Here is a 55,049-nt window from a genome sequence, read left to right on the forward strand (position 1 = left end):
ATCCCGGCCGCTGCCTTCCGTCTCCAGAACGGAATCCTCCGGGGCGGAGGCCTCGTGCGCGTCGGCGGTCACCGCGGGGGCGGCCCTGTCGAGCATGCGCTCGGCGGCCTCGCGGCGGTCGTGGCCGATGATGTCGCGGGTCTCGGCGCTGAGGGCCCGGGCCGGGCGCTGGGGCGCGGTCAGCGGCTCGGGCTTGATCTCGGCGGGCGCGGTGCCGCGCAGCCAGCCGCTGACGTCCGGCAGGGCCCCGGCCTGCTGGAGCACGAGGCGGGCGACGTCGCGCTTGCGCACGTCCTCCACCCGCGCCGCCGCGGCCTCGGCGGGCAGGCCCAGGCCCTCGAGGGTGGCCCGGCCGAAGCTGAGGGCGGATTCGGAGGTCTCGCGGAGCTGGAAATCCACGTCGCGGTTCATCAGCTCGACGGCGTGCATGCGGTCGTAGGCCCGGACGTAGGTGCGCACGCTCGAAAATTCCTCGTGCACCACGTCGACGATCTTCAGCGCCGCCTCGGCGTCGTCCACGCAGATGCAGACGAGCTCGACCCGGCCGATGCCCGCGGCGCGCAGCACGTCGAGGCGGGTGCCGTCGCCGTAGTAGATCCGGAAGCCGAAGCGCGAGGCCGAGCGGATCTGCTCGACGTCCTTGTCGATCACCGTGACGGCGATGCCCTCGGCGAGCAGCACCTGCGTCAGGATCTGCCCGAAGCGGCCGAAGCCGATCACCAGGACGCGGGCCTCGGCGCTCTCGACGACATCCGTCGCGGGGAGCTCCGCCGCGCCGCCCGCGCGGGCGCGCAGGGCCTCGATGCCCTTGTCGAGGCCCTTGGCCGCGACCGGGCCGACGAGCATGGTCAGCGCCGCGAGCGCCACGGCGAAGCGCGTGGCGGTGGCGTCGGTGAGGCCGAGCCCTTCGGCCTGGGGCAGCAGCACGAAGGCGAACTCGCCCGCCGGCGCCAGCACCGCGGCGCCCCGCAGGGCGTCGAGGGGCCGCGACCCGAACAGGCGGAACAGGCCCGCCACCAGGGCGACCTTGACGAGGATCGCCGCGGCGGTCGCCCCGAACAAGGCGGGCCAGACGGCACGCACGAGCGCCCCGTCGATCGACATGCCGACGCTCATGAAGAACAGGCCGAGCAGCATGCCGCGGAACGGCTCGATATCGGCCTCGAGCTGATGGCGGAAGTTCGACTCGGCGAGCAGGATGCCGGCCAGGAACGCCCCCATCGCCATCGAGAGGCCGACCTCCTGCATCATCAGCGCGGTGCCGAGCACCACGAGGAGGGCCGCCGCCGTCATCACCTCGCGGGCGCCGGAGGCGGCGAGCAGGCGGAAGAATGGGTTGAGGCCGTAGCGGCCGACGAGCACGACGGCCACGATGGCGCCGAGCGCCTTGGCGGTCGAGGCCGCCGCCGCCCCGAGCCAGGGCGCGTCCCCGCCCCCGCCGGCCGAGGCGAGGAGCGGCATCAGCGCCAGGATGCCGACGACCGAGAGGTCCTGGAACAGCAGCACCGCGAAGGCGCGGCTTCCGTAGCCGGTGCCGAGGTCGCCCCGCTCCTCCAGCAATTGCAGGGCGACGGCGGTGGCCGAGAGGGCGAGGGCGATGCCGATCACCGTGCTGGCGCCCGCGCCGAGGCCCGCGAGCGCGCCCGCGCCGCCGAGGACGCCCGCGCAGACGACGAGCTGTGCCGTCCCGAGGCCGAAGATGTCGCGCCGCATGGAGACGAGCTGCGACAGGTGCAGCTCGAGGCCGACGATGAACAGGAGCAGCACCACCCCGATCTCGGCGACGCTCGCGGCGGTCTCGGGCTCGGCGATGAGGGAGAAGCCCGACGGGCCGATCAGCACGCCGGCCACGAGGTAGCCGAGCACGGCGCTCTGGCCGGCGAGGCGGAACAGGGGCACCCCGATCACGGCCGCGGACAGGAAGGTCAGGACGGGCGGCAGGAAGCTCGCATGGTCGGCAGGACTTGCCATGGGCCGGCGCATACCTCGGGTCGGACTGCGGAGCGCCCGACCTTAGCCCGGCCGGCCCGCGGGTGCGAGCCGGAGAGGCGCCCGGGCGGAGCCCGCCACGTGCCGAACGGCACCGCGGCCCCGGACGCCGCGGAGCTGGACCGGGCGCGCGGGAGAGGGCATCATCGCCGCATGACCTTCGGTGTTCACCGCGCGGCCACCGCGATCCTCGGGCGAATTCGGCGCCCGGCCTGACGCGTCAGGCCGGGTCCGGCCGCATGTGACCCTACCGACTGAACAGCGCGACGCCGCGCGTCTTCCAAGGTCCAGATCCATGTCCTCGAACGGCCCCACGCTGCACCTCGTGTGCGGGAAGATCGCCGCTGGCAAATCGACCCTCGTCACCGAACTGGGCCAGGCACCGGGCACGGTGATCGTCCGGGAAGACCATTGGCTGTCCCGCCTCTATCCGGGCGAGCAGAACAGCCTCGCCGACTACGTCCGCAACGCGGCACGGCTGCGGGATGCGATGGCGTCTCATCTGGTCGATGTGTTGCGCGCAGGCCTGTCGATTGGGCTCGACTTTCCGGCGAACACGCCCGACAGCCGGGCCTGGATGCGCACGCTGTACGAGGACGCGCGGTGCGCGCACCGGCTTCACTATCTCGACGTGGCGGACGCGGTGTGCAAGGCCCGCCTCCGCCGCAGGAACGAGAGCGGGGAGCACCCGTTCGTCGTCAGCGACGCCGTATTCGATCTCTTCACGAGCCACTTCGTGCCCCCGTCCGCCGACGAGGGCTTCCACGTGGTTCTGCATCGTCCGTGACGACAGGCGCGTGACCGGGACGATCGTTTTAGACCAGACCTCGATGAGCCCGACTCAGTGAGGTCTGCCCGCGCGACGGCGCCGCGGCGGTCGTCCGCCGGACCTCGGTGAGCCTGACCGACGGGTCGGGCTCACCGAGACGGGGTTCAGGGGCTCCTCACGCGGCCTCTCGCGCGCCCTCCGGCATCTTGTCGAGCCGGAAGGCCACGAGGGTCATGTCGTCCCGCCGCGGCTCGCCGCCGCGATAGGCGGCGAGGTCCTGCTCCAGGCCGGCGAGCTGATCGGCGAGGGCGGTCCCGCTCCGGGCGAGGAGGCTCGCCTCGACGCCGCGCTGGCCGAGAAGGCGCGGGCGGGCCTCGGGGGCGTCGGCGCCCATCTGGTCGGTCACGCCGTCGGTCATCAGGTAGAAGGTCGTGCCCGGCTCGACCGGCACGCGGGTGTCGGTCTCGGGCAGGGCCTCGCGCCCGGTGCGCGGGTAGCCGAGGCCGCGCCGTCCGCCGCGGATGCGGGTGGCCGCCCCGTCGCGGATGGCGGTGAGCGAGAGGCCGGCGCCGGCGAAGCGCAGCGTCCGGCTCGCCGGGTCCCAGACGCAGATGCCGCAATCGAGGCCGTCGTCGGACTGGGCGCCGCGGCCGTCCTGACGCAGCTGCGTCCGCACCATCGCGTCGAGGCCGGCCAGGATCGCGGCGGGCGAGCGCAGGCCGCGCTCGTGCAGGAGCCGGTCGAGGGCGGTCGCCACGATCAGCGTCAGGAAGGCGCCCGGCACGCCGTGTCCGGTGCAATCGGCCACGACCAGGACGCTGAGGCCGTCCACGGTCTCCAGCCAGTAATAGTCGCCGCCGACGAGGTGCAGCGGCTCGTACAGCACCGCGCTCTCGACGCCCGAACCCGCGAGGGGGTCCGGGCCCGGCAGGACCGAGGCCTGGATGCGGCGGGCGTAGCCGATGCTCTCGATCACCTGGGCGTTGGCCCGCTCGAGCTCGGCATGGGCCGCCTCCAGCGCCTGGAGCAGCTGCTTGGCCTCGTCGCCCGCGCGCAGGCCCTCGACCATGCTGTTGAAGGCCTGGGTGATGGCGTCGATCTCGTTGCTCGGGCGGATGGGCCGGCCGAGGGCGATCGGGGTCCAGCGCTTGTGCTCGACCTCGCGCATGGCGAGCAGGAGGCGCTTGAGCGGCGCGACGACCTGCCGGCGCAGGTTGAGGTGGAGGGTGGCGACGAAGGCCAGCATCAGGATCAGGCTGGTGCCGAGCGCCAGCAGCGCCTGACGCTCGGCGTTGTCGCGCAGCTCCTCCGTCGAGAGCACCACCGAGAGGCTGCCCGCCGCGCTCGCCGGGGCGTCGGAGGCCAGCGCCGCGGTGACTTGCACGAGCTCCCAGGCGCGCCCGCGCGGCCTCTCGCCGGAGGTGCCGACGACGCGGCCCTCGCCGTCGCGCAGCGCCGCGTAGCGGAAGGCCGGGTCGCGCGTCAGCGCCTGGAGCTGGGGTCCGAAGCTCCCGGTCGCCCCCTCCCAGCCCGGCCGCGCGATGGCCGAGGCGGTGAGGGACGCCAGCAGGTTCGCCCGGTCGGTGTAGAGCCGGACCTGGTCCTGGTAGTTCAGCCACGCGATGCCGACCTGCGTCAGCAGCACCACCGCGGCGATCACCGGGTAGATGCGCAGGAACAGCGTGCCGGTGAGGCTGTCGAGGTCGCGACCGCGCGAGGCGCCCCGCAGGGCGCCGGGCTTCATCATCCCGGCCGCGTCCGCCGCGGCCTGCCTGCGGATGCCGAGGCCGGGGCGGAGATCCTCGCGGCGCATCGGCCCCGCCCCGCGCAGGCCCCCGCGCCGGGCGGCCGGGGCGGGGTCTTCGCCCGACGGCGCGGCGTCGTCCACCTCGCGGAAGCCGAGATCGGAGAGGAGGTCCTCGCGGCGGATCGGCCCGGACCCGCGCAGGCCCCCGCGCCGGGCCGGCGGGGGCGTCGTCTCGGCTCGGCTCATGCTGGTGTCTCTCAGGCCCGCGGCGACGGTTCCGGATCGGTCTCCGCCCGCACGCGGTTGCGGCCGGCGTTCTTGGCCTCGTAGAGCGCGGCGTCGGCGCGGCGCAGGACCTCGGCGTGGCTCTCGCCCGGCCGCGACACCGCGACGCCGACGCTCACCGAGATCGACAGCGCTCCGGTCTCGAGCGGCACGGGGGCGTCCGCGATCGCCTGGCGCAGGCCCTCGGCGAGGGCGAGGCCGGCCGCGGCCGGGGTCGCGGGCAGCAGGATCGCGAATTCCTCGCCGCCCATGCGCCCGAAGGCGTCGCCCGGCCGGAGCGCCGCCCGGCAGGTCGCCGCGAAGGCCACCAGCGCCGCGTCGCCCGCGGCGTGGCCGTGCCCGTCGTTGATGCGCTTGAAGCGGTCGAGATCGAGCATCAGCATGCAGGCGGGGCCGAGGCTCTGCCCCCAGATCCGCTCGGACAGCTCGAGGAAGCGCCGCCGCGTGAGCGCGCCGGTGAGGTGGTCGGTATCGACGAGGCGGCGCAGCTCCGCCTCCAGCCGGGTGCGGTGCTCGATCTCGGACGAGAGCGCCCCGTTGAGCGCCTGCAGCTCGCGCTGCTGCTCGGCCATGCGCTGGTTCACCCGCTGCATGTCGAGCTGCATGCGGTCGCTCATCCGCACGATGCGCCGCTGCTCGCGCGTGCCCCGCCGGTAGGCGTCGGCGAGCTCCTGCACGCCCTCGGCGACCTCGACGAGGCGCGAGAGCATGACGTCGGTGCGCTCGATGACGGCTTCCTCGGTGTCGAAGAGGCTGAAGCCGTCCGGGCCCGGGGCGCGCTTGACCCCGGCCACGATGCGCGGAGCGCCCATCAGGCGAAGACTTCCTTCACGAGGGCGAAGCGGGCGTGGTCGAAATCGGCGGCGAAATCCGCGCCGGCCTCCTCGATGGTGTCGTCGCCCTCCGCGTAGAGCCAGCGGATGCTGACGGGCCGGCCCTCGGCGGCGGCGTCCTCGAGGGGCATGAACAGGTTCATCAGCGCCTTCGCGCTCGACGAGTTGAAATAGGCGAGCGCCACGTCGAAGGTGACCGCCTGCGCCCCCGAGGCCGCGAGGTAGGCGCGCAGGGCCTGGAGCAGGGGCCCGAAGAAGGCGGCGGCGTCCTCGGGGTAGGATTCGCCGCGCAGGAGCAGGTGGCCGTTGGCGAAGTCGAAATCGACCAGCGGCGAGCGGTCGGTCGGGGCAAGCTGGATGCGGGTCATCGGCTTCCCTCAGATATAGGCCTTGAGGCAGAACAGGGTGCGGTCGCCGTTGACTTCCTGGAATCCGTACTCCACCGGGGCGCTGGAGCGCCGGGCGATCTCGATCAGGCCGATGCTGCCCCCCAGGCTGCCCTCGTCGGGGGGCTGGCGCAGCTTCTCCCGGTAGAACTTCCTGAGGTCGTCGCTGGACAGGCCCGACAGGTAGTCGAGCCGCTCGCGCAGGCGCGGCACCTCGCCCTGGCCGACCTCGTTGCCGCAGACCACGAAGAAGCGGCCGCCCTCGGTTCCGACCACGATCATCCCGCTGCTGACGGTGCTCTCGGGCCGGCCGGCCGGCGCGATGCGGTCGGCCGAGTAGCGGATCACGTTCTGGGCCTGCTCGACGAAGATCGAGAACACCCGCTTGGCCACGCCCGCGTCGGTCTCCTCCTGCTGCATGCGCATCTTCAGGACCTCGCCCAGCGAGAACAGCACGTTCTCCGAGAGGTCGCCGCCGAAGGAGAGGATCACGCCGTTGCGTTTCGACGCCTCGTGGAAGGCCTTGAAATCGTGTGCGAGCAAGGGAGTCTCCCGAAGGCTCGTCCGGACAAGACGAACCTGAACGTGCGTCGATCAGGCACAGCTAGGTTTAGCCGGAAGGCCTCAACGAACCCTTACCGCGCCGGTTGCCGCGCCGGTGCCGAGGGCTGAAACCGTCGATCCTGTCGAGACTTGCGCCGATCCGGTCTGCCCAAGGGGTGGGCGTTCTGCCCATAATTCGGGCTTGCTTCGGATTCCGGACCGCCGGGCTCGGGAACCGTCTTCGCGGGCCTGAGGACCGCCGCCGCGGGCATGGGGCATGCCTGTCTCGCGCGGATCACGCCGGCCGTGAAACGTGCTAGGCAGCCTGCACCTGCGGCCGGTTTCGGCCGCCCCCTGTTGACAGGGCGCCCCTGCCCTCGCCACATCCGCCGCATGAGCGCCGACATGACGAATCCCGCGTCCATCCCGGAGGCCGCCTCCGGGACCGGAGCCAAGCCGCCCCTGCAGATCCTGCTCGCGGCCCCCCGGGGCTTCTGCGCGGGCGTGGTGCGCGCCATCGACGTGGTCGAGCGGGCGCTGGCGATCTACGGGCCCCCGGTCTACGTCCGGCACGAGATCGTGCACAACAAGTACGTGGTCGAGAGCCTGAAGCGCAAAGGCGCCGTCTTCGTGCGCGAGCTCGACGAGGTGCCCGACGGGGGCGCCCCGGTGATCTTCTCCGCCCACGGCGTGGCCAAGACCGTGCCGGCCAACGCCGTCGAGCGTGGTCTCACCACGATCGACGCGACCTGCCCGCTGGTGACCAAGGTCCACCGCGAGGCCGAGATCCACCACAAGCGCGGGCGCCACGTCCTGCTCGTCGGGCATTCCGGCCATCCGGAGGTGGTCGGCACCATGGGCCAGCTGCCCAAGGGCTCGATCACCCTGGTGGAGGATCTCGACCAGATCGCCGCGCTGACGCCGGAGAACCCCGACAACCTCGCCTGGGTGACCCAGACCACCCTGTCGGTCGACGACACCCGCCACATCGTCGAGGCCCTGAAGCGGAAGTTCCCGAACATCACCGGGCCGCACAAGGACGACATCTGCTACGCCACCACCAACCGGCAGGAATCGGTCAAGCAGATCGCGCCCCTCGTCGACGCGCTGATCGTGGTGGGCTCCTCGAACTCCTCGAACTCGCAGCGCCTGCGCGAGGTCGCCGAGCGGGTCGGCTGCCCGATCACCCGCCTGATGCTGCGCGCCGAGGAGATCGACTGGCCGGCCTTCGAGGGCGTGACGAAGCTCGGCCTCACCGCCGGCGCCTCCGCCCCGGAAGTGCTGGTCGAGGAGATCATCGACGCCTTCGCGGCCCGCTACGAGGTGACGGTCGACACCGTCTCGACGGTGGTCGAGGACATGTCGTTCCCGCTGCCGCGCGAGCTGCGCAGCGAGGCCGCCGAGTAGGCGCGGCCCGCCGAGCCGGGCGTCGAGACCCGCCCGGCCGCACGACGCGACGGTCGGAGGGGCGCCCCATCGGCGCCCCTCGGCGCGTCCGATCCCGGCACCCCGAACCCAGAGCGCGCGACACGTGGCCGTCTACACCGAGGTTCCCGACGCGGCGCTCAGCGCGTTCCTCGCCGCCTACGACATCGGCGGGCTGCTGTCCTACAAGGGCATCGCGGAGGGCGTCGAGAACACCAACTTCTTCCTGCACACCACGGCGGGCAACTTCATCCTCACCCTCTACGAGAAGCGGGTGAACGCGGACGACCTGCCCTTCTTCCTCGACCTGATGGAGCATCTCGCCCGGCGCGGCATCGCCTGCCCGCAGCCCGTGCGCAACCGCGCGGGCGGCGCCCTGGGCCGGCTCTGCGGCCGCCCGGCGGTGATCGTCAGCTTCCTGGAGGGCGTCTCGGTCAAGGAGCCGGGCGCCGGCCATTGCGGGTCGCTCGGCCGGGCGCTGGCGCAGCTGCACGAGGCCGGCCGCGACTTCGGCATGCGCCGGCCGAACGCCCTCTCGGTCGCCGCGTGGCGCCCGCTCTTCGTCCAAGCCGAGAGCCAGGCCGATTCCGTCTCGCCGGGGCTCGCCGAGCGCACCCGCGCCGACCTCGCGCTGCTCGAATCCGCCTGGCCGAGCGGGCTGCCGGGGGGCGTGATCCACGCCGACCTGTTCACCGACAACGTGTTCTTCATCGGCGACGGATTGTCGGGCCTGATCGACTTCTACTTCGCCTGCACCGACGCCTTCGCGTACGACCTCGCGATCTGCCTCAACGCGTGGTGCTTCTCGGCCGACGGCCGATTCCACCGCGACATGGCCGCGGCCCTCATCGGCGGCTACGAGGCGGTGCGCCCGCTCGAGCCCGTCGAGGTCGCGGCTCTGCCGATCCTCTGCCGCGGGGCGGCCCTGCGCTTCATGCTGACCCGCCTCGTCGACTGGCTGAACGTGCCGCCGGGCGCCCTGGTCCAGCCCAAGGACCCGCGCGAGTACGACCGCCGCCTCGCCTTCCACCGGCAGGCGCGCGACGCCGGGGATTACGGCCGGCCCTGAGAGGCCGCGCGGCGGCCCCGAAAGGCCGCGGCGGCCCCGAAAGGCCGCGTGGCGGCCCCGAAGGGCCAGGGCGGACCCGAAAGGCCCCCTACCCGCCCGTGTGCTCGGCGATGTAGCGCCCGAGCGCGGAGGCCGCGTTGAGCATGTGGGCGCGCATGCGCCGGGCCGCCGCCTCGCCGTCGCCCTCCGCGATCGCCGCCAGGATCTCGCCGTGCTCGGCCCGCGACCGGCGGATGCGGTCGCCGTGGCGCAATTGCGTGCGCCGGAACGCGGCGAGGCGCCCGCGCAATGCCAGCGCCTGCTCGGCCAGGAAGGCGTTGTGGGTCGCGCCGTAGAGCGTCTCGTGGAACCGGAAGTTGAACGCGTCGTAGGCGTCGAGATCATCCGCCTCCACCATCGCGGCGGAGGATTCGTGCAGGTCGATCAGGTGGCTGCGCTCCAGCGGGGTCATCCGGTGGGTGGCGAGCCGGGTGCACAGAGCCTCGATCTCGGCGGTGGTCTCGAACATCTCCGCGAGGCGCTCCGGGGTGGTGCGGGTGACCACGGCGCCGCGGCGGGGGCGGACCTCGACGAGGCCGTTATAGGCGAGCTGCCGCAGGGCCTCCCGCACCGGCGTGCGCGAGGCGCCGAAGCGGGAGGCGAGATCCTGCTCGTCCAGCGCCGTGCCGGCCGCGAGGCTCCCGGAGGCGATCGCGTCGGTGAGCGCGTTGCGGATCCGGTCCGAGAGAAGCTCGCGCTCCTCGACGCTCTCGTCGTCCATGCCCCGTCCGGCTCCCATCCCGATCGCACGTCGATCTAAGCAGGTTCGCGTTGGCGTGCCAACGCGAACCTGCTTAGCTCCTTGATGGAGCGCAGGTTTTCGACGCAAAACCGGTGGCCGCTTTCGCGAAACCTACCGAGTGCCGATCCCGGGATCCACTCAGCCGACGAGGGCGCGCATCGTCAAGAAAAACACCGACGGGCCGACGAGGCAGCCGATTCCGGTGTGGAAGGTGGCGGTGAGCGCGCCGTAGGGCACGAGCTTCGGGTCCGTGGCGGCGAGCCCGCCCGCGACGCCGCTCACCGTGCCCATCAGGCCGCCGAAGGCCATGGCCGAGCGCGGGTTGTCGAGCCCGATCAGCCGGGCGACCAGCGGGGTGCCGACCATCACCATCACGGCCTTGGTCACGCCCGTGGCGATCGAGAGGGCCATCACGGTGGAATCGGCGCCGAGCGCCGCCCCCGTCACCGGGCCGACGATGTAGGTGATCGCGCCCGCGCCGATCGTCGTGATGCTCACGGCGTCGTGGTAGCCGAAGGCGATGGCCGTCAGGCTGCCGACGATGAAGGGCAGGATGGTGCCGAGCGCCAGCGCCACGACGCCGATCAGCCCGGCGCGGCGCGCCTCCGCCACGTCGACCTCGAAGGCGGTGGCGACGATCGCGAAGTCGCGCAGCATCGCCCCGCCCATCAGGCCGATCCCGGCGAAGACCGGGATGTCGGCGAGGCCCTTCTGGCCGCCGGTCGCGAGGCCGCCCGCATAGGCCAGCACCAGGCCCAGCACGATGGCGATGGCCGAGCCGTGAACGCGCCCGTTCGTCAGGCGTTTCCCCACGAGGTTGGAGACCAGGATCAGGGCTCCGATCACCGCGAAGGCGGCGACCAGGCTCTGCTCGATGAAGACGTGCTCGATCATGTGCAGCATGGTGATCACCCCTTCCGGACCGGGAACGCGGGCGCCCCGCCCTCCCCGTCGCCGATGACGGCGCCGCCGTGCTCGACGGTCGCGCTGCCCGCGTCGCGCCGGCCGATCCGGCTGAGCAGCGCCACCGCGGCGAAGCAGATCAGGACGCTGCCGACCGCCGCGATGATCACGATCGGGCCCCCGCTCACCGCCGCCACCACGTTCTGCTGGGCCGCCATGGCGACGACGATCGGGATGTACATGCCCGCCCAGAACTCGACGCCGAAGGTGACGCCCTTGCTGAGGCGACCGCTGCGGACGAGCCAGACGCGGGCCGCGATGAGCAGGATCATGGCGATGCCGACGCCGCCGACATTGGCCTTCACGCCGAGGGCGACGCCGAGCAGATCCCCGATGAAGGTGCCGACCAGCGTGCAGACCGCCAGGAGGGCGACGCCGAGGACGATCATGGCCGGCCTCCGCGCGAGGCGGGCGTCGCCGGGTCTCGGGGCGCCCCGACGGGCAGCGCGCAGGCGTTTCTCATGGGCGGGTCCTTTCCATGGGACGTCTCCTTCCGGCGCCGATTGATTCGGCTTCCCGCCAATATGCACGATCTTTCATTGATCGCAATCTTGGATACCGATTGCGGAATTTAATCGCTTATGAGATACATAAGTCGGCCGAACGCATTTCTCTGTATACGGCTAGGCTCGGGGACGGGGCGATGACCGACTGGTGCGGCGAGAGGGCGGCCCGCGAGGCCCGGATCAGTGCGGGGCGCGCGCACGCGGCCGGCAAGATCGTGCGCGCGGCCGACGTGGTGGCGCTGCTGGAGGCGGTGCTGCGCCCGGGGGACCGGGTCTGCCTGGAGGGCGACAACCAGAAGCAGGCCGATTGCCTCGCCCGGGGGCTCGCGGCCTGCGACCCGGCCCGGGTCCACGACCTGCACATGGTGCAATCGGGCATCGTGCTGCCGGAGCATCTCGACGTGTTCGAGACCGGCATCGCCAAGCGGCTCGACTATTCCTATTCCGGGCCCCAGGGCGGCCGGATCGCCCGGATGCTCTACGGCGGGCAGATCCAGCTCGGGGCCGTGCACACCTATCTGGAGCTGTTCGCCCGCTACTTCGTCGACCTCACGCCCCACGTCGCGCTGATCGCGGGGGTCTCGGCCGACCGGGACGGCAACCTCTACACCGGCCCCAACACCGAGGACACGCCGACCGTCGTCGAGGCGACGCACTTCAAGAACGGTCTCGTCATCGCCCAGGTCAACGCGATCGTGGACCGGGTGCCCCGCGTCGACATCCCGGGCGACCGGATCGACTTCGTGGTCGAGGCCGACCGGCCCTTCTACGTCGAGCCGCTCTTCACCCGCGATCCGGCGGCGATGACCGAGACCCAGATCCTGATGGCCATGATGGCGATCAAGGGCATCTACGCCGAGTACGGCATCCGGCGCCTCAACCACGGCATCGGCTTCGGCACCGCGGCGATCGAGCTGCTGCTGCCGACCTATGCCGAGCGGCTCGGGCTGAAGGGGCGGATCGCCACCCACTGGGCGCTCAACCCGCACCCGACTCTGATCCCGGCGATCGAATCGGGCTGGGTCAAGCAGGTCCATTGCTTCGGCTCGGAGGTCGGCATGGACCGCTACATCCGCGAGCGGCCGGACGTGTTCTTCACGGGCTCCGACGGCTCGCTCCGCTCGAACCGGGCCTTCTGCCAGACGGCCGGGCTCTACGCCTGCGACCTGTTCATCGGCTCGACCCTGCAGATCGATCTGGCGGGCCATTCCTCCACGGTGACGCGCGACCGCGTCGCGGGCTTCGGCGGCGCGCCCAACATGGGCTCGGACCCGCACGGGCGGCGCCACCCCTCCGACACCTGGATGAAGGCGGGGCGCGAGGCGCAGATCACCGGCGATCCGGCCCTGATGCGCGGGCGCAAGCTCGTGGTGCAGCTGGTCGAGACCTTCGGCGACAAGCTGGTGCCGGCCTTCGTCGAGCGCCTCGACGCCCTCGAGCTGGCGCGCAAGACCGGGCTCGAGCTCGCCCCCGTGATGGTGTACGCCGACGACGTCACGCATATTGTCACCGAAGAGGGCATCGCTAACCTCTTGCTCTGCCGCACGGCCGACGAGCGGGAGCAGGCGATCCGCGGCGTGGCCGGCTACACCGCCATCGGCCGCGGCCGCGACCGGGCGATGGTCGAGCGCCTGCGGGCGCGAGGCATCGTGCGCCGCCCGGAGGATCTCGGCATCGAGCCCCTCGACGCCGACCGCTCCCTGCTCGCCGCGCGCTCGATCAAGGATCTCGTGCACTGGTCGGGCGGGCTCTACGAGCCGCCGGCCAAATTCAGGAACTGGTGAGCGCCGCGCGCGTCCGCCGTATCGGGCCGGGACCGGCCCGCGAGGAGTCCCCGCGATGGAATCCCTGACCTACCGCCACGCCACCACGAAGCCGCTCCCTGGCACGGTGCCGAGCGCGATCACCGGCGTGGTAGCCTCGGGCAACCTCGAGATCCTGCTGGAGCGGGTGCTGCCGCCCGATGCCTGCGAAGTCGCGATCGAGACGCCGATCGGCGGCTACGGTCCGGTCTGGGAGGCGGTGATCGCCGATTTCGTTGCCCGGGTGCAGCCCGGCGGCCTGCGGATCAGCATCAACGATGGGGGCGCTCGCCCCGACACGGTGTCCCTGCGCCTGCTCCAGGGTGCCCGGCTGATGGAGGCCTGAGGCGATGGCCGAGACGACCGATTCCCGGACGTTGAGCTGGTATGAGGCGAGCGCGCGCCAGCGCGTCGCCGCGCTCTGCGACCCGGGCAGCTTTCGCGAGTTCCTCGGCCCGACCGAGCGCCGGATGAGCCCGCACCTGCCCCTGTTCAAGCTGCCCCGCGCCTTCGACGACGGCATCGTCGTCGGTCGGGCCGTCCTCGACGGCCGCCCGGTCCTCGTCGCCGCGCAGGAGGGTCGCTTCATGGGCGGCGCGTTCGGCGAGATCCATGGGGCCAAGCTGATCGGCCTCCTGCGGGCGGCGCGGGAGATCCGGCCGGCGGGGGTGCTGATCCTGTTCGACACCGGGGGCGTGCGCCTGCAGGAGGCCAATGCCGGCGAGACGGCGATCGCCGAGGCGATGCGGGCGATCGCGGACCTGCGCGCCGAGGGTGTGCCGGTGATCGGGCTGATCGGGGGGCGGGCCGGCTGCTACGGCGGAGGCGGGCTCATCGCCGCCACCTGCTCGCGGCTCGCCGTCTCGGAAGGCGGGCGCATCTCGGTCTCGGGCCCGGAGGTGATCGAGACAAACAAGGGCGCCGAGGAGTTCGACTCGCGCGACCGGGCGCTGGTCTGGCGCACCATGGGCGGCAAGCACCGCCGGCTGATCGGGGGCGCCGACGCCTACGCGGACGACACGGTGGCGGCCTTCCGCGCCGCCGCGCTTGACCTGATCGGGCGCGCGCCGGCCTTCGACCTCGCCACCCTCGAGGCCGAGCAGGCGCGTCTGGAGGCCCGGATCGCCCGCTTCGGCGATTGCCGCGACGCCACCGAGATCTGGGCGCGGCTCGGCGTCAACGATCCGGCCGCCGTGCCCGCGATGGAGACGCGCGCCTTCGACGAGACCGTCGCCCGCGTGGAGGCCGACCATGACGCTCGCTGAGATTCTCGCCTCGCTCTTCCCCGAGGGCCACGCGGTTGCCGTGCAGGACGGCCTGATCACCGGCCACGGCCCCTTCGCGGAGGGCCGGATCACGGTGATCGGCATCGATGGCGACACGCCGCTCGGCGTCGAGGGGGCGCTGGCGCTGGCCCGCCCGGTTCTCGACGCGGTGCGGGCCGGGGACCGAGCCCCGATCCTCGTCATGGTCGATTCCGACAGCCAGCGCATGAGCCGGCGCGACGAGCTCCTCGGCATCAACGAGTGCCTCGCCCACCTCGCCAAGGCGCTGCTGCTCGCCGACCGCTCGGGTCATCCGACGGTCGGGCTGATCTACGGCCACTCGGCGGCGGGCGCCTTCATCGCCACCGCGCTCGCCACCCGGGTGCTGGTGGCTTTGCCCGGCGCCAACCCCAGCGTGATGGACCTGCCCTCGGTCGCCCGGGTGACGAAGCTCCCCCTCGACACTCTGGAGGCGATGGCGAAGTCGACGCCGGTCTTCGCGCCGGGCATCGACAACATGATGGCCGCGGGCGCCGTCCAGGCGGTGCTCGATCCCGCCGCGCCGCTGGGGCCGCAACTCCGCGCCGTCATCGCCGGCCTGCCGGAGACCGATGACCGCGACGTCCTCGGCGCCGAGCGCGGCGGCCGGCCGGAAGCGCGGGGGATCGCCGAGCGCGTCGTCGTGCAGGCCCGGCTCGCCGAGCAGGCGCCCCTTGCCTAAGGCGCTCCGGCGACACGATCTCGTCCGGCCCGATCCCGCCGCCTGGGCGGCCCTGCTGCGGACCCGGCCGGACCTCGACGGATTGCCCCATCTCGCCGATTGGGCGGAGCGCGGCCGGCCGCTGATCATGCGCCGCTACGCGCCCGGCGAGACGTCGGACCGGCTGCCCCTCGGGCTGCCCCTGCCGCCCGCGGCGGGCAAACGCCGCATCGGCCTCGCGCTGGCCCGGGAGGAAGTGCGGCCGATCCCGGGACCGACCCTGGCGGAGGTTCGCGACGTGGGGCCCGCCGCTTGGCGCTCGACGGTCGACGCGCTCCTGGCGCTCGCCGCCCGCCACGGCCTCGCGCCCCGACCCTTCGGCAGCCTGCTCTGGCAGGCGATAACCGAGCTGCCCTACCTCTCGGCCGGGTCCGACCTCGACCTGCTCTGGCCGCTCACCGGCGCGGTGCCCCCGGGCCTCCTCGCCGGAATCGCTCGCATCGCCGAAGGAGCGCCGATGGGCCTCGACGGCGAGCTGATCCTGTCCGACGGCGCGGGACTGCACTGGCGCGAGCTGCATGCGGCTCCCCCCGGCGGCACGGTGCTGGCGAAATCCCTCGACCGGATCGAACTGCGCGCCGTGGCCGGGCTGCGTCCGGAGATCGCCGCGTGAGGAGCGCCGCCCTGGCGCGCCCGCGCCCCGCGCCTCCCTGCGACGCGGAGGCCATCGCGCGGGTCGCCGTCGCGGCCCTGCGCCGTGAGGTCGAGACCTATCCGAAGCCCGGCCTCGTCAGCCACATCGACAGCGGTAGCCACACCGACATGGACGCGGCGACCTTCGGGCGCAGCGCGGCGGCGCTGGAGCCGTTCTTCGCCGACCTCGCCCGGGCGGGCGCGGCGGACCTCGAGATGGATGCGCTTCGCCGGATCGGCATCGCCGCCGAGGCGGCGATGCGGGCAGCGACGGCCGGCGTGAATACGCATCGAGGCGCGATCTTCGGCCTCGGGCTCCTGACGGCGGCGGCCGGCGCGCTCCGTACAGGCCCAACGCCCCTCGCGCCCGGCGCTCTCGGCGCCCACGTGCGAGCGCGCCACGCCCGCGCCATCCTGGATGGGCCCGTTCTTCTACATGCTCCCGGTGCGCGGGTCCGGCGGCGCCACGCGGTGGGTGGCGCCCCGGCAGAGGCGGCGAGCGGCTTCCAGACGCTCTATCGGGTGGGACTGCCGGCGCTCCGCCGTGGGCGCCGCCTCCGTCCAGGCGACGCATCCGCGGCCCAGGTCGAGTCCTGCTTTGCCCTGATCGCCGATCTGGAGGACACGAACCTACTCCATCGCGGCGGAATAGCCGGCTACACATTTGCTCGCGCTGCGGCGGGCGCCTTCATCAGTCGCGGCGGGGTGGCACGGGAGGACTGGCGCGGGGAGGCGGAGGCGATCCACCGCGCCTTCGTGGCGCGCCGCCTGAGCCCGGGCGGCGCGGCGGACCTCCTGGCGATGACGCTGTTCGTCGAGGCCTACGAGTCCGAAACCTGCTAATCCGTGGCATCGCGAGCCAGGATGTGGTGCGACGGGACGGAGCGCCGGTCCCGTCAAACCCGAATGGGCTCTAAGCGTCGGAGCCGAAAGTTAATTTGTCGGCACGTCGAAAAATTTCGACGCGCTTTTCGCCGAACCTTGACGCAAACTGATGGGATGGCGCGTCGACTCGGCCCCTATAGGGCTTGGTCGCGCAGGCACAGCACGGCAATAGCCGGCGGCGCCCGCGCGGGAACGCGGCAACCGGACGCCGCACGAGGAACTCGTGCCATCTAGGGTGAGGAAACCATGCCTTCTGACATCGAGATTGCCCGCGCGGCGACCCTGAAGCCGATCGCGCAGGTGGCCGAGAGGCTCGGCATACCGGACGACGCGCTGCACAATTACGGCAAGTTCATCGCCAAGCTTGATCACGGCTTCATCGCCTCGCTCGAAGGGCGATCCGAGGGCCGGTTGGTGCTCGTCACCGCGATCTCGCCGACGCCCGCCGGCGAGGGCAAGACCACCACGACGGTCGGTCTCGGCGACGCACTGAACCGCATCGGCAAGAAGACCATGATCTGCCTGCGCGAGCCCTCGCTCGGCCCCTGCTTCGGCATGAAGGGCGGCGCCGCCGGCGGCGGCAAGGCGCAGGTCGTGCCGATGGAACAGATCAACCTGCACTTCACCGGCGACTTCCACGCGATCACGGCGGCCCACAGCCTCGCTGCAGCTCTGATCGACAACCATGTCTACTGGGCGAACGAGCTCAACATCGACGTGCGCCGCATCCACTGGCGCCGCGTCGTCGATATGAACGACCGGGCGTTGCGCGCCATCAACCAGTCGCTCGGCGGCGTCGCCAACGGGTTCCCGCGTGAGGACGGCTTCGACATCACCGTGGCCTCCGAGGTCATGGCGGTGTTCTGCCTCGCCAAGGATCTCGCGGACCTCGAGGAGCGGCTCGGTCGCATCGTCATCGCCGAGACCCGCGACCGCAAGCTGGTGACGCTCAAGGACGTCAAGGCCACGGGCGCGATGACCGTGCTCCTCAAGGACGCCCTGCAACCCAATCTCGTGCAGACATTGGAGGGCAACCCGGCCCTGATCCACGGCGGCCCCTTCGCCAACATCGCACACGGCTGCAACTCGGTCATCGCCACCCGAGCCGGCCTCCGGCTGGCCGACTACACCGTGACGGAGGCGGGCTTCGGTGCCGATCTCGGCGCTGAGAAATTCCTCGACATCAAGTGCCGGCAGGCCGGGATCAGCCCGTCGGCCGTGGTGATCGTGGCCACCGTGCGCGCGCTCAAGATGCATGGCGGCGTCAACAAGAAGGATCTTGGGGGGGAGAATGTTGGGGCGCTGGAGGCGGGCTTCGCCAACCTCGCGCGCCACGTCAACAACGTGAGGGGCTTCGGCCTGCCTGTTGTGGTCGCCGTCAACCATTTCTACGCGGACACCGATGCCGAGCATGCCCGCCTGCGCGCGCTCTGCAGCGAGCGCCTCGGCGTCGAGGCGATCACCTGCAAGCACTGGGCGGAGGGGGGCGCGGGCGCCGAGGCCCTGGCGCAGGCCGTGGTCAAGCTCGCCGAGGAGGGCGCGCGCCCGATCACCTACGCGTACCAGACCGAGGCCAAGCTCACCGACAAGATCAAGGCCATCGCGACCAAGCTCTACGGTGCGGCCGACATCCAGATCGAGACCAAAGCCGCCCAGAAGCTCGCCGCCTTCGAGAAGGACGGCTACGGCAACCTGCCGGTCTGCATGGCCAAGACGCAGTACTCGTTCTCGACCGACCCGACCCTGATCGGCGCGCCGGAGGGCCACATCGTGGGCGTACGCGACGTGCGTCTCTCGGCCGGCGCCGGCTTCGTCGTGGCGATCTGCGGGGAGATCATGACCATGCCGGGCCTGCCCCGGGTGCCGGCCGCCGACACCATCCGCCTCGACGCGAACGGGCAGATCGACGGGCTGTTCTAGCGTGCTTGTCGCCGGACCGGATGCGGGTTCGGCGAGAGACCGCAGGTCCCGACGAGGTCCGGTGCCTGTCCTGTCGCCACGCGAGCGGGACCGGCTCCAGCCTGCTGCCGCTGAGGCAGAGCCCGCTTCAAGGGGCGGGCACGTCGCCCAGACAGAAAACAGCCGCCCGGGATTGCGATCCCGGGCGGCTGCGGACGAAGGGCGGTCGGCCCAGGCCGTACTCAGCGGCCCGAGCCGCGCAGCAGCATCTTGATGCGCTGATCGGCGCGGTCGACCCGCTCCGAGATGCCGCGCCGCGTGCATTTCTCCACCGAATCGCCCGCGTAGAAGCCCGTCTCGGCGGCGATCTGGCGACAGACGCGGAGCGGCGGCCAGATCACGATGGCGGCGAGGAACACCACCAGGCAGGCGATGTCGATCACCAGCCAGATCTTCCAGCCCAGCTTGAACGTGCTGCCTTGCTCGCGCACGGAGGATCGCCGCCGGCGACGGCGCGGCGCCTCGGCGCCGGGCTTCGCGATGCGCGCCACGCGCTCGGCGAAGGCGTCGTCCGCTCCCGCTGCAGCCCTCGGGATCTGGGTCTCGGATGACACGGTCTGCATGGTCGAACCTCACCGGGCGCCGGCCCGCATGACACGTCGAGCGGAGGAGGCCGATCGCGACCGGCCCGGATGCCCGCGGCGACGCGTCACCGTTCGTCCGCCGGCTCGAATCAGTCGATGATCCGACGAATCAGCTTAAGATTGTCCTGCATCGAGAAGGCATTGCTCATCACCTCGTTGCGCGCGCACACACCGGCGGTGAGGAACTGGCCGATGCCGGAGCCGGTGTTCGACCGGCAATCGGCAAAGAAGTAGCCGTAGCCGAACAGGCCGAGCGGCCCGAGGAACAGGGCGAGCTTCAGGAGTCCGAACAGCGTCGAGAACAGGCCTCGGCGGGGCCGGTCGTCGTCATCGTCGTCCTCCCACGCATCGATCTCGTGTCGGCTGATGCGGGCGGGATACGGAGCCTCATCGCGGTACATCGTCGAGCGCCATCGTGATCGCCAAGGCGAATTGCCTCGCTGGCTCACACTAAGTTGCGCTTCCTGAAAGTGCCGCTAAGCGACGTGATTAAGGAAGGCCGAAAAGCCGATGCGCCGCGTCCGCGCTCCGCCTCAAGCGGCGAGCGCCCGGTTCACGGTCGCCCGCAGGTCCGCCAGGGAAAACGGCTTCGTCAGCACGTCCATGACGATCGCGTCGAGGCCGCGGGCGCGCTCGCGTTGATCGGCGAAGCCCGTCATCAGCAGGATCGTCAGTTCGGGAAAGTCGCGCTTGGCCGCCAGCGCTAGCGCGATGCCGTCCATCAGCGGCATGCGGATGTCGGTCAGCATCAAGTCGAAGCCGCCGTCGGCCTCGTTCAGCCGGTCGAGGCCGTCGCTGCCGTCGATTGCCGTGACCACGGCATGGCCGTCGATCTCGAGGCCTCGCTTGAGGAAGCCCCGCACCGTTTCCTCGTCATCCACCAGCAGGATGCGCGCCATGTGAGCCCGATACCGTCCTGTCGAACAATCCGCCTGAGCGGCCGGGCCACATCGTCACCGGACGAACAGGGCGCGTGTCAAGCGCGATCCGCTGCACCGCACGCAAGAAACGGCCCACCTGCGAAAATGCCGCGCTTCGGCCGCGGTTCCATTCCCGACGGCGCAGCCTTCAGGTGCCACCGAACAAGTCGGGGTCGACATTCTCGTAATCGACCACGCCGACGAAGGGCAATTGCCGGAAGGCGTGGGCGGCGTCCATGCCGTAGCCGACCACGAAGACGTCGGGGCAGGTGAAGCCGACGAAGTCGGCGTCCATCGTCACCGCGCGCTTGCCCGGCTTCTCGAGCAGCACGGCGGTCATCACCCGGCGGGCCCCACGCGCCATCAGCAGATCCTTGGCGAAGACCAGCGTACGGCCCGATTCGAGGATGTCGTCGACGAGCAGGACGTCGCGCCCGCGCACCTCGCTCTGCACGTCGCGCAGGATCTCGACCTGCCCGGACGAGACCGTGCCGGTGCGATAGCTCGACAGGTGGACGAACTCCACGTGCGGCGACAGGCCGACCCGGTGCAGCGCGCGCAGCAGGTCGGCCGCGAACATGAAGCTGCCCTTCAGCACCGCCACCACGAGGAGATCATCGGGCTTGGCCGAGACGATCGTCTCGGCCAGCTCGTCGTTGCGCCGGGCGATGGCGGCTTCATCGAACAGGACACGGACGCGGCGGGCGGGAATGGTCATGCGGCTTCTTAGACCACTTTTCCCGGTACGCGGCCAAGAGGGTTCGCGCACGGTCGGGACTCGCCGGATCTCAGGGAGCCGCGGCCGCGCTCTCGGAATCCGCGCGCTCAGTGGCCGGCGACGAGGCCGGACGTCGGCTCCGGGGTATGGCCGGGGGCCGCGGCAGCCGTCGGGCTCGGCACCGAATCGGCGAAGCGGATCTGAAGCGCCCTCCCCTGCACCGGGGGATCCGCGAAGGCGGCGTGGAAGCGGGCGGTCTCGCCCTCGGCCAGGGTGGGACGCGGGGACGGGATGGCGAGCAGGCGCAGGGGCTGGCCGGCCGCGTCGCGCACCTCGACGGCGAGCGCGGGCACCGCCACCGCGGCGCGCCCCACGCCGACGAGGTCGCCTTCGACCACGAGCTCGGCCGGCCGCCCGTCCTCGGCGGGCGTGCGGAGGGCCACGACGTCGCGGATCTCCAGCCCCCGCAGGTTCACCGGGAGGCCGATGCGCGCGTAGAGGCCGGCGCTCTGCGGCATCGCCCGCACGACCGTGGTGCGGGCGAGACAGACGAGAGGCAGCGCCGCGAGCGCCGCGAGGCCTGCCGCCAGGGCCGGCGACAGCCGCGCGCGCCCGCGAACCGGCCCCTTGCCGGGCGCGGCCCTCTTCCTCCGCACCGACTTCGCCGGGGGATCGGCGGGCACGTTCTCGACCACGTCGTCGCCCACCGCGCTGCGCACGGAGGCGGAGGCCTCGGCCCAGGCCTCGGCCGAGGGCTCGTCAGTCGGCTCGGGCTCGGGCGGCTCGGCCGCCACCATGTCGGCGGGCGTGATGAACCACGTTTCCCGACAGGCGGCGCAGCGCACCGAGCGCCCTTCCGGCCCGAGCCGCGCGGCATCGACCTTGTAGGCGCTGGCGCAGGTCGGGCAGACGATCAGCATGCGCGGGACTCGGGGCACCGGACTGGAAGACTTAAGCGAGTGTGTGGGAACGCGGTTAAGCTCCGGTGAAGCGGCGTTTCGCGGCCGGGCGGCGGCCGGACTTGAAAACGCCGCCTCCGGACGTCATCCCGGCCGGTGGGCTCGCCGGTCGCCGGGCCCCGAGGTTGCGCATCGGTGAAGACGGCAAGCCTGCTCTCCGGCGCGGAAGCGCCGGTGGTCCAGTTCGAGAATGTCGGCATGCGCTACGGGCTCGGGCCCGAGGTGCTGTCCGACGTGAGCTTCAGGATCGCCCCGCATTCGTTCCAGTTCCTCACCGGCCCCTCGGGGGCGGGCAAGACCACGCTGCTGCGCCTGATCCTGCTCTCGGTGCGCCCGACCCGGGGCCTCGTCTCGGTGTTCGGCGAGGAGGTGAGCGGGATCTCGAGCGGGTCTCTCACCGGCCTGCGCCGCCGCATGGGCGTCGTGTTCCAGGATTTCCGCCTGCTCGACCACCTCACCACCTACGAGAACGTGGCCCTGCCCCTGCGGGTCCAGGGCCGGGCCGAGACGAGCTACCGGGCCGAGGTGGTGGAGCTGCTGCGCTGGGTCGGCCTCGGCGAGCGCATGCACGCCCTGCCCCCGCTCCTGTCGGGCGGCGAGAAGCAGCGCGCGGCCATCGCCCGGGCGCTGATCGGGCGGCCCGACCTGCTGCTCGCCGACGAGCCCACCGGCAACGTCGATCCGGGTCTCGGGCGGCGCCTGTTGCGGCTGTTCCTCGAATTGAACAAGCTCGGAACCTCGGTGATCATCGCGACCCACGATTTCGGCATCATGGACGCCGTGCCCGCCCGCCGCATGGTGCTGGGCGAGGGCCGCCTGCGGATCGAGGAGTGAGCGTGGACCGCACGAAACCGCGCGTCGGCCCCGCGGCGCGGAGCCGGGTCGAATCCGATCCGGGGCTGCCCGCGACGCTCCGGCGCAACGCCCCCCTGGTGCCGACGGATTCCGCCGCCAGCCGCTCGCTCGCGGCGGTGATCGCGATCCTGACCTTCCTCGCCGGGCTCTGCGCGGGCGCCGCCGAGGTGGTGGCGACCAGCGCCAGCCAGTGGCAGGGCAGCGTGGCCCAGGAGGTGACGATCCAGGTCCGCCCCGGTCCGGGGCGCGACATCGACGCGGATATCGCGCGGGCCGATGCGCTGGCCAAGGCCGAGCCCGGCATCGGCTCCACCCGCGTCTTCTCCAAGGCGGAGGCGGAGCGCCTGCTCGAGCCCTGGCTCGGCAGCGGGCTCGATCTCTCCGATCTGCCGGTGCCGCGCCTGATCACCCTGAAGCTCGGGTCGCCCGCGCCCGATCTGAAGCACCTGCGCGAGAGCCTGTCGGCGGCGATGCCGGGGGTCGCGAGCCTCGACGACCACGTGCTCTGGCTGCAGCGGCTCTCGACCATGGCCAACACCTTCGTGGGCGTGGGCATCGGCGTCGTCGCCCTGGTCCTCGTCGCCACCGGCCTCGCCGTGGCCTTCGCCACGCGCGGCGCGGTCGCGGGCAACCGCGAGGTGGTCGAGGTGCTGCATTTCGTCGGCGCCGACGACGACTTCATCGCCAAGGCCTTCCAGCGGCGCTTCTTCGGCCTGGGCCTGCGCGGCGGGGCGCTCGGGGCTCTGGCGGCGATGCTGGCCTTCGCCCTCGCCGCCCTCCTCGCCAAGGCTTGGCGCTCGGGCCCGGCGGGGGACGAGATCGAGGCCCTGTTCGGCGCCTTCCACGTCGGCTGGCGGGGCTATGCCAGCGTGCTCGCCATCGGCATCATCGCCTCCGTCGTCACCGGCGTGGTCTCCCGCCTGACGGTCCGCCGGTTCCTCGCCTGATCCGGCGGAGGGAGGGCCTGGAGTCGCGGCGCTGAGAGGGAATCGACACGCGGGCGCGTTGCGTTAACTCTTCGTCAACCGTTCGCTCACGCAAATGGGGGCCGTCGAGCCCGGACTGGCGGCCCGGGCGGCGGCACGCCTCCGCGCCGCCGCAATCGGCGCTAACCTGCCGGAGAATGTCCACGCGTATGCCGTGCGCCTCAGACCCGAACCGCGCCGAGCCCTTCGGCTGGCGCTGGGACGATTCTGGCCGGACTTCGCGAGCAGGCGCTGCGCCGCTCCGGGCCGCGCGGCCGCGCCGGACCCGGACCGTGACCGTCGCGCTGGCCGCGACCGCACTCGGCAGCGGGATCCTGGGGCTCGGCTTCCTCGGCTTCGTGCAGGGCCTCGACCGCATCGAGCGGGTTCCCCAGGGCCGCGCAGACGGTATCGTCGCCCTGACGGGGGGCGCCCAGCGCATCGGCGACGCGATCGACCTCCTGGCCAGCGGCTACGGCCGGCGCCTGCTGATCACCGGCGTGAACGAGCGCACGAGCCGTGACGAGATCGCCCGCCTCAACCCGACCCAGCGTCACTGGATCGATTGCTGCGTCGATCTCGATTACCGGGCGCGCAACACCATCGGCAATGCCATCGAGACCCGGCGCTGGATGCGACGCAACCATTTCAGCACGGTCGCGGTGGTCACCTCGAACTACCACATGCCCCGCACCCTGATCGAGCTGGACCATGCCCTGCAGGGGGCCGACCGGGTCGTGCCGCATCCGGTCGTGGCCGAGGGCTTCGACGCGGGCCGCTGGTGGCAATGCCCCGCGACCGCCAAGCTGCTCGCCAGCGAGTACGTCAAGTTCCTGGCGGCCTGGCTTCGGACCCGCTTCGAATCCGACCCCGAGCGGTCGCGCGCCGCGATCCTGATCGGCCGCGGCAAGCCGGTGAAGATGGTGGCCGAACCGCTGGCGCGGCACATCGACTGAGGCCCGCGCGGCCGGGATAGCGCCGCCCGCGGGCCCGTTCGACGATGGGATCGATCGCGGACCGGCCGCGGCACCCGGGCGCCTCAGAGGCCCTTGCAGCGGGCCTTGATCGCCTCGGAGAATTCCCGCTCCGACCCCTGCACCTGGGCGAGGCGCGCGTTGCGCTCCGAGCCCGACAGGCAGCGGGCATAGACGCTTGCCACCCGCCGCATGGTGTCGACGTGGCGCCGCCAGATCCGGCAGTTCTTGGCGTCGTCGCCGTCGGCCTGTTCGAGCTGGTCGAGGGCCTGCCGCTGCATCGACTGGGCCACCAGCACGTCCCGCGGGCAGGTGGCGTCGCCCGCCCCCTGGGCCCGAGCCGGCCCAGCGAGGAGACCGCAGGCGAGGGCCGCCGTGATCCGTACCGCGACGGTCACCACGCTCATGCCGCCTGCGGCGCGGAGGTGTGGGTGAGGAGCGCGTAGAGCGCGCTCGCGTCGCGGGCGGCGCGGATGCGCTCGAGGATGCCGGGCTCGCGCAGCACACGGGCCACCTGCGCCAGCGCCTTCAGGTGGTCGGCGCCCGCGCCCTCGGGGGCGAGCAGCAGGAAGGCGATGTCCACGGGCTGGCCGTCGAGGGCCTCGAAATCCACCGGCCGGTCGAGCCGGGCGACGAGGCCGAACAGACGGTCGAAGTTCGGCAGCTTGCCGTGCGGGATCGCGACGCCATCGCCGATCCCCGTCGAGCCGAGGCGCTCGCGCTGGAGCAGGGTCTCGAACACCTCGCGCTCGTCGAGGCCGGGCAGGCGACGCACCGCCTGCGCGCTCAGCTCCTGCAGCACCTGCTTCTTCGCGCGGGCGCGCAAGGACGGCACCACGGAATCCGGATCGAGGAATTCCAGGATTGGCATGTGAGGACTGCAGCCCCTTCGCCTGGTTCGGTGCCGAACCCGGTCCCGTCGCGTGGGGCGGGCGGATCGCGCACCGCCCCCCGATTACCGGATGGTCAATCGTGGGTCGGAAGCGCGGGTTCCGGGGAGACCGCGCTCAGGCGACAGCCTCCGGCGGGTCCACCCAGCCGATCGCGCCGTCACGGCGCCGATATACGACGTTGATGCGCCCGGTGCCAGCGTGAACGAAGACCAGAACGGGCGCGCCTGTCAGGTCGAGGGCGGTCACGGCCTCGCTGACCGAGTGGCGCTGGAGCGTCTTGGTGCTCTCGGCCACGATCGGCGGGTGGGATTCCCCCTCATCCTCGTCGGCGGGCGGCTCCGGCTCCTCCTCCGCGGGCGCGGCGAACACCGCGTAGGCCGCCTCGACCGCGCCGTTGGTCTGCCCGGCGGCGTGATCCTTCAGCTTGTGCTTGTAGCGGCGCAGGCGTTTCTCCAGCCGGTCGGCGGTCTGCTCGAAGCTCGCCCGGGGATCGTGATCCGCGCCCGTAGCCTCGATGGTCAGGCCCGAGACGAGGTGGAGCACGCAGTCCGTACGGTAGCTGGTGCCGTCCCGCCGGAGGGTGACGTGCCCGGTGCAGGACCCGTTCATGTGGCTGTCGAGGTACTTGGCGAGGGTCGCCGTCATGCGCTCCTCGACACGGCCGCGCAGGGCCTCCCCGAGGTCCAGGCCGTGGCCCGTGACGCGCAATGCCCCCATGTCCCCTCCGCTCAGGCTTGTTGTGGAGGTCGAGTTAAGGAGGCGTGCCGGGAGATGTCAACGGAGCGCGGGCCCGATCGGGGCCGGCGCGCCGTCAGCGGGCCGAAACCGTCCCGGCCATCGCGCCGCCCTGGGCGTAGCGCTCGCGGCGGCGCTCGATGGACGAGGGAATCCGAAGGGATTCTCGGTACTTGGCCACGGTTCGCCGCGCGATGTCGACGCCTTCGCCGCGCAGCTTCTGCACCAGCGCGTCGTCCGAGAGCACGTCGTTCGGGGTCTCTCCGTCGACGAGCTGCTTGATGCGGTGGCGGACAGCCTCCGAGGAATGGGCGGCCGTGCCGGCTGCGCCCGGAATCGCCGCGGTGAAGAAATATTTCATCTCCAGGGTGCCGCGGCTCGTACCGATCGCCTTGTTGGAGGTGACACGCGATACGGTCGATTCGTGCATGCCGATCGCCTCGGCCACCGTCTTCAGGTTCAGCGGTCGCAGATGCGTGACCCCGTGCAGGAAGAATCCGTCCTGTTGGCGCACGATCTCGGTGGCGACCTTCAGGATGGTGCGGGCCCGCTGCTCCAGGCTGCGGGTCAGCCAGTTCGCGGTCTGCAGCGCCTCCGACAGGAAGGCCTTGTCGCCCTCGGCCGAGGCGTTGCGGGAGACGCGGGCATAGTAGCTCTGGTTGACCAGCACGCGGGGCAGCGTCTCGCCGTTCAGCTCGACCAGCCAGGAGCCGTCGGGCGCGGCGCGCACGAAGACGTCGGGGATCAGCACCTCGACGGCGCTGGGACCGAAGGCACGTCCGGGCTTCGGGTCGAGCCGGCGGATCTCGCCGATCATCTCGACGAGGTCCTCGTCCTCGACGCCGCAGAGCCGGCGCAGGCCCGCGAAGTCGCGCTTGGCCACCAGATCGAGGCGCGAGACGAGCGCCTGCATCGCGGGATCGAAGCGGTCCTTCTCGCGCAGCTGGATCGCGAGGCACTCGGCGAGGTCGCGCGCGGCGACGCCCGCGGGATCGAAGCTCTGGACGAGCCGGAGCACGCCCGCCACCCGGTCGAGCCCGGCATTCAGGCGCTCGGCCACCGCGTCGATCGATTCGCGGAGGTAGCCGGCCTCGTCCACCGCGTCGATCAGGAAGCTGCCGATCAGGCGGTCGACGGGATCGCGGGTCGCGAGTTCGAGCTGCGACGCGAGATGCTCGCGCAGCGAGGTCTCGGCGGTGAGCGTCGCCTCGAAGTCGGGCGCCTCGGCGTCGAAGCTGCCGCCGGTGCTGCCATAGGGAGCCGGCGTGAGCGAGAGCATGTCGCCCGTGGAGGTCTCGCGGGCGGCGGGCGCGTCGTCCGGGAAGACGTTGTCGAGGCGGGTCTCGAAGCCGGTGTCGATCTCGCCGCGGCTCGGGTCGATCTCGGTCGCCGACCAGGATTCCTCGGCCCCCTCGAAACCCTCTCGGCTCTCGGCGGGACCGTCCGCCGCCGCGTCCGCAGGCTCGGCCGTCTCGGCCCGTTCGAGCAGCGGGTTGCGTTCGAGCTCGGCCTCCACATAGGCCGCCAGGTCGAGCTGGGAGAGTTGGAGCAGCTTGATCGCCTGTAGAAGCTGCGGCGTCATCACCAGGGCTTGACCCTGGCGCATTTCCAGCCGTTGCAGCAGACTCATGCGACGCCCGCCTTTCTGGGTGACGTATCGACCACACACCACTGCGCCTGTGCGGCACAGTTCTTGCTTAATTGATTTTCTTTAGCTTTAGACCCTTCCGGCCTGCCCGTCAAAGCGGTGGAGCGCGGATTGTGCCGCGATCGCGGCTAGGTGGCAGCCAAGCCACACAATCATCGTCGAGCGCGCTTAAGGAAGCTTTGCGCCAACCGTCTGCGCCCGGCTTCGGCCGGCCGACGCTCGGCCTCGGAACGGAATGGATTGCGGGCGGCCCCTGGGCGCCCGCGCCTCAGAGGCGGAAATCCTCGCCGAGATAGAGGCGGCGCGCCTCCGGGTTCGCCACGATCTCCTCCGGGGTCCCCTCGGTGAGGATGCGGCCCGAATGGGCGATGTAGGCGCGGTCGATCAGGCCGAGCGTCTCGCGCACGTTGTGGTCGGTGATGAGCACGCCGATGCCGCGCTGCTTGAGGTGCTTCACCAGATCCTGGATGTCGCCGACGGCGATCGGGTCGATGCCCGCGAAGGGCTCGTCGAGCAGCATGAAGGTCGGCGAGGAGGCGAGTGCCCGGGCGATCTCGCAGCGCCGCCGCTCGCCGCCGGACAGCGCGATCGAGGGCGACTTGCGCAGCCGCGCGATGTCGAACTCCTCCAGCAGCGATTCGAGCTTGCGGACGCGTTCCTTGCGGTCGGGCTCGGCCACCTCCAGCACCGCCCGGATGTTGTCCTCGACGCTGAGGCCGCGAAAGATCGAGGCTTCCTGAGGCAGGTAGCCGATGCCGAGCCGGGCGCGCTGATACATCGGCAGCTGGGTGATCGGCAGTCCGTCGAGGGTGATGTGCCCGCGGTCGGCCGAGACGAGGCCGGTGATCATGTAGAAGATCGTGGTCTTGCCCGCGCCGTTGGGCCCGAGCAGGCCCACCGCCTCGCCGGTGCGAACGGTCAGGCCCGCCTCGTGCACGACGGTGCGGGCGCCATAGCTCTTGCGCAGGCCGCGCACGCTGAGGATGCCGGGGCCGCCGGCCGCGTCATCGTCCGCCGCGCCCAGGGGGACCGCGGCGCGGCGACCGAACAGGCGGCCGAGGCGGCCGGCGCGCGCGGGCGGGCCGGCATCCATCGGGCCGGGATCGGGTCCTGACGGATCCACCGTCACGTGGAACGGGACGGCGTCGCTCAATTGGCCTGGGCCCGGGACTTGACGGGATCGGCCTCAGGCTTCGACGCGGCCTTGGCTCCGGGCGGCGGCGGGCAGCCCTTGGCGGCCCCCCCCTTCGCGTCGGTCTTCTCGCCCGGCACGAACATCGCGGAGACGCGCCCGCCCGCCACCGGGTCCATGTTCGCCCGGCCGGTATTCATGTCGTAGACGAGGCGCGAGCCGCGGGTGACGTTCTGGCACTGGCTCAGCACGACGTTGCCGGTGAGCACGATGCGCTTGGCCGCCTGATCGAACACGGCGTTGTCGCCGGTGGCCACCTGATCCTTCTGCACGACCGTCACGGGCCCGGCGCACTCGACCTTCTGGATGCCGTTCTCGGGCGTGGCCACTGCGGGCTTGGGGGCCTCCTCGGCGGGCTTGTCGCTCTTGCCCGCATCCTTGCCCGCATCCTTCGCGCCGTCCTTCTCTTTGCCGCGCTTGTAATGCACGGTCATGATGGAGCAGCGGATGGTGCTGTCGCCCTGGACGGCGACGACGTTGCCGGCGAACACCGCCTTGTTCTCGCGGTCGAACACATCGAGCCGGTCGGCGTCGATCTTGATCGGCTCCTTGCCGCCGCCGAGCGAGCCCAGCGGCGACGTCGCCTCCTTCTGGCCCGCCGCAAGAGCGGGACCCGCGAGGCAGGCGATCAGGAGGGCGAGCCGGGCCGGCCTCACCGCTCACCGTCCTGCGGCTCGGCCGCGGAGGTCATCAGGCGCAACGCGTGGCCGTCCACCGTGGGCCCTGGCGCGTCGCCCGCCTTCGGGGGAGCCTTGGCGGGCTTGTCCTCGTGGAACACCGTGTGGACGTTGCCGATGAAGGAGATCACGCGGCCGTTCTCGACCACGTCGAGACCGTCGGCCACGACGGAGCCGCTGGGGACCGTGACGGTCACCGTCTCCTTGGAGGTGACGCTGCCGGCCTTGAAGTTCACGGCGGCCGAGTTGAGCCGCGCCTCCTCGCCCTTGTCGGTCCAGATCCGGATGTCACGGGTCAGGTCGAGTGATTCGCGGGTGGTGTCGAACAGGCCGGTGGCCGCCTCGAGCCGGGCGAGGCCGCCCTTGTCGTCGGTGGCGATGTGGCCGCGCATGGATTCGAGTTCGATCAGGCTCGGCTTGCGCATGTCCTGCAGCGCGGCCGCGGCGGTGACCTCGTAGCCGCGCTCGCCCTTGCGGAAGCCCGAGAGGCGCGGGTTGTCCATCCGCACCTTGGTGCCCGACAAGGTCACCGGGCCGACGCTGACATTCGGCAGGCTCGCCCCGAACGGGTTGAGGACCAGGCCCGCCACCAGCAGCAGCGCACCGCCAGCGGCCAGCGGGATGACGCGTCGGAGCTGGCGCACGCGGGCGCTGTGCCGGTGCGCCTGCGCATGCGCCCGGGTCCGCCGCGCGTTTCCGGCAGCAGGTCCGTTCGTCACGATACCGTCGACCATCGGCATGGACATATCCGAGCGGTGCATCCTGGGAATGCGGCCGCGAGCTGTGGAACGGCCCCCGAGAGGCCCCGCGTGCCCGCGCGTCGCAGGCACGCCGCCGGATGCGCTCGGCCCATGGCGAAGTTATGGCCCGAGCGTTTCGGAAACTTCAACCTTATGCGCCGTTTGGCGAAGCGGGCGGAATGCTGAGGCGTTCCACCCGCCTCAGGATGTGCGCGGGCGCACGTCCGTGCAACCGGGCATGCCCTGGCGCGGGCGACGATCAGGCATGGGCGAAAATGTCGGTTTCCGGCCACCCGTCGAGGTCGAGGCGCGCGCGCGTGGGCAGGAAGGCGAAGCAGGCGGCGGCCAGATCGGTGCGGTCCTCGCGGGCGAGCATCGCGTCGAGGCGCGCGCGGGCGGCGTGGAGGTGCAGCACGTCCGAGGCCGCATAATCGAGCTGCGCCTGGCTCAGGGTCTCGGCGCCCCAGTCCGAGGATTGCTGCTGCTTCGAGAGATCGACGCCGACGAGTTCGCGGACGACGTCCTTCAGGCCGTGCCGGTCGGTATAGGTCCGGGCGAGCTTGGAGGCGATCTTGGTGCAGTAGACCGGCGTCGGCATCACGCCGAACCGGTTGTAGAGCACCGCGAGATCGAAGCGGGCGAAGTGGAAGATCTTGAGGACGCCGGGATCGGCGAGGACCCGCTTCAGAACCTCCGGCTCGGGCCCCTGAGCGGGGATCTGCACCACGTCGGCGGTGCCGTCCCCCGTCGAGATCTGGACCACGCAGAGCCGGTCTCGGTGGGGATTCAGCCCGAGCGTCTCGGTGTCGATGGCGATCGCCGCTCCCGGCGCGTAATCCGCGGGCAGGTCGCCGCGGTGGAGGCGAACGGTCGGGGCGCTGGGCATCGGGGGATCTTCGGGCGGTCGGACGGGAGAGGTGGCCCGGTATCACCCGGGCCCGGAGCGGACAAGGGCGGTGCCCCCACCTTGATCGGCGCCGCGCCCCAAGGCGCTGTCCTGTTCGCACGTCGCGGACGGCGCCCGGGTGTTTCAGTCCCCCTCCGCGGGCCAGCGACATCACACATCGCCCGCTTCCATTCCGGAATGCCCTGCGGGCGCGGGTTCTCCCCTCCCCCCTCTGCGGGGGAGGGTGGCCCGCGAAGCGGGTCGGGAGAGGGGGCGACGCTTCGGGATACGGCCCAGCGTCGATGCGGAGCGCCGTCCTGCACCGTCGCTCCCCTCTCCCGCCTGCTCCGCAGGCACCCTCCCCCGCAGAGGGGGGAGGGAAGCGCGCGGGGTTCATCAAAGATGTTTGAAGCTGCAAACCCCGCCGGGCGACTCCTCCCTCACACCACGAGGTTCACGATCCGGCCCGGCACCACGATCACCTTGCGGGGGGCGCGACCCTCCAGCACCTTCTGCACCGCCTCCAGCGCCAGGGTGGCAGCCTCGACGGCCCTGGCGTCGGCGTCGCGGGGGACGGTGACGTCCGCCCGCTTCTTGCCGTTGATCTGCACCGGCAGGGTGATCTCGTCCTCGATGAGAAGATTCCGGTCGAGCACCGGCCAGGGCGCCTCGGCGACGAGGCCCGGACGGCCCAACGCCTGCCAGCATTCCTCGGCGAGATGGGGCATCATCGGGGCGATGAGCTGGACCAGGATGCCGGCCCCCTCCCCTGCCGCCGCCGTCGAGACGGGCCCGCGCAGGGCCTCCTCCAGGGCGTTGCCGAGGGTGTAGACATGGGCGACGCAGCGGTTGAAGCGCAGCCGCTCGACATCCTCTTCCACCGCGGCGAGCGCCCGGTGGGCGGCCTTGCGCAACGCGAGATCGGCCGTGCCGTCGCCGGCGGCGCCGGCCGCGGCATTGACGAGCCGCCAGATGCGCTGGACGAAGCGGGCGGCACCCTGCACCCCCTCCTCCGTCCAGATCACGTCGCGGTCCGGCGGGGAATCGGAGAGCATGAACCAGCGCGCGGTGTCGGCGCCGTAGCTCGCGATGATGTCGTCGGGATCGACCACGTTCTTCTTGGACTTCGACATCTTCTCGATGGCGCCGATCGCCACCGGCGCGCCGGTTTTCACGTGGAACGCCCGGCGCTCCGGCCCCGCGCCCTCGAAACGGATCTCGGCGGGCGGCACCCAGGCGCCGGCCTCGTCCTTGTAGGTCTCGTGGACGACCATGCCCTGCGTGAACAGGCCGGCGAAGGGCTCGGCCACGCCCGACCAGCCGGTCTCGCGCATCGCCCGCATGAAGAAGCGGGCGTAGAGGAGGTGCAGGATCGCGTGCTCGACGCCCCCGATATACTGATCGACGGCGAGCCAGTGATCGACGATCGCCCGGTCGGTCGGCGCCTCGGCGAGCCAGGGCGCGGTGAAGCGGGCGTAGTACCAGGACGAATCGACGAAGGTGTCCATCGTGTCGGTCTCGCGGCGCGCCGCGGCGCCGCAGCGCGGGCACGGCACGTTGCGCCAAGCCTGGTCACGCTCCAGCGGGTTGCCGGGCTGGTCGAACGAGACCGTCTCGGGCAGGCGCACCGGCAGGTCGTCCACCGGCACCGGCACCGGCCCGCAGGATTCGCAATGGATGATCGGGATCGGGCAGCCCCAGTAGCGCTGGCGCGAGACGCCCCAGTCGCGCAGGCGGAACTGCACCTTGCGGGCGGCGACGGGCGCGCCGGCGACGATCTCCTCCGAGAGCCGGTTCGCCACCGCCTCGAAGGCCTCGTGCGTGGTCATCCCGTCGAGGAAGCGCGAATTGATCATGCGCCCGTCCTCGACATAGGCCGTGTCGGTGATGACGAAGGTCGCGGGGTCCTGATCCTCCGGGCAGACCACCGGCGTGTTGCCGAGCCGGTACTTGTTGGCGAAGTCGAGATCGCGCTGGTCGTGGGCCGGGCAGCCGAAGACCGCACCGGTGCCGTACTCCATCAGCACGAAGTTCGCGACGTAGACCGGCAGCTCCCAGGACGGGTCGAGGGGATGGCGCACGGTGAGCCCGGTGTCGTGCCCAAGCTTCTCGGCGGTGTCGATCGCCTCCTGGGCCGTGCCGATGCGGCGGCAGGCCTCGATGAAGTCCTGCAGCTCGGGGCGGGTTGCCGCGAGCGCGGCGGCCAGCGGATGGTCGGCCGCGATGGCGAGGAAGCGCGCACCGAAGAGCGTGTCGGGCCGCGTGGTGTAGACCTTGATCTCGCCGTACCCGGCGGTCGCCTGCGCCAGGGCGAAGCGGACCTCGAGCCCCTCCGACTTCCCGATCCAGTTCCTCTGCATCAGCCGGACCTTCTCGGGCCAGCGCTCGAGGCCGTCCAGCGCCGCGAGCAGGTCCTCGGCGAAGTCCGTGATCTTGAAGAACCACTGGGTCAGCTCGCGGCTCTCCACCAGCGCGCCCGAGCGCCAGCCGCGCCCGTCGATCACCTGCTCGTTGGCAAGCACCGTGTGATCGACCGGATCCCAGTTCACCTTCGCGGTGCGGCGCGTGACCAGCCCCTTGTCCAGGAAATCGAGGAACATGCGCTGCTGGTGCTTGTAGTAGTCCGGATCGCAGGTCGCGATCTCGCGGCTCCAGTCGAGCGACAGGCCCATCGCCTGGAGCTGGGCGCGCATCGCCGCGATGTTGGCGTAGGTCCAGTCGCGCGGGTTGACCTTGCGCTCGATGGCGGCGTTCTCGGCGGGCAGCCCGAAGGCGTCCCAGCCCATTGGGTGGAGCACGTTGAAGCCCCTGGCGCGCTTGTAGCGGGCCACCACGTCGCCCATCGCGTAGTTGCGCACGTGACCCATGTGGATGCGCCCCGACGGGTAGGGGAACATCTCCAACACGTAGTATTTCGGGCGGGTGTCGTCGTTCTGGGTCTCGAAGATCTTGGCCTGCCCCCAGGCCTGCTGCCAGCGCGGCTCGGCATCCTTGGCGTTGTAGCGCTCGGGCGCCGACCGAGGGTCGGGCGCCGACCGCGGGTCGGGTGCGGTCCGCGAATCGGGGGTCGGGGTGTTCGTCATGGCTCGGATCGAGGCGCTCGGAGGGCATCGCGGCGGATGCGCGGCTGGGCCCGGCACTAGCATATCCACGGCGCGCCGGGTCAATCGCGCTGCGAGACGCTGCTCTGCGAGCCGGATCGGAGCTTCCGGCTTGCGGCCGGCGTTCGGATTGGTAGGTCCCCCGTCGTGAAGCTCCGGACGATTCCCGCATGACCGACGATGCCCCCGCCCCTGTCGAGACCTCGGCCGAGGACGTTCCGCCCGTCGAGACCCCACCGGTCGAGAAGCCCCCGGTCGGCGTCGCCGACGTCGCCGCGGGGCTCGCCGAGGTGCGGGCCGGCATCGCCCAGGCGGCGGAAGATTGCGGGCGCAATCCCGCATCGGTGCACCTCGTAGCGGTCTCCAAGACCGTGCCCGCCGAGGCCATCCTGCCGGCGCTGGAGGCGGGGCACCGGGTGTTCGGCGAGAACTACGTGCAGGAATCGAAGGCCAAGTGGCCCGATCTGCGCCGGCGATACCCGGATGTGGAACTCCACCTCGTCGGCCCGCTGCAATCGAACAAGGCCCGCGAGGCGGTGGAGCTGTTCGACGTGATCCACGCGCTCGACCGGCTCTCCCTCGCCGCCGCGCTCGCCAAGGAGATCGCCCGGACCGGGCGGACGCCGAAGCTCCTGATCCAGGTGAACACCGGGGACGAGCCCCAGAAGGGCGGCGTCGCGGTCGATCAGGTCGACGTCCTGCTCGCCGCGTGCCGCGGCACGTACGGCCTCGCGATCGACGGCCTGATGTGCGTGCCCCCGGTCGAGGACCCGCCCTCGGCCCATTTCGCCCTGCTCGCCCGCATCGCGCGGGAGCACAACCTGCCGATCCTGTCGATGGGCATGAGCGCGGACTATCCGGCGGCGATCCAACTCGGCGCCACCCATGTCCGGGTCGGCACCGCGATCTTCGGCGCCCGCACCCGCAAGGCCTGACGCGTCAGGCGCGGCCCACGACCCGCGCCAGCGACAGCCGCAGCGCATCCGCCTCGCGCGCGCCGTACTGCGCCTCGAACGCGGCCTGAGCCCGGGACCAGACCGGACGGGCCGCCCGGAGCCGGTCCTGTCCGGCCGCGGTGAGGCTGAGCGCGCGGGTCCGGGCGTCCCGCCCCGTCCGGTTGTCGACGAGCCCGTCGCGCTCCAGCGGGCGCAGCGCCCGGCCGGTGGCAGTCCGGTCCATCACGAGATGCTGGGCCAGCTCGCTCACCGCCATCGGGCCCGCACGGGCGAGGATCGCCAGGACGGCATACTGCGTCGCCCGCAGGCCGACCTCGACGAGATACCGGTCGTAGAGCTGGGTGACGTGGCGCGCGGCCTGACGGACCGCGAGACAGTGGCAGGGCGCGGCGATGAGCGCCGAACCGAGCCGGTCCGGCGGCGGCAGGTCGCCCGCGGAAGGCACGTCCGCACCGTGTCGTCCGGACGATGGCATGCCGTGATCTCCCTCCGAACGCGACCGTCGCGGCCTGTCACGATGGCCCGGGGGTCGGTCCGCGCGAGCGCGCCGCCCACCCCGCCCGCGGCGGCGCGATCATTCAACCGAAAGTTTAACAATCTTTGCCGCGTCGGGCTGCATCGGTTCGCCGGCAGACCCCTGCGAATCGACCTGTCAGCCGATCCGCAGATGGGTGCGCGGGCCGATCCGCCGAAGCAGGCGCAGGAGATCCTGCAGGCGCACGGCCACGCAGCCCTCCGTCGGGCGGAAGCCCGAGCGCGCCACGTGCAGGAAGATCGCCGAGCCCCGTCCGGGGCGAATCGGGCCGCGATTGTGGTCGAGGTCGATCACCACGTCGTAGAGGCCGTCGTCCCGCCACATCCGCTCGGCGCTGACGCCCGGCGCCGGCAGGCGGATCGGGCGATTGTAGCGCCGGTCGTGGCGGTCGTCGCACCAGCCGTCCTCGGGCCGCGTCCGGTGCAGCGGCAGGGCCGTGGCCGGCCGTCTGCCGAGATGATCGTGCCGGTACGCGCCGCCACGCAGGCGGAAGCGACCGCGCGGGGAGCCGCCGTCCCCCTCGCGCTTGGCGCCGACGATGCCGGCGGCGCCAAGCGCGCAGGGGATCACCGCGCCGGGCAGCAGGATTTCGCCGCGTCGCCGGTCGGCGACCGACGGGCGAACCAGCAGGGACGACAGTGTCGTGCGGACCACCGCGCGGTCACGGGACTTCGCCCGGGTCTTGCCTGAGGTCTTGCCTGAGATCCTGCCTGGGGTTTTGCTTGAGGTCTTCACAGGTCGCATGGGGTCTCGCTGCGCGGAGCGCGGTCCGGCACCCTTCGGAAGCGGCGCCGGACGGGGCGGAGCGGCGCCGGGACAGGGGAAGAGTGCGGAAAAATGATGAACATTGCGCACAAGGCAATTCCCAGCCGTGAAAAGCGCATTATCCTGTTGCATATGCCCGGATCGGTCAGACCCGGGTTCGGGGGATCCGCCTGCGTCCGCCGTCCCGGCCTCTTCCAGGAGGCCGGGCCGGGCTCGACTCGGCCCCGTCGTGCCCTGTGAGAGTTGTTCGGACGATGAACGCCTATCGGATCCTGATCTGCGACGACGACGCGATCCTGCGCGAGACCCTGACCGAGCAGCTCGACGGCTACGACGAGTTCACGGTGCTGCCGGCGAGCAACGGCGCGGCGGCGATCGCGGGCGTGGCGGAGATGCGCGTCGACCTCGCGGTGATGGATGTCGGCCTGCCCGACATGGACGGGCGCGAGGCGGTGCGGGCGATGCGCCGCAACGGCTTCCGCGGGCCGGTGATCATGCTCACGGCGCAGGATTCCGAGGAGGACACCGTCGAGGGCCTGGAAGCGGGCGCCAACGACTACGTCACCAAGCCGTTCAAGTTCGGGATCCTGCTCGCCCGCATCCGCGCGCACCTGCGCAGCCACGAGGCTTCCGAGGACGCGGTCTTCCAGATCGGGCCCTACACCTTCCGGCCGGGCGCCAAGCTGCTGATCGGCGAGCGCGGCTCCAAGCTGAAGCTCACCGAGAAGGAGACCGCGATCCTGCGCTTCCTGTATCGGGCCGGGCGCGAGGTGGTGGGCCGCGACACGCTGCTCGCCGAGGTCTGGGGCTACAACGCCCACGTGACCACCCACACCCTCGAGACCCACATCTACCGCCTGCGCCAGAAGATCGAGCCCAACCCGGCCACCGCCGCGATTCTCGTCACGGAAGGCGGGGGCTACAAGCTTCTGCCCTGATTTTTTGCGCCGACGCATCGTCCCGGCCGCACAGTTCGGCTAGAACCGCGGCTTGTGCCAGCGCGCCTCCGCAGACCGGGATCCCGGCGCGGACGCGTGCCGATGGCTGAAACCGCAAGCGAGACCCCCGAGGCCGTGGATCCGACGGGATCGCCGCAGGTCCCGGCGGTTCGGGGACCACGGCGTTGGGGCTCGACGACGACATCGCTGTCCTTGCCGCCGCGCCGCTGTTCCGCTTCTTCGGCCAGGACGCGCTGCGCCTGCTCTCCTTCGCCTCGGAGCGGCGGGACCTTGAGGCCGACGCGATCCTGTTCCGGCGCGGCGACCCGTGCGACGGCGGCTACGTGGTCGTCTCGGGCACGATCGTGCTGACGCCGCGGGTGGCCGGGGCCGAGCCGGTCAGCGTCGGTCGCGGCGGATTGATCGGACAGCTCGCGCTGCTGGTCCCGGGCGAGCGCCCGAGCGAGGCCCGCGCCGCCGAGCCCGCCACCGTCCTGCGCGTCGCCCCCACGCTGATGCGCCGCATGCTCGAGGAATTCCCCGCCGCCGCGGTCGCCATCCACGCCGCCCTCGCCGAGGATCTGGCCGCGCTCTCGGAGGATCTCGCCCGCGTGCGTGGGCTGATGCTCGGATGATCCCGCCCGCGGATCGCCGCGACGCTCACCCGGTGCCGCCGAGGTGACAGGCCGGACGGGCCTCTGTAAGCACGGGCCTTCGCACCAGACCATCCCCGGAAAGACCATGTCCCAGGCCGAGCCCCACGCCGATCTCGCGCGCACTCTCGAGAACGCCTGGGAGGAGCGCGCCTCCATCGATACCGGCACCCGCGGCCCCGTCCGCGAGGCCGTGGAGACGGCGCTGACTCTGCTCGACGAGGGCAAGGCCCGGGTCGCCGAGAAGGTCGGCGATGCGTGGCAGGTCAACCAATGGCTGAAGAAGGCGGTGCTGCTGTCCTTCCGCCTCAACGAGATGGTCGCGGTGCCGGCGGGCGCGGCGGGCGCGCCCGCCTGGGACAAGGTGCCCTCGAAGTTCGAGGGCTGGGGCGAGAACCGCTTCCGCGCCGCCGGCTTCCGCGTGGTGCCGGGCGCCGTGGTCCGCCGCTCGGCCTACATCGCGCCGGGGGTGATCCTGATGCCGTCCTTCGTCAATCTCGGCGCCCATGTGGGCACGGGCACGATGGTGGATACCTGGGCGACCGTGGGCTCCTGCGCCCAGATCGGCAAGAACGTCCATCTGTCGGGCGGCGTCGGCATCGGCGGCGTGCTGGAGCCGCTCCAGGCCGGCCCGGTCGTGATCGAGGACGATTGCTTCATCGGCGCGCGCTCCGAGGTGGTCGAGGGCGTCGTGGTCGAGCGCGGCGCCGTGCTCTCCATGGGCGTCTTCATCGGCGCCTCCACCAAGATCATCGACCGCGAGACGGGCGAGGTCTTCCGCGGGCGCGTGCCGGCCTATTCCGTGGTGGTGCCGGGCGCCCTGCCCGGCAAGCCGCTGCCGGACGGCTCGCCCGGCCCCTCGCTGTACTGCGCGGTGATCGTGAAGCGGGTCGACGCACAGACTCGCGCCAAGACCAGCATCAACGATCTGCTGCGCGACTGATCGTGAGACGGGAGGGACGCGTGGACGCGGCCGCGAGCGAGACCCTGGACCTCACGGTCGCCGGACGTCCCTGCCCCACGCCTTGCGACCTCGTCGGTGCGGGTGAACCGGCCCTGCTGCTGCCGGCGCTCTCGACCATCTCGGCGCGGGCGGAGATGCGGCGGCTCGCCACCGCGCTCGACGGGTATCGCGCCCGCATCCCCGACTGGCCGGGCTTCGGGGACCGGGCGCGCCCGCGCCTGCCCCTCGAGCCGGCGACCCTGCACGCTTTCTTGGACGCGCTGCTCGCAGCCCGGCCGGGCCCCTACGCCCTCGGCGTCGCGGCGGGCCATGCGGCGGGCTACCTCGTGGCGGCGGCCGCCCGTCATCCCGGCGCATTCGGCCGGCTCGTGCTGGTGGCGCCGACCTGGCGCGGCCCGCTGCCGACCGCGATGGGGCCGGAGCGCGCGCACTGGTTCGGGCGCATCCGTCGCGCCGTCGAGACGCCGCTCCTCGGCGACGCGCTCTACCGCATCAACATCAGCCCGCCGGTGATCGGACGGATGATGCGCGCCCACGTCTATGCCGATCCGGCTCACGTCACCCCGAACCTCGTGGCCGAGAAGCACGCGGTGACCCGCCAGCGCGGCGGGCGCTTCGGCACGGCGGCCTTCGTCACCGGCGGCCTCGACCCGGTCGGCAGCCGCGCCGAATTCCTCGCCCTGTTCGCCGGCGCCCTGCCGCCGATCCGGGTGCTGCGGCCGGAGAGGGCCCCGCGCCGCTCGGCCGCGGAGATGGACGCCCTCGTGGCGAGCGGCCGGGTCGTCGCAAGCCCGGTGCCCGGCGCGCTGAGCCCGCACGAGGAATACCCGGACGCCGTCGCCGCCGCGATCCGCGCCGCCTGAGCGACCGGCTCTGGCACGGCCTCGACGCCGTCGCGGAGTGGAGGTCGGTTGCCATAGGCGTGTCGCAGGTTCCGCCCTATGCTCAGCAGCTTCCGAGGAACGCGACGCCACCGGACCCGATGCCCCCTGCCCGCTCCCGACTGCCCCTCCTGACGCTGCTGGCGCTCCTCGTGGCGGCGCCCCTGCCGGCGAGCGCGGAGGACGCTCCGCAGAAGCCGACATCCGCCCCATCCATCGGCATGGAGACGCTGACGCCCGATCGGGCTCCCGCGAAGCCCTACCTGAGCGATGCGACGGCGCCGGACACGATCCAGATCCTGACGCCGCCGCCGCCGAGCCATTCCGCCCTGGATACGGTCGACCGCAACACCTTCAACGCCACCCGCACCCTCAAGGGCACCCCGCGCTGGGAGCTGGCCGCCAACGACGTGGCCGAGGGCGCGCCCGCGATCCTCGAGACCTTCGCCTGCGTCCTCGGCACCCGGATCGACCAGGCCCACGTGCCCGCGGTGATCAATCTGTTCGAGCGCGCGCGGCTCGACATCGCGCGGGCCACGCGGGCCACCAAGGTGCATTACCGCCGCCTGCGGCCCTTCGTCGGCAACGAGGCGCCGATCTGCGTGCAGCGGACCCAGATGCTCGCCGACAGCTTCAGCTACCCGTCCGGCCACGCGACGCAGGGCTGGGCCTTCGCCCTGATGATGGCCTCCCTCGTCCCCGAGAAGGCGACCGGGATCCTCGCCCGCGGCCGGGCCTATGGCGAGAGCCGCATCGTCTGCGGGGTGCATTGGCTGACCGACGTCGCGGCCGGCCGCGTCAACGGCTCGGCGGTTTTCGCCGCCCTGACGGGCGATGCCGCCTTCCGGGCCGACATGGACAAGGCGCGGGCCGAACTCGCCAAGGCGCTGGCAAAGCCGGCCACGGCACCCGACAAGGCGATCTGCACCCGTGAGATCGAGGCCCTGAAAGAGCCGGCACTACAGTTTTGAATACTTTTAAGTTCAACCTGTAATCGATCCAATATAAGGTAAGTGGCTGGTTTTATCTTGATCACGTAAGCTTGACCGGGCATCCCACGGTGCGCCTCCCGCGAGGCATCGCGCCCGAGAGAGACCATGCCCGTCCCAGCCCGTTCGTTCGCGCCGTCAGCGGCCATCGCCTCGCTCCTCGCCGCGGGACCGGCCCTGGCCCAGGGGGCGAGCGTCCAGCTCGACCAGATCTCCGTCGAGTCGACGGCGCAACCGGCGGTGAGCGAGGTCGGCGGCAATCTCAGCAGCGGCGATGGCGGTACGGCCGCCACGAGCGGCGGCGGGGGCGGTCCCTCCGGGATCACCGGCTACGTCGCCCGGGTCGCCACGACAGCGACGAAAACCAACACGCCCCTCATCGAGACGCCGCAATCGGTGAGCGTCGTCACCCGCGAGCAGATCAACGACCGCAACGTCCAGACCTTCAGCGATGCGCTGGCCTACGTGCCGGGCGCCGCGATCAACGTCTCGGGCTTCGATCCGCGCTTCGATCAGATTTTCATCCGCGGCTTCGACGTCCTCAGCAACAACGGCACCTACCGCGACGGCCTGCGCCAAATCGGCAGCGGCTTCATCTTTCCGCGCATCGAGCCCTACGGGCTGGAGGCCGTCACCGTCCTGCGCGGGCCGGCGTCGGGCCTCTACGGCCTGGGCTCGCCGGGCGGCATCCTCGATGCGACGAGCAAGCGCCCGGTCTTCGCCTCCTTCGGCGAGATCTGGTTCCAGAGGGGCAGCTACGACCGCTACCAGGGCAACTTCGACATCGGCGGCCCCCTCGAGGGATCGGACGGCACGATGGCCTACCGGCTGACCGGCGTGCGCCGCGAAGCCGGCACCTTCATCGGCCGTGGCACCAACGACGACCAGCTCAACATCGCACCGGCCTTCACCTGGAAGCCCTCGGCGGACACCACCCTCACGCTGCTCGGCGAGTACCAGGTCCGGAACACGCCGGCCACGGTGTTCTACTACAACGACCCGGGCTTCCGAGTGAGCCGTTTCTACAGCGGCGACCCGCGCTTCGCCGGCCTCGACGAGACGCAGTACCGCATCGGCTACGCCTTCGAGCACCGCATCTCGCCCGACCTGATCGTCCGGCAGAACTTCCGCCACTACGGCATCTTCCTGAGCGCGAAGTACACCAACATCGATTCCATCAACGACGCGCGCACCCTCGGCCTGCGGTCGAACGGCTACATCCGCGAAGGTCTGGTCCAGCAGACGCTGGACAATCAGGTCGAGGCGCACCTCACCACCGGCCCGGTCGCCCACACCCTGGTCGCAGGCCTGGATTACACCCGCTACGCGCTGAGCAACCGGTTCGGGGCCCTGACCAGCAACGAGGTTCCGCCGCTCGATCTCGTCACCCGAAACTACGGCCAGCAATTCATTCCGACCCCGACCCTCGGGAGCCCCACCCGCCAGATCCAGAACCAGATCGGCCTCTACCTTCAGGATCAGGCCAAGCTCGGCGACTTCATCCTGACCCTGAACGGGCGCCAGGACTGGGTCTTTCAGGACAACCAGGTCTCGCCGGCGAGCGCGGTGACGCATCAGGACGACGCCGCCTTCACCGGACGCGTCGGCCTCGGTTACGTTCTGGCCCCGGGTCTCGTGCCCTATGCAAGCTACGCGACGACCTTCACGCCGCAGGTGGGGACGGACGCGCGCGGGACCGCGTTCAAGCCGGCCACCGGCGACCAGATCGAGGCGGGGGTGAAGTATCTGATCCCCGGCACGAACATCCAGGCCGCCTTCGCGGGCTTCGACATCGTGCAGTCGAGCATCCTGCGCACCGACCCCGCCAACCAAGCCTTCCAGACCGCCTCGGGCTCCGTGCGCTCGCGCGGCTTCGAGGCGGAGGCCACGGCGAACCTCGCGCCGGGCACGAACCTGACGATCGCCTACACCCACCTCGACGTCCGGTTCCTGCGCCAGACCTCGTTCACGGGCCAGACCCAGGACGGGAATCTGGTGTCCGGCATCCCGGGCGACACCTACGCCTCGTTCCTGACCTACGCGTTTCCCGCCGCCTCGGCGCTGCGCGGCCTGACCATCGGCGGCGGCCTCCGCTACATCGGCACGAGCTACGCCGACGACGACAACACCGTCCGCAATCCCACCGTGACGCTGTACGACGCCCTCGTCGCCTACGACTTCGCGGCCCTGGATCCGCGCTACAAGGGCTTCCGGGCCCAGATCAACGGCTACAACATCTTCGACCGCAGCTATAACACCTGCGCGTTCGGGAACTGCTACCGCGGCTCTCCGGCCACCGTCATCGGCAGCCTGATCTACCGCTGGTGAGCGCGGCCCCGCCCATCACGGTCTCGCCGCAGAGGCTGCGTAGGGAGAGAAATCGTAAGCGCTTGCGCGTCATGCTGATGGCGCGGGCGCGGGGCTGCCCGTAAAGAGCGGATGATGAGTGTGGGAAGCGCGCGGATGGGGCGGTCGGCGGGACGGGGATTGCGGGCGGCGAGCCGGCTCGCATGCGCGGCTGCGCTGACGCTCGGCCTCTCGGCCTGCTTCCGCCCGCTCTACGGGCCCACGGCGTCGGGCGAATCGATGGGCGTGCTGCTCGCCGCGATCCAGGTCGACGACGTCACGACGGCGCAGGACCAGGACCGGCTCGGGCATTACCTGCGCAGCGAGCTGATCTTCGATCTCGACGGCTCGGGCCAGCCCTCGCCGAAGCGCTACCGCCTGAAGATGCAGGCGAGCGAGACGGTGCAGACGCCGATCGTCTCGACCCAGACCGGGCGGGCCGAGGCCGGCACCCTGGTGGGCAACGTGCGCTTCAGCCTCGAGAGCCTCGACGGGACGCGGGTGATCACCGAGGGCGTCGCCACCTCCACCACCACCTACGAGCGCTCGGTGCAGCGCTTCGCCAGCCAGCGCGCCGCGCGCGACGCCGAGATCCGCCTCGCGAAGGTGCTGGCCGAGCAGATCAAGACGCGCGTCGCCTCGGTGCTGTCCGCCAAGTCCTGAGCGTGCGAGGCGGTCTTGAGCGCGACAGGCGGTCCTGAGGGCGAACGGCACGTCGCGAACGCGGCGGGGCAGGGCCGTTGACCGCCGTCAAGGCGCACGAGGCCGAGGCCCTGATCCGGCGCGGACCCGACCCGCGCATCCCGGTGATCCTCGTCTACGGGCCCGATACCGGGCTCGTCGTGGAGCGCGCCAAGCGCCTGGCCGAGAGCTTCGTCACGGACCCCAACGATCCCTTCGCCCTGGTGCGGATCGACGGCGACACCCTCGCCGCCGATCCCGGCCGCCTGATGGACGAGGCCGGCACCGTGGGTCTGTTCGGCGACAAGCGCACGATCTGGGTCCGCCCGGGCAGCCGCAACTACGCGCCGGCCGTCGAGACGGTGCTCAAAGCCGAGATCACCGGCACCCGCATCGTGGTCGAGGCCGGGGATCTCGCCAAATCCGCACCGCTGCGCACGCTCTGCGAGCGCTCGCCCAAGGCCCTCGCCATCCCGTGCTACCCGGACGACGAGCGGGCGCTCGCCGAGCTGATCGACCGGACGCTCGAGGCGCACGGCCTGCGCATCGCCCGCGAGGCCCGCGAGGTGCTGAGCCAGAGCCTCGGCGGCGACCGGCGCGCGAGCCTGTCGGAGATCGAGAAGCTCGCGCTCTACGCCCAGGGGCAGGGCAGCGTCGGCCTGGACGACGTCGAGGCGGTGGTGAGCGACGTCGCCGCCAGCGTGCTCAACACCCTGATCGACGCGGCCTTCGGCGGACGGACGGCCGAGGTGGAGCGCGACTACCGGCGCTTCCGCCACGAGGGGCTCGATCCCTCGATGATGCTGGGCCAAGCGCTTCGCCACGCGATGGCGCTGCTGGCGAGCCGGCTCGAGGGCCCGGACAAGAGCCCGAGCCTGCTGGTGGCCTCCTGGCGCGGCCTGCACTTCAAGCGCAAGGCCGGCGTCGAGGCACAGCTCGCCGCCTGGGGCCCGAACGCGCTCCGGCAAGCCATCCAGATCCTGCAGGAGGCGGTCCTGGCCTGCCGCCGGGCGGAGCCGGGACTCGCCCATGCCAGCGCCAACGCCGCGCTCCTGCGCATCGCCGGGCAGGCGGCGCGGCGCCGGGGCGGCTGACGCCGGTTCGCCCGGAGAGGCCGGCACGGGGAGTCCGGCCGAATCGTTCCCCGTACGCCTCCGCCAGACCACCCGCCGGTGATCGCTCCTGAGATCACGGGCCGCGAAGGGGCCCCGCGGCGGAACCGTGCGTTAATCGATCCACTGCAACCTGAGAGCGGTTTCAGCCGCGGTCTGCACACATGTCGATCCATCCTGTGCGGTCCGCCAGCGGCACGACCCCCGTTCTCCCCGGGTCGGCGGCCGATCGCAGTCTCGGCGCGGACCCGCTCGCCCTGCGCCGCGCCATCGCACGCCTGCGCGGGGACGGCGACCCGGTCTGGACCTGGGAGACGGACGCCTTCGGGCACTATGTCAGCCTCTCGCGTGCCTGTCGGGACGGGCTCGGCTACACGGCAGGCGAGCTGATCGGGCGGTCACCGTTCGACCTCATGCCCCTCGACGAAGCCGCACGCATCGAGCGGATGATCGCCCGCTCGGCAGCAGGGCAGCGCCCCTATCCGGAATTGCTGCACCGCAGCATCCGGCGGGATGGCCGCGTCGTCGTGCTCGCGGTCGACGGCATGCCCGTGCGCGATGTCTCGGGCGCCCTGCTCGGCTATCGCGGCACGGCACGGGACGTCACCGGGTCGGGGCCCGCCATCGCTCACCGGCACCGCACCGATCACTACGACTACCTCACCGGCCTGCCGAACCGGGCCTGCTTGCGCGCGCACGTGGCGGAGCGCCTGCAGGATGGGCTTCCGGCTCCCGCAATCGTCGCGATCGATCTCGAGCGCTTCGGCGCGATCGAGGCCCAGTTCGGGCCCGCAGGCGGGGACGCGGTGCTGTGCGCTGTCGCCGACCGCTTGGCGGGTTTCGCCCGCCGACACCGGGCCGTCCCGGGCCGCCTGGCAGGTGACGACTTCGTGCTGATCCTGCGCGACGGCCTCGATGACACGGAGACGCGCAATCTCGCTGCCGCCCTGCGCGTCAGCCTCGATCAAGACATCCGGATCGCGGGCAGCCGCCTTCAGGTCGGCGCAAGCCTCGGCCTTGCCCAGGCCGGCTCGGGCAGGACCGCCGATACACTGATCGCATCGGCCGAGGCCGACCGCTTCCGCGCACGGATCGGGATGGCGCCCGCTTCCTGAGCCCTCACTCGGGCTCAGCGTCGGAGACGCGGAAGCGACGGCAGAGCGCCTCGAGCTCCTCGGCGTTCTGATACCGGATCCGGATCTCGCCCTCGGCCGCGCTCTTGGCCTTCAGCACGACACCGACGCCCAGCGCCCGTGCCATCCGGCGCTCCAGGGAGCGCATTTCCTCGGTGCGCTCGCTCGGACCCCGGGGACGGCCGGGGCGGGGACCCTCGGCCTCCGGCGTCTCGGCGGCGGCGATCGCCTCGACCTCGCGGACGGAGAGCCCCTCCTCCACGATGCGGCGCCCGACGGCCTCGGGATCGCGCACGGCGAGGAGCGCCCGGGCGTGGCCGGCAGTGATCTCGGCGGCAATCACGCGCTCTTGGATGGCCGGTGGCAGGTTCAGCAACCGCAAGGTGTTGGCGAGATGACTGCGGCTCTTGCCGAGGATCTCGGCCAGCTCGCGCTGGCTATAGGCGAATTCGCTCATCAGCCGCTCGTAGCCCGCCGCCTCCTCGATCGCGTTCAGATCGGCGCGCTGCACATTCTCGAGGATCGCGAATTCGAGCGAGGCCCGATCGTCGATCTCGACGACGACGACCGGAACCTCGTCGAGTTCGGCGCGCTGCGCGGCGCGCCAGCGGCGCTCGCCCGCCACGATCTCGAAGGCGCCCGGCACCTCGGCAAGGGGCCGCACCACGATCGGCTGGATCAGACCGCGGGCGCGGATCGAGACGGCCAGCTCGTCGAGGTCGGTCTCGCTGAAGCGCCGGCGCGGATTGCGCGGGTTCGGGCGCAGGAACTCGACGGCGACCTTGCGCAGCGGGGCAGGGGCCTTGGCACCCTCGGGCGCGGCTTCGCCGAAATCCCCGATCAGGGCCGCGAGCCCGCGCCCCAGACGGGGCCGTGGTGCCTCATCCGCCATCGTCTCACCCCCGCTACGCAACGCCATGTCTGAAACTCTGGTCCGTGTGGAAGACGTGGGGCCGGCCTCAGGCCGCGGCCGGCACCCGTCCCTCGCGCTGGATCACTTCGGAGGCGAGGCGCAGATAGGCCTGCGAGCCCGCACACTTGAGATCATAGAGCAGGGCCGGCTTGCCGTGCGAGGGCGCTTCAGAGACGCGCACGTTGCGCGGAATCATGGTCTCGTAGACCTTCTCGCCCATGAAGCTGCGCACGTCCGCCACCACCTGCGCGGAGAGATTGTTGCGCGGGTCGAACATGGTGAGCACGATGCCCTGGATAGTCAGGCGCGGGTTGAGCGCGGCACGCACCTGCTCGACCGTGCGCAGCAATTGGCTCAGACCTTCCAGGGCGAAGAACTCGCATTGCAGCGGAACCAGCACCGCATCGGAGGCGGCGAGGGCATTGATGGTCAGAAGGTTGAGCGAGGGCGGACAGTCGATCAGCACATAGGTAAAGCCGCGCGTCTCCGGGGCTTCACCCATGCTCCGCAGCACACCGCGCAGGCGATGGGAGCGATCGGCACTCGAAGCCATCTCCAGCTCAAGGCCGAGCAGGTCCATCGTGGAGGGCGCGATCGAGAGACGCGGCACGGCCGTCGGGATCACGGCCTGCGCCAGGGTCGCCTCCCCTGCCATCACCTCGTAGGTCGAGTAGCGGCGCTGACGGCGATCGATCCCCAGCCCCGTCGAGGCGTTGCCCTGCGGATCGAGATCGATCACCAGGACTTGCTCACCGATGGCGGCGAGCGCCGTTCCGAGGTTGATGGCCGTCGTCGTCTTGCCGACGCCGCCCTTCTGGTTGGCGAGCGCGAGGATCCGCAGCGGTCGCGCGGAGGCGACCGGCTGGACGGGGGAAACGGGTACGTCGCTTGTCATGGGCTCGGGGGCGCGAGTGCGGTGACGCGCACGATCCGGGCCGCCGACTCGGTTCGGCTCGGAACGAGGTCGTAGGCGACTGTCCACCGGGTCGCGGCCTGGGTCAATTCCGCTTCGACCTCGCGACCCTTCGGAAACAGACCGGTGGTGCCCGTTTTCAACAGTGGTTCCGTCCAGGCGAGAAGCTGCTCGAGGGGTGCCAGCGCGCGGGCGCAAACGACATCGGCGCCGTGGTGGCGCTCGATCACGCGCTCGATCCGAGCATTGTGGACACGGGCCGGGGCACCGGTGAGCCGAGCCGCCTCCTGAAGGAAGGCGCATTTGCGGGCGTTGCTCTCGACCAGATCGACCTCGATCCCGGGGCTGCCGGCGATGGCCAGGATCAGGCCCGGGATGCCGGCGCCGGAGCCGAGGTCGAGCCAACGCCGCGCATCAGGTGCGATGGCCAGCAATTGCAGGGCATCCGCGATGTGTCGCGTCCAGACCTCCGCCAGGGTCGCGGGACCGACGAGATTCTTCACGGATTGCCAGCGTCGGAGCTGTTCCACGTAGAGGTCGAGCCGCGCGGCTGTTTCACGTGAAACACCGGCCTCCGCGAGGACGCGCCGGCGCTCGGCATCGGCAGCCATCAGGCGGAGATCGCCACGGTAGGAACGGCCCGGCGCGCATGGGCGGCGAGCAGCGTCAGGGCCGCGGGCGTGACGCCCTCGATCCGCGCGGCCTGACCGAGCGTACCGGGACGCACGGCCTCCAGCTTCAGCCGCATCTCATTCGAGAGACCGCTGATCCGGCCATAATCGAGATGCGCGGGCAGCCGTACCGCCTCGTCGCGCCGAAAGGCGGCGATATCGGCCCTCTGGCGGTCGAGATAGACCGCGTAGGTCGCATCCGTGCGCAGACGCTCGGCGACCCGTGGCGGCACGGTCCCAAGTTCCGGCCAGACGGTGGAGAGCCGCGCCCAGTCGAGGTCTGGATAGGACAGGAGTTGAAAGGCACTCCGTCGAATCCCGTCCTGATTGAGGTCGATGCCGTGCTGGCGCGCCTGGGTCGGGGTCAGGCTCAAGGCGTCCAGGCGGGCACGGGTGGTGGTCAGTTCATCCTGCGAGACCGCGAAATGCTTGGCTCGATGGGCGCCGACGCAGCCGAACGCGATGCCCCGCGGAGTCAGGCGCTCGTCGGCGTTATCGACGCGCAGCGACAGGCGGTACTCCGAACGCGAGGTGAACATGCGGTAGGGCTCGCTCACCCCATGGGTGACGAGATCGTCGATCATCACGCCGAGGTAGGACTCGGCGCGATCGAACAGGGCCGGCGCCGCGCCGCCCGCGAGCCGGGCCGCGTTCAGGCCGGCGACGAGGCCCTGGCCAGCGGCTTCCTCGTAGCCCGTGGTCCCATTGATCTGACCCGCGAGGTACAGGCCCGGAAGGCGCTTCACCGCAAGGGCCGTGTCGAGTTCGCGCGGATCGACGTAATCGTACTCGATGGCATAGCCCGGACGGACGATGCGCGCCTGCTCCAGACCCGGGATCAGGGCGATCAGGGCGTGCTGGACCTCCTCGGGCAAGGCCGTCGAGATGCCGTTCGGATAGACGGTCGGGTCGTCGAGCCCCTCGGGCTCCAGGAAGATCTGGTGGCCGTCGCGGTCGCCGAAGCGCACCACCTTGTCCTCGATCGACGGGCAGTAGCGCGGCCCGCGGCTGTTGATGCCGCCCGAATACATCGGCGAGCGGTGGAGATTGTCACGGATCAGATCATGCACGGCCTGGGTGGTGCGGGTGATGCCGCAGCGGATCTGAGGCGTGGTGATCCGCTCCGTCAGCGTCGAGAACGGCACCGGATCGGCATCCGCCTCCTGCATCTCCAGGGCATCCCAGGCGATGGTCCGCCCATCGAGCCGGGGCGGGGTGCCGGTCTTGAGGCGTCCGAGCCGAAGCCCGAGCCGATCGAGCGTCCGGGCGAGGCCGATCGCGGGCGCCTCGCCCGCCCGTCCGGCCGGGATCTGGACCGGGCCGATATGGATGAGGCCGCGCAGGAAGGTCCCGGTGGTCAGCACCACGGCGGCACAGGACAAGACGCGCCCGTCCTCGAGCACCACCCCGGAGATCCGCTCGCCGCTGAGGGTCAGATCCTCGCAAGCGCCCTCGATCACCGTGAGACCCGCCGTCTCGGCCACCGCCCGCTGCATCGCCGCCGCGTAGAGCTTGCGGTCGGCCTGGGTGCGGGGACCGCGCACGGCGGGCCCCTTGCGCCGGTTCAGTAGGCGGAACTGAATGCCGGCCGCATCCGCGACCCGGCCCATCAAGCCGTCGAGCGCATCGATCTCGCGCACGAGATGACCCTTGCCGAGGCCGCCGATCGCCGGGTTGCACGACATCGCTCCGATCGTCGCCACGCTGTGGGTGACGAGCGCGGTGCGGGCGCCGCAGCGAGCCGAGGCCGCGGCGGCCTCGACGCCGGCATGGCCGCCGCCGATCACGACGACGTCGAAGGTGTGGGATGCGACAGACATGGGGCGGATTAAGCGCCCGCCGCACCGCGCGTCAACGGAAGAGCACCGCGTTGGCGGATGCTCCCGAGGCCTGAGAGTCGTCCATTTGGTGGATGCAGACGCGATCGTTTGAAGTCAGATTGGGTTTTCGCTTCGGCCGATCTGAGCAGAGCAGGCCGCGCGGAATACTCGACGCAGGGTGGCTGCGTTGGGCGAATGTGGCATTCATGTTGCATTAACAAATTTGAAACCTGCAGAGGACCTGGCGGGCGGGTGAGCCAATGCATTGGCTTGGGGCTCCCATGCATCGACTCAAGGCTGGGGTCTGCTTGTGAAGGAGGCATCGATGCATGTAGTCGCGATCGGGCTCGGAGCCCTGTGCTGCGCGGGTGGCGCAGTCGCGCATTTCACCGATTCCACGCGCCGCAAGGAAGGCCTCCTTGGCTTGGCGGCCTTCGCATTCCTGCTGACCGGTGTCTTCCTCAGCCGCGGCTGAGACGCCGCGTGTTTTCACGTGAAAACAAAACCGCGCCGACCGACCGTTCGGAACCTTCACTTCCCGATACAGAAACTCGCGAACAGGCGGTCCAGCACGTCCTCGACACCGACCTGCCCCGTGATTTCGCCGAGCGCGCGAACCCCGAGGCGCAGATCCTCGGCGACGAGTTCCGGGAGCGAGCCCGTCACCGCCCGCACGACCCGGTCGAGATGATCCACGCAGCGAGAGAGCGCCTGCCGATGCCGCTCGCGCGTCACCACCGCATCGCCTGATCCGAGCGATTCGGCGGCGCGGGTCCTCAGGGCGTCGAGCAGGGTATCAAGCCCCGCACCGGTCCGTGCCGAGATCCGGATCCCCTCGTCGGCTGGGCGAGGATCAGCGTCGAGATCGGCCTTGGCCGCCACGCGCAAGACGGGCAGGTCGGCGGCCAGCGCCTCCGACCGAGCTTCGCCACAAGAGAGCAGCACGACGAGGTCCGCCTGCGCGATCCGTCGCCGCGTGCGTGCGATGCCCTCCGCCTCGACCGCATCGGCGGTCTCGCGCAGCCCCGCCGTATCGACCAGCACGACCGGCAGACCCGCGAGATCGAGTCGGACCTCGATCAGGTCCCGGGTGGTCCCGGGCCGGTCGGAAACGATCGCGGCCTCGCGCCGGCTTAGCGCATTGAGCAGCGTCGATTTGCCGACGTTGGGCGCTCCGGCTAGCACGACGACAAAGCCCTCACGCAGGCGCTCACCCTGGCGCCCGTCGACCAGAGCGGCCACGATCGCGTCGCGCAGCGCGCGGACGCGGGCCTGGAGCGCGGCGTCGAGCGCATCCGCGTCGACATCGCCCTCATCGGTGAAATCGAGCGCCGCCTCCGCACCGGCGAGGCAGGCCAGGGCCTCCTCCCGCCACGCCTCGATCTGTCGTCCCAGCGCGCCATCGAGCTGGCGCAGGGCCTGACGCCGCTGGGCCTCGGTCTCGGCCTCGATGAGGTCGGCCACCCCTTCCGCCTCGGTCAGGTCCATTCGGCCGTTGAGCACCGCACGTCGGGTGAAATCCCCGGCCTGCGCCGGCCGGCATCCCGGCATCTCCGAGAGCACCCGGGTCACGCCGCTCCGGACTGCGAGGCCGCCATGCAGGTGCAGTTCGGCCATGTCCTCGCCGCTGAACGTGTTCGGGCCCGGCATCCAGCACACCAGCGCCTTGTCGAGGACCGCGCCATCAGCCGGGTCGCGCAGCGTGCGTAGGGCGAGCCGCCGCGGCTCGGGAACGGATCCGGCGAGCGTCGCGAGGACCGACGCACAGGCCGGTCCGCTGATCCGGATCACGCAGATCGCGGCACGCCCGAACCCGCTCGCCGCCGCGAAGATCGTGCTGCCGCCATCCATCCCGTGTCCCTCGCCTGATCCTGCCGGCCGCTCTATCACAGCGTCCGGGCCGATGCCGGACGAACGCGGCCCGTGAGAGGGGAGGGCCGCCATGCACGATCCGACACGCCGCGATCTGAGCCTCGGTCTCGGTGCGCTGCTGGCCGGAGCCTGCACGCATTCCGCCGTCGCCGATCCCGGCCTCGTGGACCGGATCGCCGCGATCGAGGCCCGCACGGGTGGGCAGCTCGGGCTCGCGATCCGCGACGGCGAATCCGGGCGCATCCTGCTGCGCTACCGGGAGACGGAGCGCTTCCCGCTCTGCAGCACCTTCAAGGTCCTGGTGGTCGCCGCAACCTTGGCCGAGGTCGATCGCGGGCACGCCGATCTCGCCCTGCGCCTTCCTGTGACGGCCGCCGATCTCGACAGCTATGCCCCGGTCACCCGGCCCATCGTCGAGGCTGGCGGGGGGACGGGGACGATCGCGCTGGGCGAGGCCTGCGCCGCCGCGCTGATCTGGAGCGACAACACGGCGGCGAACCTCCTGCTGCGCGAACGCGGCGGCCCGGACCGCCTGACTGCGTGGCTCCGCACGGTCGGCGACACGACGAGTCGGCTCGATCGCTGGGAGCCTGATCTGAACAGCGCGATCCCGGCCGATCCGCGCGACACGACCACGCCGGAAGCGATGGCCGCGACCCTGCGGGCGCTCCTGCTCGGCACGATCCTCGCGCCAGCCAGCCGGGACCGACTGGAAGCCTGGATGCTCGCCGCCCGCACGGGCCTGAAGCGCCTGCGCGCCGGGCTGCCGCCGGACTGGAGGGTCGGCGACAAGACGGGAAGCGGGGAGAACGGCACCGCCAACGTGGTGGCGATCCTGCGCCCGCCGGACCGGCCGCCGTTGCTCGCAGCGATCTACCTGACCGGTGCGCGCGTCCCGGCGGACAGGCGCGACGCGGCCCATGCGGAGATCGGAGGCCTCGTCGCGGGCTCCGCCCATGGAAGGATCTGAGAGGTGGCGAAGGCTACGCCCGCGACACGCGCACTCGACCAGGCCGGGACACCCTACAGCCTGCACAGCTACGCCTACGACCCGGATGCGCCGCGCATCGGCCTCCAGGCGGCGGAAGCGCTCGGCGTTCGGGCCGATCAGGTCCTGAAGACCCTGATGGCCGCCGTCGACGGCAAGCCGGTCTGCCTGCTCATCGCCTCCGACAAGGAGGTCAGCATGAAGCGGGTGGCCGCGGCATTCGGCGGCAAGTCGGCCGCGATGCTGAAGCCGGCCGAGGCCGAGCGGCTGACGGGCTATCACGTCGGCGGCATCAGCCCGCTCGGTCAGAAGCGTGCGGTGCCGACCCTGATCGATGCCGGCTCGCTCACGGGCAGCGAGGAGATCCACGTGAACGGCGGCGCCCGCGGATTGCAGATCCGCCTCCGGCCCGCCGACCTCGTCACCGTCCTGCGAGCGCGCACGGCCACGCTCACCTGAGGCGGGAGCCCTCGATCCCGTCTCGCGGCCCCGGTGTGGGGCGATCCCCGTCGTCCGGTTCGCTGAGCAACAGGCCGTGGCGGGATCCGCGGCCGGCATCGCGGGACACCGGACGGTAACCCGCGATTTACCATGCTGGGCCAGGGTAGAGGCTTGACCGGAATGCGGAACCTGACGATGGCGATGGGGCGGACGATGCGGGCGGCCGCGATCGCATGTCCGCTTGCGGGCGCGTGCCTCACCCTGGCCGCCGGAACGGCCCCCGCCGCCGATCTCGTCGAGGCCCCCTACCCGATGCCCGACCGGGCCGCGCTCGGCGCCCCGCTGACGGCGCCTCGCTACTTTCCCCGGGGCGACGGTGGCGACGTCATGCGGCACGCTCCCCCGCCGGCGCGCATCCATGTCGGCTGCGTCCCACGCCGCGCGCTGGTGCCGACGAACGCACCCGACGATCCGAGCTATGTCGGCTCGGCCTACGGCCTGTCGAAGCCGAGCTATTACGGGCTGACGCCGCCACCGGGCGTCGACGATCCCTACGGCCGCGCGCTGCTGCCCTATTGTCCTTGAGAGAACCGACGGTCGGCCGCATCGGCGGGCTGGCGCGGCGGCGGAGCCGGGATTAAGTCAGCGCCGGTTCTCCCGGAGCGAGTGCGCGTGTCCCTCAACATCCCTGTCCCCGGTCGGCCGCCGGCTTACGCCGATCTCGCTCCGCTGAGGGCCCAGGTCGCGGCTTGGCGCGCGGCTGGAGAACGCGTGACGCTGGTGCCGACGATGGGCGCGCTGCATAGCGGCCATCTCGCTCTGGTGGCCGAGGCAAAGCGCATGGGCCGCGCGGTGGTGAGCATCTTCGTGAACCCGACGCAGTTCGGGCCGAGCGAGGACTTCTCCCGCTATCCGCGCGATCTCGCGGCCGATCTCGAGACCCTGGCGGGCGCCGGCACCGATGCGGTTTGGACGCCCAGCGTGGAGACCATGTACCCGTCGGGTTTCGCCACCCAGATCACGGTGGGACG

57 protein-coding genes (2 of these 57 cut by a window edge) are annotated in these 55,049 nt (G+C 71.4%); 28 read left to right on the forward strand and 29 right to left on the reverse strand.

The annotated features are described in order from the left end of the window. On the reverse strand, positions 1-1,971 hold the 5' portion of the coding sequence (locus tag ACS5RC_RS06975; protein WP_478343097.1) for a monovalent cation:proton antiporter-2 (CPA2) family protein. Its footprint begins 6 nt before the window's first position; only the first 1,971 of its 1,977 coding nucleotides appear in the window; the start codon lies at positions 1,969-1,971; its stop codon lies beyond the left edge, outside the window. Positions 1,972-2,284: 313 nt separating this feature from the next. Here ACS5RC_RS06975 and ACS5RC_RS06980 point away from each other — a divergent pair, with 313 nt between their 5' ends. Further along, positions 2,285-2,776 carry a P-loop nucleotide/nucleoside kinase family protein gene (locus ACS5RC_RS06980; protein ID WP_478343098.1) on the forward strand — a complete coding sequence of 164 codons (492 nt, stop codon included), beginning with the start codon at positions 2,285-2,287 and terminating at the stop codon, positions 2,774-2,776. 157 nt (positions 2,777-2,933) lie between these two features. On the opposite strand, the gene ACS5RC_RS06985 is transcribed toward ACS5RC_RS06980, so the two are convergent. Genes ACS5RC_RS06985 through ACS5RC_RS07000 form a run of 4 tightly spaced genes read right to left on the reverse strand, consistent with a single transcriptional unit; the run spans position 2,934 to position 6,552 of the window. Then, positions 2,934-4,751, reverse strand: a complete 1,818-nt coding sequence (locus ACS5RC_RS06985) for a PP2C family protein-serine/threonine phosphatase (protein ID WP_478343099.1) — start codon at positions 4,749-4,751, stop codon at positions 2,934-2,936. An 11-nt stretch (positions 4,752-4,762) separates the two neighbouring features. Further along, a complete protein-coding gene (locus ACS5RC_RS06990; protein WP_478343100.1) occupies positions 4,763-5,602 on the reverse strand; it encodes a GGDEF domain-containing protein in 840 nt (279 codons plus the stop codon). Further along, positions 5,602-5,991, reverse strand: a complete 390-nt coding sequence (locus ACS5RC_RS06995) for a DUF1987 domain-containing protein (RefSeq protein ID WP_478343101.1) — start codon at positions 5,989-5,991, stop codon at positions 5,602-5,604. Before ACS5RC_RS06995 ends, ACS5RC_RS06990 begins: the two co-directional genes overlap by 1 nt. 9 nt (positions 5,992-6,000) lie before the next feature. Beyond that, positions 6,001-6,552: a SiaB family protein kinase gene (locus ACS5RC_RS07000; RefSeq protein WP_478343102.1), complete on the reverse strand. Its 552-nt coding sequence runs from the start codon at positions 6,550-6,552 to the stop codon at positions 6,001-6,003. A gap of 405 nt (positions 6,553-6,957) precedes the next feature. Here ACS5RC_RS07000 and ispH point away from each other — a divergent pair, with 405 nt between their 5' ends. Both ispH and thrB read left to right on the forward strand, forming a co-directional pair. After that, complete coding sequence (gene ispH / locus ACS5RC_RS07005; RefSeq protein WP_478343103.1) at positions 6,958-7,959, forward strand: 4-hydroxy-3-methylbut-2-enyl diphosphate reductase; 1,002 nt, start codon at positions 6,958-6,960, stop codon at positions 7,957-7,959. 124 nt (positions 7,960-8,083) lie between these two features. Next, on the forward strand, positions 8,084-9,046 hold the full coding sequence (gene thrB / locus ACS5RC_RS07010; RefSeq protein ID WP_478343104.1) for a homoserine kinase: 963 nt from the start codon (positions 8,084-8,086) through the stop codon (positions 9,044-9,046). An 88-nt stretch (positions 9,047-9,134) separates the two neighbouring features. On the opposite strand, the gene ACS5RC_RS07015 is transcribed toward thrB, so the two are convergent. From ACS5RC_RS07015 to madL, 3 genes are all read right to left on the reverse strand, one after another. Continuing rightward, entirely contained in the window at positions 9,135-9,824 is a 690-nt protein-coding gene (locus ACS5RC_RS07015) for a GntR family transcriptional regulator (protein ID WP_478343105.1), read from the reverse strand. A 141-nt stretch (positions 9,825-9,965) separates the two neighbouring features. Continuing rightward, the gene (madM, locus tag ACS5RC_RS07020; RefSeq protein WP_478343106.1) at positions 9,966-10,730 is read right to left on the reverse strand and encodes a malonate transporter subunit MadM; all 765 of its coding nucleotides are present in this window, start codon (positions 10,728-10,730) and stop codon (positions 9,966-9,968) included. A gap of 5 nt (positions 10,731-10,735) precedes the next feature. Further along, the gene (gene madL / locus ACS5RC_RS07025) at positions 10,736-11,179 is read right to left on the reverse strand and encodes a malonate transporter subunit MadL (RefSeq protein WP_478343107.1); all 444 of its coding nucleotides are present in this window, start codon (positions 11,177-11,179) and stop codon (positions 10,736-10,738) included. A gap of 254 nt (positions 11,180-11,433) precedes the next feature. Here madL and mdcA point away from each other — a divergent pair, with 254 nt between their 5' ends. The 7 genes from mdcA to ACS5RC_RS07060 all read left to right on the forward strand — a co-directional run bounded on the left by mdcA (position 11,434) and on the right by ACS5RC_RS07060 (position 18,561). Then, positions 11,434-13,080, forward strand: coding sequence for a malonate decarboxylase subunit alpha (mdcA, locus tag ACS5RC_RS07030; RefSeq protein WP_478343108.1), 1,647 nt, complete (start codon positions 11,434-11,436; stop codon positions 13,078-13,080). A 55-nt stretch (positions 13,081-13,135) separates the two neighbouring features. After that, a complete protein-coding gene (mdcC, locus tag ACS5RC_RS07035; RefSeq protein ID WP_478343109.1) occupies positions 13,136-13,444 on the forward strand; it encodes a malonate decarboxylase acyl carrier protein in 309 nt (102 codons plus the stop codon). A 4-nt stretch (positions 13,445-13,448) separates the two neighbouring features. Further along, positions 13,449-14,363 carry a biotin-independent malonate decarboxylase subunit beta gene (locus ACS5RC_RS07040; protein WP_478343110.1) on the forward strand — a complete coding sequence of 305 codons (915 nt, stop codon included), beginning with the start codon at positions 13,449-13,451 and terminating at the stop codon, positions 14,361-14,363. Next, a complete protein-coding gene (gene mdcE / locus ACS5RC_RS07045; RefSeq protein WP_478343111.1) occupies positions 14,350-15,084 on the forward strand; it encodes a biotin-independent malonate decarboxylase subunit gamma in 735 nt (244 codons plus the stop codon). The genes ACS5RC_RS07040 and mdcE overlap by 14 nt, the downstream gene beginning before the upstream one ends. Then, positions 15,077-15,736 carry a malonate decarboxylase holo-[acyl-carrier-protein] synthase gene (mdcG, locus tag ACS5RC_RS07050; protein WP_478343112.1) on the forward strand — a complete coding sequence of 220 codons (660 nt, stop codon included), beginning with the start codon at positions 15,077-15,079 and terminating at the stop codon, positions 15,734-15,736. The genes mdcE and mdcG overlap by 8 nt, the downstream gene beginning before the upstream one ends. Next, positions 15,733-16,599: a triphosphoribosyl-dephospho-CoA synthase MdcB gene (mdcB, locus tag ACS5RC_RS07055; RefSeq protein ID WP_478343113.1), complete on the forward strand. Its 867-nt coding sequence runs from the start codon at positions 15,733-15,735 to the stop codon at positions 16,597-16,599. Before mdcG ends, mdcB begins: the two co-directional genes overlap by 4 nt. Before the next feature lie 288 nt (positions 16,600-16,887). Next, entirely contained in the window at positions 16,888-18,561 is a 1,674-nt protein-coding gene (locus tag ACS5RC_RS07060; protein WP_478343114.1) for a formate--tetrahydrofolate ligase, read from the forward strand. A 221-nt stretch (positions 18,562-18,782) separates the two neighbouring features. Here the strand turns inward: ACS5RC_RS07060 and ACS5RC_RS07065 are convergent, their stop codons facing one another. The 5 genes from ACS5RC_RS07065 to ACS5RC_RS07085 form a co-directional block, all read right to left on the reverse strand. Beyond that, entirely contained in the window at positions 18,783-19,163 is a 381-nt protein-coding gene (locus ACS5RC_RS07065) for a hypothetical protein (protein ID WP_478343115.1), read from the reverse strand. Positions 19,164-19,273: 110 nt separating this feature from the next. Then, positions 19,274-19,633: a hypothetical protein gene (locus ACS5RC_RS07070; protein ID WP_478343116.1), complete on the reverse strand. Its 360-nt coding sequence runs from the start codon at positions 19,631-19,633 to the stop codon at positions 19,274-19,276. 84 nt (positions 19,634-19,717) lie between these two features. Next, positions 19,718-20,083 carry a response regulator gene (locus tag ACS5RC_RS07075; RefSeq protein ID WP_478343117.1) on the reverse strand — a complete coding sequence of 122 codons (366 nt, stop codon included), beginning with the start codon at positions 20,081-20,083 and terminating at the stop codon, positions 19,718-19,720. A gap of 169 nt (positions 20,084-20,252) precedes the next feature. Next, positions 20,253-20,822, reverse strand: coding sequence for a hypoxanthine phosphoribosyltransferase (gene hpt, locus ACS5RC_RS07080; RefSeq protein WP_478343118.1), 570 nt, complete (start codon positions 20,820-20,822; stop codon positions 20,253-20,255). Positions 20,823-20,929: 107 nt separating this feature from the next. Continuing rightward, positions 20,930-21,742, reverse strand: a complete 813-nt coding sequence (locus ACS5RC_RS07085) for a zinc-ribbon domain-containing protein (protein WP_478343119.1) — start codon at positions 21,740-21,742, stop codon at positions 20,930-20,932. A 174-nt stretch (positions 21,743-21,916) separates the two neighbouring features. On the opposite strand from ACS5RC_RS07085, the gene ftsE reads away from it, so the two are divergent. The 3 genes from ftsE (at position 21,917) to ACS5RC_RS07100 (ending at position 24,557) form a co-directional block, all read left to right on the forward strand. Beyond that, positions 21,917-22,615 (forward strand): cell division ATP-binding protein FtsE, encoded by a 699-nt coding sequence (ftsE, locus tag ACS5RC_RS07090; protein WP_478343120.1) that lies wholly within the window; start codon positions 21,917-21,919, stop codon positions 22,613-22,615. A 2-nt stretch (positions 22,616-22,617) separates the two neighbouring features. Next, positions 22,618-23,583 (forward strand): cell division protein FtsX, encoded by a 966-nt coding sequence (locus ACS5RC_RS07095; RefSeq protein ID WP_478343121.1) that lies wholly within the window; start codon positions 22,618-22,620, stop codon positions 23,581-23,583. Between the two features lie 188 nt (positions 23,584-23,771). After that, a complete protein-coding gene (locus ACS5RC_RS07100; RefSeq protein WP_478343122.1) occupies positions 23,772-24,557 on the forward strand; it encodes a YdcF family protein in 786 nt (261 codons plus the stop codon). Positions 24,558-24,640: 83 nt separating this feature from the next. On the opposite strand, the gene ACS5RC_RS07105 is transcribed toward ACS5RC_RS07100, so the two are convergent. The 9 genes from ACS5RC_RS07105 to leuS form a co-directional block, all read right to left on the reverse strand. Then, positions 24,641-24,982 (reverse strand): hypothetical protein, encoded by a 342-nt coding sequence (locus ACS5RC_RS07105; RefSeq protein ID WP_478343123.1) that lies wholly within the window; start codon positions 24,980-24,982, stop codon positions 24,641-24,643. Continuing rightward, positions 24,979-25,446 (reverse strand): PTS IIA-like nitrogen regulatory protein PtsN, encoded by a 468-nt coding sequence (gene ptsN / locus ACS5RC_RS07110; protein WP_478343124.1) that lies wholly within the window; start codon positions 25,444-25,446, stop codon positions 24,979-24,981. The genes ACS5RC_RS07105 and ptsN overlap by 4 nt, the downstream gene beginning before the upstream one ends. 136 nt (positions 25,447-25,582) lie before the next feature. Continuing rightward, a complete protein-coding gene (hpf, locus tag ACS5RC_RS07115; RefSeq protein WP_478343125.1) occupies positions 25,583-26,185 on the reverse strand; it encodes a ribosome hibernation-promoting factor, HPF/YfiA family in 603 nt (200 codons plus the stop codon). Positions 26,186-26,279: 94 nt separating this feature from the next. Next, positions 26,280-27,833 carry an RNA polymerase factor sigma-54 gene (gene rpoN, locus ACS5RC_RS07120; RefSeq protein WP_478343126.1) on the reverse strand — a complete coding sequence of 518 codons (1,554 nt, stop codon included), beginning with the start codon at positions 27,831-27,833 and terminating at the stop codon, positions 26,280-26,282. 286 nt (positions 27,834-28,119) lie between these two features. Continuing rightward, complete coding sequence (lptB, locus tag ACS5RC_RS07125) at positions 28,120-28,944, reverse strand: LPS export ABC transporter ATP-binding protein (RefSeq protein ID WP_478343432.1); 825 nt, start codon at positions 28,942-28,944, stop codon at positions 28,120-28,122. A gap of 56 nt (positions 28,945-29,000) precedes the next feature. Continuing rightward, the gene (locus ACS5RC_RS07130; protein WP_478343127.1) at positions 29,001-29,699 is read right to left on the reverse strand and encodes an LptA/OstA family protein; all 699 of its coding nucleotides are present in this window, start codon (positions 29,697-29,699) and stop codon (positions 29,001-29,003) included. Beyond that, positions 29,696-30,460 carry an LPS export ABC transporter periplasmic protein LptC gene (gene lptC, locus ACS5RC_RS07135; protein WP_478343128.1) on the reverse strand — a complete coding sequence of 255 codons (765 nt, stop codon included), beginning with the start codon at positions 30,458-30,460 and terminating at the stop codon, positions 29,696-29,698. The genes ACS5RC_RS07130 and lptC overlap by 4 nt, the downstream gene beginning before the upstream one ends. 259 nt (positions 30,461-30,719) lie before the next feature. Further along, on the reverse strand, positions 30,720-31,346 hold the full coding sequence (locus ACS5RC_RS07140) for a ribonuclease D (protein WP_478343129.1): 627 nt from the start codon (positions 31,344-31,346) through the stop codon (positions 30,720-30,722). Positions 31,347-31,786: 440 nt separating this feature from the next. Next, the gene (gene leuS, locus ACS5RC_RS07145; RefSeq protein ID WP_478343130.1) at positions 31,787-34,429 is read right to left on the reverse strand and encodes a leucine--tRNA ligase; all 2,643 of its coding nucleotides are present in this window, start codon (positions 34,427-34,429) and stop codon (positions 31,787-31,789) included. A gap of 188 nt (positions 34,430-34,617) precedes the next feature. Between leuS and ACS5RC_RS07150 the strand changes: the two genes are divergently transcribed. Beyond that, the gene (locus tag ACS5RC_RS07150) at positions 34,618-35,382 is read left to right on the forward strand and encodes a YggS family pyridoxal phosphate-dependent enzyme (protein ID WP_478343131.1); all 765 of its coding nucleotides are present in this window, start codon (positions 34,618-34,620) and stop codon (positions 35,380-35,382) included. 4 nt (positions 35,383-35,386) lie between these two features. Here ACS5RC_RS07150 and ACS5RC_RS07155 read toward each other — a convergent pair whose 3' ends face one another. Beyond that, positions 35,387-35,848, reverse strand: a complete 462-nt coding sequence (locus ACS5RC_RS07155; RefSeq protein WP_478343132.1) for a MarR family winged helix-turn-helix transcriptional regulator — start codon at positions 35,846-35,848, stop codon at positions 35,387-35,389. A gap of 207 nt (positions 35,849-36,055) precedes the next feature. Next, a complete protein-coding gene (locus ACS5RC_RS07160; RefSeq protein WP_478343133.1) occupies positions 36,056-36,592 on the reverse strand; it encodes a L,D-transpeptidase family protein in 537 nt (178 codons plus the stop codon). A 365-nt stretch (positions 36,593-36,957) separates the two neighbouring features. Here ACS5RC_RS07160 and ACS5RC_RS07165 point away from each other — a divergent pair, with 365 nt between their 5' ends. The 9 genes from ACS5RC_RS07165 (at position 36,958) to ACS5RC_RS07205 (ending at position 46,382) form a co-directional block, all read left to right on the forward strand. Further along, positions 36,958-37,641 carry a response regulator transcription factor gene (locus ACS5RC_RS07165; RefSeq protein ID WP_478343134.1) on the forward strand — a complete coding sequence of 228 codons (684 nt, stop codon included), beginning with the start codon at positions 36,958-36,960 and terminating at the stop codon, positions 37,639-37,641. Positions 37,642-37,826: 185 nt separating this feature from the next. After that, positions 37,827-38,276, forward strand: a complete 450-nt coding sequence (locus ACS5RC_RS07170; RefSeq protein WP_478343135.1) for a cyclic nucleotide-binding domain-containing protein — start codon at positions 37,827-37,829, stop codon at positions 38,274-38,276. 106 nt (positions 38,277-38,382) lie between these two features. Next, positions 38,383-39,237 carry a 2,3,4,5-tetrahydropyridine-2,6-dicarboxylate N-succinyltransferase gene (gene dapD, locus ACS5RC_RS07175; protein ID WP_478343136.1) on the forward strand — a complete coding sequence of 285 codons (855 nt, stop codon included), beginning with the start codon at positions 38,383-38,385 and terminating at the stop codon, positions 39,235-39,237. 20 nt (positions 39,238-39,257) lie between these two features. After that, the gene (locus ACS5RC_RS07180; RefSeq protein ID WP_478343137.1) at positions 39,258-40,121 is read left to right on the forward strand and encodes an alpha/beta fold hydrolase; all 864 of its coding nucleotides are present in this window, start codon (positions 39,258-39,260) and stop codon (positions 40,119-40,121) included. A gap of 119 nt (positions 40,122-40,240) precedes the next feature. Then, on the forward strand, positions 40,241-41,110 hold the full coding sequence (locus tag ACS5RC_RS07185; protein ID WP_478343138.1) for an acid phosphatase: 870 nt from the start codon (positions 40,241-40,243) through the stop codon (positions 41,108-41,110). Positions 41,111-41,236: 126 nt separating this feature from the next. Further along, positions 41,237-43,456 carry a TonB-dependent siderophore receptor gene (locus ACS5RC_RS07190; RefSeq protein WP_478343139.1) on the forward strand — a complete coding sequence of 740 codons (2,220 nt, stop codon included), beginning with the start codon at positions 41,237-41,239 and terminating at the stop codon, positions 43,454-43,456. Between the two features lie 135 nt (positions 43,457-43,591). After that, the gene (gene lptE / locus ACS5RC_RS07195) at positions 43,592-44,137 is read left to right on the forward strand and encodes an LPS assembly lipoprotein LptE (protein ID WP_478343140.1); all 546 of its coding nucleotides are present in this window, start codon (positions 43,592-43,594) and stop codon (positions 44,135-44,137) included. 77 nt (positions 44,138-44,214) lie between these two features. Continuing rightward, positions 44,215-45,249, forward strand: a complete 1,035-nt coding sequence (gene holA, locus ACS5RC_RS07200) for a DNA polymerase III subunit delta (protein WP_478343141.1) — start codon at positions 44,215-44,217, stop codon at positions 45,247-45,249. A gap of 182 nt (positions 45,250-45,431) precedes the next feature. Next, the gene (locus ACS5RC_RS07205) at positions 45,432-46,382 is read left to right on the forward strand and encodes a diguanylate cyclase domain-containing protein (RefSeq protein WP_478343142.1); all 951 of its coding nucleotides are present in this window, start codon (positions 45,432-45,434) and stop codon (positions 46,380-46,382) included. Positions 46,383-46,386: 4 nt separating this feature from the next. Here ACS5RC_RS07205 and ACS5RC_RS07210 read toward each other — a convergent pair whose 3' ends face one another. The 4 genes from ACS5RC_RS07210 to mnmG all read right to left on the reverse strand — a co-directional run bounded on the left by ACS5RC_RS07210 (position 46,387) and on the right by mnmG (position 50,717). Beyond that, positions 46,387-47,292, reverse strand: coding sequence for a ParB/RepB/Spo0J family partition protein (locus ACS5RC_RS07210; RefSeq protein ID WP_478343433.1), 906 nt, complete (start codon positions 47,290-47,292; stop codon positions 46,387-46,389). Positions 47,293-47,359: 67 nt separating this feature from the next. Next, the gene (locus tag ACS5RC_RS07215) at positions 47,360-48,208 is read right to left on the reverse strand and encodes a ParA family protein (protein WP_478343143.1); all 849 of its coding nucleotides are present in this window, start codon (positions 48,206-48,208) and stop codon (positions 47,360-47,362) included. After that, positions 48,205-48,837 (reverse strand): 16S rRNA (guanine(527)-N(7))-methyltransferase RsmG, encoded by a 633-nt coding sequence (gene rsmG / locus ACS5RC_RS07220; RefSeq protein ID WP_478343144.1) that lies wholly within the window; start codon positions 48,835-48,837, stop codon positions 48,205-48,207. The genes ACS5RC_RS07215 and rsmG overlap by 4 nt, the downstream gene beginning before the upstream one ends. Next, positions 48,837-50,717, reverse strand: a complete 1,881-nt coding sequence (gene mnmG, locus ACS5RC_RS07225; protein ID WP_478343145.1) for a tRNA uridine-5-carboxymethylaminomethyl(34) synthesis enzyme MnmG — start codon at positions 50,715-50,717, stop codon at positions 48,837-48,839. The genes rsmG and mnmG overlap by 1 nt, the downstream gene beginning before the upstream one ends. Before the next feature lie 325 nt (positions 50,718-51,042). Here mnmG and ACS5RC_RS07230 point away from each other — a divergent pair, with 325 nt between their 5' ends. After that, on the forward strand, positions 51,043-51,192 hold the full coding sequence (locus ACS5RC_RS07230; protein ID WP_478343146.1) for a hypothetical protein: 150 nt from the start codon (positions 51,043-51,045) through the stop codon (positions 51,190-51,192). A gap of 56 nt (positions 51,193-51,248) precedes the next feature. On the opposite strand, the gene mnmE is transcribed toward ACS5RC_RS07230, so the two are convergent. Next, positions 51,249-52,568 (reverse strand): tRNA uridine-5-carboxymethylaminomethyl(34) synthesis GTPase MnmE, encoded by a 1,320-nt coding sequence (mnmE, locus tag ACS5RC_RS07235; RefSeq protein WP_478343434.1) that lies wholly within the window; start codon positions 52,566-52,568, stop codon positions 51,249-51,251. A 91-nt stretch (positions 52,569-52,659) separates the two neighbouring features. Between mnmE and bla the strand changes: the two genes are divergently transcribed. The 4 genes from bla to panC all read left to right on the forward strand — a co-directional run. Then, complete coding sequence (gene bla / locus ACS5RC_RS07240) at positions 52,660-53,559, forward strand: class A beta-lactamase (RefSeq protein WP_478343147.1); 900 nt, start codon at positions 52,660-52,662, stop codon at positions 53,557-53,559. A gap of 3 nt (positions 53,560-53,562) precedes the next feature. Then, positions 53,563-54,036, forward strand: coding sequence for a Cys-tRNA(Pro) deacylase (gene ybaK, locus ACS5RC_RS07245; RefSeq protein ID WP_478343148.1), 474 nt, complete (start codon positions 53,563-53,565; stop codon positions 54,034-54,036). A gap of 195 nt (positions 54,037-54,231) precedes the next feature. Next, positions 54,232-54,603, forward strand: a complete 372-nt coding sequence (locus ACS5RC_RS07250) for a hypothetical protein (RefSeq protein WP_478343435.1) — start codon at positions 54,232-54,234, stop codon at positions 54,601-54,603. 99 nt (positions 54,604-54,702) lie between these two features. Beyond that, positions 54,703-55,049, forward strand: partial view of a pantoate--beta-alanine ligase gene (panC, locus tag ACS5RC_RS07255; protein ID WP_478343436.1) — the 5' portion only. 502 nt of this gene lie beyond the right edge of the window; 347 of the gene's 849 nt are visible here — the first part of the coding sequence; its start codon is at positions 54,703-54,705; the stop codon falls past the right edge of the window.

Source organism: Methylobacterium sp. HJ2, assembly GCF_056431005.1.

What these genes read in the sequence shown, in the direction of transcription:
- ACS5RC_RS06980 (WP_478343098.1), top strand. Translation starts at nt 2,285, where the DNA reads ATGTCCTCGAACGGCCCCACGCTGCACCTCGTGTGCGGGAAGATCGCC.
- ACS5RC_RS06985 (WP_478343099.1), bottom strand. Translation starts at nt 4,751, where the DNA reads ATGAGCCGAGCCGAGACGACGCCCCCGCCGGCCCGGCGCGGGGGCCTG.
- ACS5RC_RS06990 (WP_478343100.1), bottom strand. Translation starts at nt 5,602, where the DNA reads ATGGGCGCTCCGCGCATCGTGGCCGGGGTCAAGCGCGCCCCGGGCCCG.
- ACS5RC_RS06995 (WP_478343101.1), bottom strand. Translation starts at nt 5,991, where the DNA reads ATGACCCGCATCCAGCTTGCCCCGACCGACCGCTCGCCGCTGGTCGAT.
- ispH (WP_478343103.1), top strand. Translation starts at nt 6,958, where the DNA reads ATGACGAATCCCGCGTCCATCCCGGAGGCCGCCTCCGGGACCGGAGCC.
- ACS5RC_RS07015 (WP_478343105.1), bottom strand. Translation starts at nt 9,824, where the DNA reads ATGGGAGCCGGACGGGGCATGGACGACGAGAGCGTCGAGGAGCGCGAG.
- madM (WP_478343106.1), bottom strand. Translation starts at nt 10,730, where the DNA reads ATGCTGCACATGATCGAGCACGTCTTCATCGAGCAGAGCCTGGTCGCC.
- madL (WP_478343107.1), bottom strand. Translation starts at nt 11,179, where the DNA reads ATGATCGTCCTCGGCGTCGCCCTCCTGGCGGTCTGCACGCTGGTCGGC.
- mdcA (WP_478343108.1), top strand. Translation starts at nt 11,434, where the DNA reads ATGACCGACTGGTGCGGCGAGAGGGCGGCCCGCGAGGCCCGGATCAGT.
- mdcC (WP_478343109.1), top strand. Translation starts at nt 13,136, where the DNA reads ATGGAATCCCTGACCTACCGCCACGCCACCACGAAGCCGCTCCCTGGC.
- ACS5RC_RS07040 (WP_478343110.1), top strand. Translation starts at nt 13,449, where the DNA reads ATGGCCGAGACGACCGATTCCCGGACGTTGAGCTGGTATGAGGCGAGC.
- mdcE (WP_478343111.1), top strand. Translation starts at nt 14,350, where the DNA reads ATGACGCTCGCTGAGATTCTCGCCTCGCTCTTCCCCGAGGGCCACGCG.
- ACS5RC_RS07060 (WP_478343114.1), top strand. Translation starts at nt 16,888, where the DNA reads ATGCCTTCTGACATCGAGATTGCCCGCGCGGCGACCCTGAAGCCGATC.
- ACS5RC_RS07065 (WP_478343115.1), bottom strand. Translation starts at nt 19,163, where the DNA reads ATGCAGACCGTGTCATCCGAGACCCAGATCCCGAGGGCTGCAGCGGGA.
- ACS5RC_RS07075 (WP_478343117.1), bottom strand. Translation starts at nt 20,083, where the DNA reads ATGGCGCGCATCCTGCTGGTGGATGACGAGGAAACGGTGCGGGGCTTC.
- hpt (WP_478343118.1), bottom strand. Translation starts at nt 20,822, where the DNA reads ATGACCATTCCCGCCCGCCGCGTCCGTGTCCTGTTCGATGAAGCCGCC.
- ACS5RC_RS07085 (WP_478343119.1), bottom strand. Translation starts at nt 21,742, where the DNA reads ATGCTGATCGTCTGCCCGACCTGCGCCAGCGCCTACAAGGTCGATGCC.
- ACS5RC_RS07100 (WP_478343122.1), top strand. Translation starts at nt 23,772, where the DNA reads ATGCCGTGCGCCTCAGACCCGAACCGCGCCGAGCCCTTCGGCTGGCGC.
- ACS5RC_RS07105 (WP_478343123.1), bottom strand. Translation starts at nt 24,982, where the DNA reads ATGAGCGTGGTGACCGTCGCGGTACGGATCACGGCGGCCCTCGCCTGC.
- ptsN (WP_478343124.1), bottom strand. Translation starts at nt 25,446, where the DNA reads ATGCCAATCCTGGAATTCCTCGATCCGGATTCCGTGGTGCCGTCCTTG.
- hpf (WP_478343125.1), bottom strand. Translation starts at nt 26,185, where the DNA reads ATGGGGGCATTGCGCGTCACGGGCCACGGCCTGGACCTCGGGGAGGCC.
- rpoN (WP_478343126.1), bottom strand. Translation starts at nt 27,833, where the DNA reads ATGAGTCTGCTGCAACGGCTGGAAATGCGCCAGGGTCAAGCCCTGGTG.
- lptB (WP_478343432.1), bottom strand. Translation starts at nt 28,944, where the DNA reads ATGGATGCCGGCCCGCCCGCGCGCGCCGGCCGCCTCGGCCGCCTGTTC.
- lptC (WP_478343128.1), bottom strand. Translation starts at nt 30,460, where the DNA reads ATGCCGATGGTCGACGGTATCGTGACGAACGGACCTGCTGCCGGAAAC.
- ACS5RC_RS07140 (WP_478343129.1), bottom strand. Translation starts at nt 31,346, where the DNA reads ATGCCCAGCGCCCCGACCGTTCGCCTCCACCGCGGCGACCTGCCCGCG.
- leuS (WP_478343130.1), bottom strand. Translation starts at nt 34,429, where the DNA reads ATGACGAACACCCCGACCCCCGATTCGCGGACCGCACCCGACCCGCGG.
- ACS5RC_RS07150 (WP_478343131.1), top strand. Translation starts at nt 34,618, where the DNA reads ATGACCGACGATGCCCCCGCCCCTGTCGAGACCTCGGCCGAGGACGTT.
- ACS5RC_RS07165 (WP_478343134.1), top strand. Translation starts at nt 36,958, where the DNA reads ATGAACGCCTATCGGATCCTGATCTGCGACGACGACGCGATCCTGCGC.
- dapD (WP_478343136.1), top strand. Translation starts at nt 38,383, where the DNA reads ATGTCCCAGGCCGAGCCCCACGCCGATCTCGCGCGCACTCTCGAGAAC.
- ACS5RC_RS07185 (WP_478343138.1), top strand. Translation starts at nt 40,241, where the DNA reads ATGCCCCCTGCCCGCTCCCGACTGCCCCTCCTGACGCTGCTGGCGCTC.
- ACS5RC_RS07190 (WP_478343139.1), top strand. Translation starts at nt 41,237, where the DNA reads ATGCCCGTCCCAGCCCGTTCGTTCGCGCCGTCAGCGGCCATCGCCTCG.
- lptE (WP_478343140.1), top strand. Translation starts at nt 43,592, where the DNA reads ATGGGGCGGTCGGCGGGACGGGGATTGCGGGCGGCGAGCCGGCTCGCA.
- ACS5RC_RS07205 (WP_478343142.1), top strand. Translation starts at nt 45,432, where the DNA reads ATGTCGATCCATCCTGTGCGGTCCGCCAGCGGCACGACCCCCGTTCTC.
- ACS5RC_RS07210 (WP_478343433.1), bottom strand. Translation starts at nt 47,292, where the DNA reads ATGGCGGATGAGGCACCACGGCCCCGTCTGGGGCGCGGGCTCGCGGCC.
- ACS5RC_RS07215 (WP_478343143.1), bottom strand. Translation starts at nt 48,208, where the DNA reads ATGACAAGCGACGTACCCGTTTCCCCCGTCCAGCCGGTCGCCTCCGCG.
- rsmG (WP_478343144.1), bottom strand. Translation starts at nt 48,837, where the DNA reads ATGGCTGCCGATGCCGAGCGCCGGCGCGTCCTCGCGGAGGCCGGTGTT.
- mnmG (WP_478343145.1), bottom strand. Translation starts at nt 50,717, where the DNA reads ATGTCTGTCGCATCCCACACCTTCGACGTCGTCGTGATCGGCGGCGGC.
- ACS5RC_RS07230 (WP_478343146.1), top strand. Translation starts at nt 51,043, where the DNA reads ATGCATGTAGTCGCGATCGGGCTCGGAGCCCTGTGCTGCGCGGGTGGC.
- mnmE (WP_478343434.1), bottom strand. Translation starts at nt 52,568, where the DNA reads ATGGATGGCGGCAGCACGATCTTCGCGGCGGCGAGCGGGTTCGGGCGT.
- bla (WP_478343147.1), top strand. Translation starts at nt 52,660, where the DNA reads ATGCACGATCCGACACGCCGCGATCTGAGCCTCGGTCTCGGTGCGCTG.
- ACS5RC_RS07250 (WP_478343435.1), top strand. Translation starts at nt 54,232, where the DNA reads ATGCGGGCGGCCGCGATCGCATGTCCGCTTGCGGGCGCGTGCCTCACC.